The 57,671-nt window shown below is 43.0% G+C and carries 49 protein-coding genes and 4 tRNA genes (2 of these 53 cut by a window edge); 33 read left to right on the plus strand and 20 right to left on the minus strand.

Annotation, left to right across the window (positions count from 1 at the left end; all coding sequences use genetic code 11):
• Positions 1-574, plus strand: partial view of an MBG domain-containing protein gene (locus tag AC1DQW_RS00235; RefSeq protein WP_477452296.1) — the final stretch only. It extends 3,113 nt beyond the left edge of the window; only the last 574 of its 3,687 coding nucleotides appear in the window; its start codon lies beyond the left edge, outside the window; the stop codon is at positions 572-574.
• 150 nt (positions 575-724) lie between these two features.
• On the opposite strand, the gene AC1DQW_RS00240 is transcribed toward AC1DQW_RS00235, so the two are convergent.
• Positions 725-2,326, minus strand: a complete 1,602-nt coding sequence (locus AC1DQW_RS00240) for a DUF1593 domain-containing protein (protein WP_477452297.1) — start codon at positions 2,324-2,326, stop codon at positions 725-727.
• 418 nt (positions 2,327-2,744) lie between these two features.
• Here AC1DQW_RS00240 and AC1DQW_RS00245 point away from each other — a divergent pair, with 418 nt between their 5' ends.
• The 3 genes from AC1DQW_RS00245 to AC1DQW_RS00255 all read left to right on the plus strand — a co-directional run bounded on the left by AC1DQW_RS00245 (position 2,745) and on the right by AC1DQW_RS00255 (position 3,827).
• Positions 2,745-3,329, plus strand: coding sequence for a C40 family peptidase (locus AC1DQW_RS00245; RefSeq protein ID WP_477452571.1), 585 nt, complete (start codon positions 2,745-2,747; stop codon positions 3,327-3,329).
• Positions 3,286-3,358, plus strand: a tRNA-Leu gene (locus AC1DQW_RS00250). The genes AC1DQW_RS00245 and AC1DQW_RS00250 overlap by 44 nt, the downstream gene beginning before the upstream one ends.
• Before the next feature lie 396 nt (positions 3,359-3,754).
• A tRNA-Met gene (locus AC1DQW_RS00255) sits at positions 3,755-3,827 on the plus strand.
• A 441-nt stretch (positions 3,828-4,268) separates the two neighbouring features.
• Here the strand turns inward: AC1DQW_RS00255 and AC1DQW_RS00260 are convergent.
• The 5 genes from AC1DQW_RS00260 to AC1DQW_RS00280 form a co-directional block, all read right to left on the minus strand.
• The gene (locus tag AC1DQW_RS00260; protein ID WP_477452298.1) at positions 4,269-7,721 is read right to left on the minus strand and encodes a T9SS type B sorting domain-containing protein; all 3,453 of its coding nucleotides are present in this window, start codon (positions 7,719-7,721) and stop codon (positions 4,269-4,271) included.
• A 309-nt stretch (positions 7,722-8,030) separates the two neighbouring features.
• Positions 8,031-8,189: a hypothetical protein gene (locus AC1DQW_RS00265; RefSeq protein WP_477452299.1), complete on the minus strand. Its 159-nt coding sequence runs from the start codon at positions 8,187-8,189 to the stop codon at positions 8,031-8,033.
• On the minus strand, positions 8,186-8,422 hold the full coding sequence (locus AC1DQW_RS00270) for a phage integrase SAM-like domain-containing protein (RefSeq protein ID WP_477452300.1): 237 nt from the start codon (positions 8,420-8,422) through the stop codon (positions 8,186-8,188). Before AC1DQW_RS00270 ends, AC1DQW_RS00265 begins: the two co-directional genes overlap by 4 nt.
• Positions 8,423-8,508: 86 nt before the next feature.
• Positions 8,509-8,772, minus strand: a complete 264-nt coding sequence (locus tag AC1DQW_RS00275) for a hypothetical protein (protein WP_477452301.1) — start codon at positions 8,770-8,772, stop codon at positions 8,509-8,511.
• A 288-nt stretch (positions 8,773-9,060) separates the two neighbouring features.
• A tRNA-Val gene (locus AC1DQW_RS00280) sits at positions 9,061-9,138 on the minus strand.
• Between the two features lie 220 nt (positions 9,139-9,358).
• Here AC1DQW_RS00280 and AC1DQW_RS00285 point away from each other — a divergent pair.
• The 10 genes from AC1DQW_RS00285 to AC1DQW_RS00330 all read left to right on the plus strand — a co-directional run bounded on the left by AC1DQW_RS00285 (position 9,359) and on the right by AC1DQW_RS00330 (position 19,996).
• Positions 9,359-9,430 (plus strand) — tRNA-Ile (locus AC1DQW_RS00285).
• 186 nt (positions 9,431-9,616) lie between these two features.
• Positions 9,617-9,997, plus strand: coding sequence for a DoxX family membrane protein (locus AC1DQW_RS00290; protein WP_477452302.1), 381 nt, complete (start codon positions 9,617-9,619; stop codon positions 9,995-9,997).
• A gap of 53 nt (positions 9,998-10,050) precedes the next feature.
• Positions 10,051-10,368, plus strand: coding sequence for an ArsR/SmtB family transcription factor (locus tag AC1DQW_RS00295; RefSeq protein WP_477452303.1), 318 nt, complete (start codon positions 10,051-10,053; stop codon positions 10,366-10,368).
• Complete coding sequence (locus AC1DQW_RS00300) at positions 10,368-10,871, plus strand: SRPBCC family protein (protein ID WP_477452304.1); 504 nt, start codon at positions 10,368-10,370, stop codon at positions 10,869-10,871. Before AC1DQW_RS00295 ends, AC1DQW_RS00300 begins: the two co-directional genes overlap by 1 nt.
• A 192-nt stretch (positions 10,872-11,063) precedes the next feature.
• Positions 11,064-12,158: an MBL fold metallo-hydrolase gene (locus AC1DQW_RS00305; RefSeq protein ID WP_477452305.1), complete on the plus strand. Its 1,095-nt coding sequence runs from the start codon at positions 11,064-11,066 to the stop codon at positions 12,156-12,158.
• A gap of 298 nt (positions 12,159-12,456) precedes the next feature.
• Positions 12,457-13,332 (plus strand): alpha/beta fold hydrolase, encoded by an 876-nt coding sequence (locus AC1DQW_RS00310; RefSeq protein WP_477452306.1) that lies wholly within the window; start codon positions 12,457-12,459, stop codon positions 13,330-13,332.
• A gap of 105 nt (positions 13,333-13,437) precedes the next feature.
• Complete coding sequence (locus AC1DQW_RS00315) at positions 13,438-14,007, plus strand: dihydrofolate reductase family protein (protein WP_477452307.1); 570 nt, start codon at positions 13,438-13,440, stop codon at positions 14,005-14,007.
• A gap of 177 nt (positions 14,008-14,184) precedes the next feature.
• The gene (locus AC1DQW_RS00320; RefSeq protein ID WP_477452308.1) at positions 14,185-17,586 is read left to right on the plus strand and encodes an ABC transporter permease; all 3,402 of its coding nucleotides are present in this window, start codon (positions 14,185-14,187) and stop codon (positions 17,584-17,586) included.
• A 357-nt stretch (positions 17,587-17,943) separates the two neighbouring features.
• Positions 17,944-18,507: a dihydrofolate reductase family protein gene (locus AC1DQW_RS00325; RefSeq protein ID WP_477452309.1), complete on the plus strand. Its 564-nt coding sequence runs from the start codon at positions 17,944-17,946 to the stop codon at positions 18,505-18,507.
• A 391-nt stretch (positions 18,508-18,898) separates the two neighbouring features.
• Positions 18,899-19,996, plus strand: coding sequence for a zinc-binding metallopeptidase family protein (locus AC1DQW_RS00330; protein ID WP_477452310.1), 1,098 nt, complete (start codon positions 18,899-18,901; stop codon positions 19,994-19,996).
• Between the two features lie 480 nt (positions 19,997-20,476).
• On the opposite strand, the gene AC1DQW_RS00335 is transcribed toward AC1DQW_RS00330, so the two are convergent.
• From AC1DQW_RS00335 to AC1DQW_RS00345, 3 genes are read right to left on the minus strand one after another with little or no spacing between them, the layout of a single operon-like run.
• The gene (locus tag AC1DQW_RS00335) at positions 20,477-21,352 is read right to left on the minus strand and encodes a transglutaminase family protein (protein WP_477452311.1); all 876 of its coding nucleotides are present in this window, start codon (positions 21,350-21,352) and stop codon (positions 20,477-20,479) included.
• Positions 21,353-21,410: 58 nt separating this feature from the next.
• Positions 21,411-23,963, minus strand: coding sequence for a circularly permuted type 2 ATP-grasp protein (locus AC1DQW_RS00340; protein WP_477452312.1), 2,553 nt, complete (start codon positions 23,961-23,963; stop codon positions 21,411-21,413).
• Positions 23,964-23,986: 23 nt separating this feature from the next.
• The gene (locus tag AC1DQW_RS00345) at positions 23,987-27,331 is read right to left on the minus strand and encodes a transglutaminase family protein (protein WP_477452313.1); all 3,345 of its coding nucleotides are present in this window, start codon (positions 27,329-27,331) and stop codon (positions 23,987-23,989) included.
• A gap of 605 nt (positions 27,332-27,936) precedes the next feature.
• Between AC1DQW_RS00345 and AC1DQW_RS00350 the strand changes: the two genes are divergently transcribed.
• The 5 genes from AC1DQW_RS00350 to AC1DQW_RS00370 all read left to right on the plus strand — a co-directional run bounded on the left by AC1DQW_RS00350 (position 27,937) and on the right by AC1DQW_RS00370 (position 32,390).
• A complete protein-coding gene (locus tag AC1DQW_RS00350) occupies positions 27,937-28,530 on the plus strand; it encodes an RNA polymerase sigma factor (protein ID WP_477452314.1) in 594 nt (197 codons plus the stop codon).
• Positions 28,527-28,982 (plus strand): hypothetical protein, encoded by a 456-nt coding sequence (locus AC1DQW_RS00355; RefSeq protein ID WP_477452315.1) that lies wholly within the window; start codon positions 28,527-28,529, stop codon positions 28,980-28,982. The genes AC1DQW_RS00350 and AC1DQW_RS00355 overlap by 4 nt, the downstream gene beginning before the upstream one ends.
• 45 nt (positions 28,983-29,027) lie before the next feature.
• A complete protein-coding gene (locus tag AC1DQW_RS00360; RefSeq protein ID WP_477452316.1) occupies positions 29,028-29,459 on the plus strand; it encodes a hypothetical protein in 432 nt (143 codons plus the stop codon).
• Positions 29,460-29,541: 82 nt separating this feature from the next.
• Positions 29,542-29,886, plus strand: a complete 345-nt coding sequence (locus AC1DQW_RS00365; protein WP_477452317.1) for a hypothetical protein — start codon at positions 29,542-29,544, stop codon at positions 29,884-29,886.
• Positions 29,887-29,939: 53 nt separating this feature from the next.
• Positions 29,940-32,390, plus strand: coding sequence for a TonB-dependent receptor (locus AC1DQW_RS00370; RefSeq protein ID WP_477452318.1), 2,451 nt, complete (start codon positions 29,940-29,942; stop codon positions 32,388-32,390).
• Positions 32,391-33,358: 968 nt separating this feature from the next.
• Here the strand turns inward: AC1DQW_RS00370 and AC1DQW_RS00375 are convergent.
• The 4 genes from AC1DQW_RS00375 to AC1DQW_RS00390 form a co-directional block, all read right to left on the minus strand.
• Positions 33,359-34,312, minus strand: a complete 954-nt coding sequence (locus AC1DQW_RS00375; protein ID WP_477452319.1) for a nucleotidyl transferase AbiEii/AbiGii toxin family protein — start codon at positions 34,310-34,312, stop codon at positions 33,359-33,361.
• Position 34,313: 1 nt separating this feature from the next.
• Complete coding sequence (locus tag AC1DQW_RS00380) at positions 34,314-34,898, minus strand: DUF6088 family protein (RefSeq protein WP_477452320.1); 585 nt, start codon at positions 34,896-34,898, stop codon at positions 34,314-34,316.
• Between the two features lie 475 nt (positions 34,899-35,373).
• Entirely contained in the window at positions 35,374-36,246 is an 873-nt protein-coding gene (locus AC1DQW_RS00385) for an alpha/beta fold hydrolase (protein ID WP_477452321.1), read from the minus strand.
• A gap of 396 nt (positions 36,247-36,642) precedes the next feature.
• The gene (locus AC1DQW_RS00390) at positions 36,643-37,449 is read right to left on the minus strand and encodes an alpha/beta fold hydrolase (protein WP_477452322.1); all 807 of its coding nucleotides are present in this window, start codon (positions 37,447-37,449) and stop codon (positions 36,643-36,645) included.
• Between the two features lie 399 nt (positions 37,450-37,848).
• Between AC1DQW_RS00390 and AC1DQW_RS00395 the strand changes: the two genes are divergently transcribed.
• The 5 genes from AC1DQW_RS00395 to AC1DQW_RS00415 all read left to right on the plus strand — a co-directional run bounded on the left by AC1DQW_RS00395 (position 37,849) and on the right by AC1DQW_RS00415 (position 42,407).
• Positions 37,849-38,862, plus strand: coding sequence for a proline iminopeptidase-family hydrolase (locus AC1DQW_RS00395; protein WP_477452323.1), 1,014 nt, complete (start codon positions 37,849-37,851; stop codon positions 38,860-38,862).
• A gap of 298 nt (positions 38,863-39,160) precedes the next feature.
• The gene (locus AC1DQW_RS00400; protein WP_477452324.1) at positions 39,161-39,532 is read left to right on the plus strand and encodes a response regulator; all 372 of its coding nucleotides are present in this window, start codon (positions 39,161-39,163) and stop codon (positions 39,530-39,532) included.
• 171 nt (positions 39,533-39,703) lie between these two features.
• Positions 39,704-40,282 (plus strand): TlpA family protein disulfide reductase, encoded by a 579-nt coding sequence (locus AC1DQW_RS00405; RefSeq protein ID WP_477452325.1) that lies wholly within the window; start codon positions 39,704-39,706, stop codon positions 40,280-40,282.
• Between the two features lie 95 nt (positions 40,283-40,377).
• Positions 40,378-41,724 (plus strand): sensor histidine kinase, encoded by a 1,347-nt coding sequence (locus tag AC1DQW_RS00410; RefSeq protein WP_477452326.1) that lies wholly within the window; start codon positions 40,378-40,380, stop codon positions 41,722-41,724.
• Positions 41,712-42,407, plus strand: a complete 696-nt coding sequence (locus tag AC1DQW_RS00415) for a response regulator transcription factor (RefSeq protein ID WP_477452327.1) — start codon at positions 41,712-41,714, stop codon at positions 42,405-42,407. Before AC1DQW_RS00410 ends, AC1DQW_RS00415 begins: the two co-directional genes overlap by 13 nt.
• Before the next feature lie 94 nt (positions 42,408-42,501).
• On the opposite strand, the gene AC1DQW_RS00420 is transcribed toward AC1DQW_RS00415, so the two are convergent.
• Positions 42,502-42,906 (minus strand): YceI family protein, encoded by a 405-nt coding sequence (locus AC1DQW_RS00420; protein ID WP_477452328.1) that lies wholly within the window; start codon positions 42,904-42,906, stop codon positions 42,502-42,504.
• Between AC1DQW_RS00420 and AC1DQW_RS00425 the strand changes: the two genes are divergently transcribed.
• From AC1DQW_RS00425 to AC1DQW_RS00450, 6 genes are all read left to right on the plus strand, one after another.
• Complete coding sequence (locus tag AC1DQW_RS00425) at positions 42,841-43,077, plus strand: cupin domain-containing protein (protein WP_477452573.1); 237 nt, start codon at positions 42,841-42,843, stop codon at positions 43,075-43,077. The two genes, AC1DQW_RS00420 and AC1DQW_RS00425, sit on opposite strands and share 66 nt — an antisense overlap.
• A 122-nt stretch (positions 43,078-43,199) precedes the next feature.
• Complete coding sequence (locus tag AC1DQW_RS00430) at positions 43,200-44,396, plus strand: MFS transporter (RefSeq protein ID WP_477452329.1); 1,197 nt, start codon at positions 43,200-43,202, stop codon at positions 44,394-44,396.
• 715 nt (positions 44,397-45,111) lie between these two features.
• Positions 45,112-45,384 carry a hypothetical protein gene (locus AC1DQW_RS00435; RefSeq protein ID WP_477452330.1) on the plus strand — a complete coding sequence of 91 codons (273 nt, stop codon included), beginning with the start codon at positions 45,112-45,114 and terminating at the stop codon, positions 45,382-45,384.
• A 45-nt stretch (positions 45,385-45,429) separates the two neighbouring features.
• Positions 45,430-45,840: a nuclear transport factor 2 family protein gene (locus AC1DQW_RS00440; protein ID WP_477452331.1), complete on the plus strand. Its 411-nt coding sequence runs from the start codon at positions 45,430-45,432 to the stop codon at positions 45,838-45,840.
• Positions 45,841-45,859: 19 nt separating this feature from the next.
• Positions 45,860-46,486: a pyridoxamine 5'-phosphate oxidase family protein gene (locus tag AC1DQW_RS00445; protein ID WP_477452332.1), complete on the plus strand. Its 627-nt coding sequence runs from the start codon at positions 45,860-45,862 to the stop codon at positions 46,484-46,486.
• A gap of 63 nt (positions 46,487-46,549) precedes the next feature.
• Positions 46,550-46,972: a DUF983 domain-containing protein gene (locus tag AC1DQW_RS00450; protein ID WP_477452333.1), complete on the plus strand. Its 423-nt coding sequence runs from the start codon at positions 46,550-46,552 to the stop codon at positions 46,970-46,972.
• Between the two features lie 822 nt (positions 46,973-47,794).
• Here the strand turns inward: AC1DQW_RS00450 and AC1DQW_RS00455 are convergent.
• The 5 genes from AC1DQW_RS00455 to AC1DQW_RS00475 form a co-directional block, all read right to left on the minus strand.
• Positions 47,795-48,721, minus strand: a complete 927-nt coding sequence (locus tag AC1DQW_RS00455) for a LysR family transcriptional regulator (RefSeq protein WP_477452334.1) — start codon at positions 48,719-48,721, stop codon at positions 47,795-47,797.
• A gap of 140 nt (positions 48,722-48,861) precedes the next feature.
• Entirely contained in the window at positions 48,862-49,701 is an 840-nt protein-coding gene (locus AC1DQW_RS00460) for a lysophospholipase (RefSeq protein WP_477452335.1), read from the minus strand.
• Positions 49,702-49,993: 292 nt separating this feature from the next.
• A complete protein-coding gene (locus tag AC1DQW_RS00465; protein WP_477452336.1) occupies positions 49,994-51,961 on the minus strand; it encodes a sigma 54-interacting transcriptional regulator in 1,968 nt (655 codons plus the stop codon).
• Between the two features lie 128 nt (positions 51,962-52,089).
• Positions 52,090-52,626 (minus strand): hypothetical protein, encoded by a 537-nt coding sequence (locus AC1DQW_RS00470; RefSeq protein WP_477452337.1) that lies wholly within the window; start codon positions 52,624-52,626, stop codon positions 52,090-52,092.
• 259 nt (positions 52,627-52,885) lie between these two features.
• Positions 52,886-54,121 carry a Pycsar system effector family protein gene (locus AC1DQW_RS00475; protein WP_477452338.1) on the minus strand — a complete coding sequence of 412 codons (1,236 nt, stop codon included), beginning with the start codon at positions 54,119-54,121 and terminating at the stop codon, positions 52,886-52,888.
• 416 nt (positions 54,122-54,537) lie between these two features.
• Between AC1DQW_RS00475 and AC1DQW_RS00480 the strand changes: the two genes are divergently transcribed.
• From AC1DQW_RS00480 to AC1DQW_RS00490, 3 genes are all read left to right on the plus strand, one after another.
• On the plus strand, positions 54,538-55,434 hold the full coding sequence (locus AC1DQW_RS00480) for an alpha/beta fold hydrolase (protein WP_477452339.1): 897 nt from the start codon (positions 54,538-54,540) through the stop codon (positions 55,432-55,434).
• Between the two features lie 399 nt (positions 55,435-55,833).
• Positions 55,834-56,706, plus strand: coding sequence for an alpha/beta fold hydrolase (locus tag AC1DQW_RS00485; protein WP_477452340.1), 873 nt, complete (start codon positions 55,834-55,836; stop codon positions 56,704-56,706).
• 123 nt (positions 56,707-56,829) lie between these two features.
• Positions 56,830-57,321 carry a hypothetical protein gene (locus AC1DQW_RS00490; RefSeq protein WP_477452341.1) on the plus strand — a complete coding sequence of 164 codons (492 nt, stop codon included), beginning with the start codon at positions 56,830-56,832 and terminating at the stop codon, positions 57,319-57,321.
• A 10-nt stretch (positions 57,322-57,331) separates the two neighbouring features.
• Here AC1DQW_RS00490 and AC1DQW_RS00495 read toward each other — a convergent pair whose 3' ends face one another.
• Positions 57,332-57,671, minus strand: the 3' portion of a protein-coding gene (locus AC1DQW_RS00495; RefSeq protein ID WP_477452342.1) for a hypothetical protein. It continues 113 nt past the right edge of the window; 340 of the gene's 453 nt are visible here — the last part of the coding sequence; its start codon lies off the right edge, out of view; it ends in the stop codon at positions 57,332-57,334.

The raw sequence follows: 57,671 nt of genomic DNA on the forward strand, positions 1-57,671 counted from the left end.
TAATAGCAGTAATTATAATATTACTTACATCCCTGCCGGCATCACTGTTAATCAGGCATTGCTCACCGTCACGGCCAACAATCTGTCCAGGGCTTTTGCCACACCCAACCCAATACTTACAGTTACTTACACGGGCTTTGTTAATAATGAAAGCCCGTCACAGCTTACCCTATTACCCATAGTTTCAACCAGTGCTATACTCAGCTCGCCAAGGGGGCAATATCCGATTGTGGTGAGCGGAGCGCTTTCTCCGAATTATGCCATCAGCTATGTAGCAGGTACGTTAACTATTTACTTGGCTCCGGAAAGTATCATAATACCTAATACTTTTACTCCCAACAGCGATGGTATTAATGATTTGTGGGTTATTAAAGACCTGCAATATTACCCCGGTTGCACTGTGGAAATTTACAACCGATATGGGCAACACCTGTATCATTCCCGCGGCTATAGCCTGGCCTGGGATGGTACATACAACAGTCAGTCGCTACCTTTCGGCACCTATTACTATATCATCAGTCTGAACGATGGCTCCCCAACAAAGCTTTCTGGCTATGTGGCTATTTTAAAATAGTTTCACTAATTTTTTGAGGTAAGATAAAATTGGCCGATGTGGTAAAATCAGCTAACCAGCGATTCAACTTTAGTCGCGTTCCCGTTACCTGAATCCGAACTTTTTTACAGTTTGGGCGTGTTATTTGTTAGGACAAATAGTGCAACAATATTATTTTATGGTGATAATTATTCTCTGATACGCTGTAAGTGATGGGGACCCATTATCTGTTACCTCAAAAATAATGTGAATCGTTTGTCCCGAGACAGCGTCCTTCGGAATAAGCACTTTTACCTGTTTAGTATTCGCATTCGAAATATTGATTTTGCCAGGATATGTTCCAAACTGGAATTGCCACCATTTAATGGAGAAATTGTTTCTATCCGGTTCTGAAACGGTTCCGTTTAACCTTATTGTTTCTCCCGGAGATGCTAAAATGTTTAAAGGCCCTTCAATACTTACAATTGGTGCATGATTTGCGCCGGCGTATTTTGGTGTTACTGACCATTTAAGACGGGCTGCGAAATCCCGCTGGGCTGCGGGAAAGAAATCGGGATAGGCATTTGCGCTTTTATCGGATTGATTATTCAACGAACTGAGCGTAGAAACCATGGCCTGTTGAGATGTGTCGCCTACCGTTAAAAAGGAAATGTTGGGTTGATGTTCACTTAACCGACGGCCGCCCCATCCTCCGTAAAAGCCCTTTTCATAGGCCCGCAGTCCATTACCCAGCATATTCATAAATGTTGGGTTATCGCCTTCACCAAGCCACGAGCCTTTCTTTTGAACAGGCAACCATACAATATAGCCTATGTGCCGTAATTGGTCATCGGTGTAACCCGATAGTCCGAAATAATCCAAACGGTCGCCTTTTACCATTTGTTTTCCATCGCCCCATACACGGTATAGCGCTCCTAAAAGCCCACGGCCGGATACATTTTCTTTCATCCATGCTGAAGTAAGATAAGTCGAATCGGCTGATTTTGCACCTAACTGTGCACCATAACCATAATTAGGCCCCCCGCTGAATTCCCGGTAGTCAATATCGGGCCAATTAGGTTTGATATATTTAGCATACGTATCATCCTGGTCGCCAGATGGAAGCAAAACAACTTTAGTTGATACCTTTTTTTTAATTGCTTCCCACTGGGTTGTATACTTGTATTCCTCCTGGATTGATTTAAGTGCCCGGGCTATCGTACTTTGACCTCCCCATGCGGTAATATACAATTGTCCCGGTTTATTATCCAGCATCAGCGATTTAATCAGATCAGAGCCAGCTGAATTTTTTGAGATATCGCCATCGAATTCAATATTTCCGTACCGGATTTTCGACTTCAGCAAATTAGGCAAGGGGTAGTTGGGGTTATGTATTTTGAGGTTGGGATATACTTTTTCATAAGCTTCAACAGCGTCATCAATAAAGCGTTCATGCTTAGCCCAACGCCACGTTTCACATGGACAGGTATCCAAACCGAAACGTGTATATTCCCGTCCGGGAACATACCACTTAGTTCCTTTTCCATCTCCTCTCCAATGGTAGCCACTGCTCGCATAAATAAGACCTTCCACATCCAGATCAGAGCTATACAGTAAAAAACGTATAAGTGAATTATTATCATCAAGTTCGGGATCTGCAGTAATCACAATGCGTGGTCGTGCTTCTTTGTTAGGAGATTGTGCCTTTACGGCATTTGCCAAAAGGCAAATAATCAACAATATCATTGCCGGAAGACCAACATTTACCTGTAACCTTTGTACATTTGATTTCATCGACGTTCTGTTTTAGATGTATAATTGTTTATGYCAGCAATAGCTTAGTTGGTTAGGCCTAATACAAGGATGAATTGCTGTTAAACTAATTGTTTCCCGGTTTTTCATTTCTTTTAAACGCGCATCTGAATCTACACAAATTAAATTAACCGTATCAATTCCGACAGCATATTGAGGACAACGAGATTTTTGTTGATTCATCGGTGAGCAGCCAGGTGCGGAAAAATCCGGGATTAATACAAAAACTTAAAAGCAGCATAAGGGAACAGAAGGGGCTAAAGCTATTTGAGGCTTTTTTGTTTTTGAATAACAAGAGCCGAAATTTTCTTCCTATTATTACCATATGCATCTTCATGTTGGCTTTCAGGTCCTTTTTTTGGCTTTGCTATCATTTTTTAAACCGGAGAAACCCGATTTAATGATCGCCGCTAAGCATCATAAAACGGTTAAAATTCTTAAAACGCATAAGCACTCCCGCGTACATTACAGATCAGCAAACATAGATACCGCAATTTCAACAGCATGCACAACGCCTGATGAATTAGTGACTTTTGCTAAATCGCTCAAAGGTATAAGATATCGGTTTGGCTCCACCAATCCCGAAAAAGGGTTTGATTGCTCAGGGTTTGTTAATTACGTATTTCATCATTTTGGAATAACCATCCCCAGGAGTTCTTCGGATTTTGTGGGTGTTAACAGCCGGGTAGACCTGAACGAAGCGAAACCGGGAGACCTGATATTGTTCACCGGTACAAAAAGCAGAAGAAGGGCTGGGCATATTGGTATAATTGTATCATTGCCGGGAGAGCCGATAATGTTTGTACATTCTACATCGGGCAAGGCAAACGGGGTTACAGAAACACCTTTAGATGATTATTATATGGGCAGATATATGAAAACTATCCGATTATTTACAGGCAATAACGATAGTTTTATTGATTCGAAAGATGATTCGCAGGGGATAGATGGAGCGATTGATCGCTCGTGGGGTTCAAAACCCTGAGGTCGGCAGTTCGATCCTGCTCCTCGCTATCTTGATAATAAGGCATTACGATAAAAAGCAAATGCCTTTCTTATTTCAGAACATACAACGCTCATACAGGCCGGACTTTGCAGAATATTAATTTCTCAAATCACTGAATCCCGGGCAGTGTGGTGTGCTTAATGTTGGGGGGCATTGTATCCTAACCCGCAGGATCTGATGATTTTTGACCAAGCAATATTTAACATTACGCTGTTAATGTGACATTGGCTTTTTGTAAATTTGGATACGTAGAAACCGGCGATTCATTTCGTAGGGTAATCACACAGTTTATTTTAAAACAAAAGGCTTCCACTGATTAAATAAGATCGCCATAGAAAGTAGATTTTCGATTATTTTACACTGTAATGCCAAAACTTATCATACATTTGCAGCCCAACAAACAGTGCGGGATGGAGCAGTTGGTAGCTCGTCGGGCTCATAACCCGAAGGTCGTAGGTTCGAGTCCTGCTCCCGCTACCTTTGAAAGCCTCTTAGAGAAATCTGAGAGGCTTTTTTATTTTACTGCCAATAGCTTGCTGGCCTGATCTTGAATGATATTTGTATTGTTATTCTAATGCAAAAAAAACAAAGACTTTTTTTATTCCTCACAAAAATTCTGATTGATCCATTATAACCAGGCTGGCGGGAATAGGTAATATACAACCGAGGAAAAGGCCTTAAACAAGAAAAACCTGGTAGATTTACCAGGTTTTTGTGGGTGTAACTGCCCCTTTTCTAAAAAGCCTTTTTACATTAGTAAAAGGGCTTTTTTTATGCCCTGAGGGCAGTTTTCAATAAAAATAAAATTTCGTTAGTTTAAAGCTGATGAGTAGTTTAACATGAAAACCGCCAAAGTTTATAAAGTAATTTGCAGCTGATTAAATTGGGTTTATGGTTAGGGGATAATTGCTCAGAAGCCTATCTCACAATGGTCAAACTGCCGCTGAGCAAATTACAACTGTTGCTCAGTACTATTAAATAATAGTAAACTCCGTATGGTAAAGGGTTGCCGTTATAGGTGCCGTTGAACGGTGTAGCATATCCACGCGATTCGTAAAGCTGTTTACCGTAGCGATTATAAATATGGACCATCGCCTGCGGATAATTTTCAATTCCGGATATTTTCCAATAATCGTTTATACCGTCAGCATTGGGTGTGATGGTATTCGGGATATCCGCTGCACTGATACCTACCGAAACTGTAACTGGCGTACGGCTGCTTTCGCAACTGCCTGATAGCTGACTGATGTAATAAACTGTCTTTACTTTTGCATTAACAGAGAAACGGCCATCAGTTGCTGTACTAACAGGGCTGATTGCGTTTGCAGAAGCGTATAGTTTATAGGTTAGGGATGATAACGGATTGCTTACCAGAATGAGCGCATCTCCCGGGCTGCATATCTGCACATGGTTTATAACAGGTGGTATAATTACATTGTCCTGGTTTTGAACTATGTAGGTATCGGTTAATATAGCGCAGGAGCGTGAATCGGTAATATTTACGGTGTACACCCCCGCGCCGATATTAATCAAATCGACGGATGAGCCAACAGTTTTTCCTGTTACGTCTTTCCAGGTATAGCTATATGGTCCATACCCGCCGGTCACCTGAATATTGGTTACACTTCCTGTTTTTAATGAGCACCCATCATTATTAATTTGTGCCCCTCCCGGTGTAAATTGCAATGGTATACCTGCACCTACCGCGTAACTGTCGTAAAGCTGTTCGCAGCCATTTGCGTCGGTTAAGTATAGCTGATACTTGCCGGAAGTTAGGTTGCTGATGCTTAAACCGCTTCCAACTGTAATTCCTTGGTAAACCCAGCGTGCTGAAATAACCAACGCATCTGCGGTTATAACAATTGAGCCATTTGCCTGTCCGTAACAGGCACCGATTATTAAACTGTTATATTTCGGGTAGGTTGTTAACATCTGCTGGCCAACGTGATAGGTTTTACTCCTCTTGATACAGCCGTAACTATTGCTTGCGGTAAGCGAGTAGTCACCTTGTGCAACACCTGTAAGATCAAAGGTGTTATTTACTACCTTGTTCGAGGCATCTGTCCATTGATATTGGGTAGCACCGCTAACTTGTATACCGGTTACTGAACCATTGGCCAGGCCGCAGCTCTCCACGATGATTTTTACATTCGATTCATCCATTGTTATGCCGTTGGTTTCAGCGATAGTAATAGACGAAGAATAAACCGGACCGCAAGTAGTATTATCAGATACTTCCAAAATGTATTGCCCAGCAGGCTGGTTCAACAAATCGGCCGAAGTGCCCACTTTTGTGCCTGCAGCATTTTTCCAAACGTAGTTTAATGTACCCGAGCCCGTGCCGATGATTCCTGTTATAGCACCGGTTGATTGTCCGCAGGATGTAGGTTGCCTCACCATCGCCGACTGATTGATGTTAGGGCCGGTGGAATTTATTATTGTAACCGGACCATAAAACTGCGTACAGCCTGCACTTGTGTTTAACGTTACTGTGTAATTGCCCGCTTTAACATTTAACAGATCGATCGTATTCCCAACCACAGTTCCAGACTCATCTGCCCATGACGCGGCGGTATAAGATGTAGCCCGAAGCCCCGTTATCGAGCCGGTGCTACTATTGCAGGATGCAGGCGATAATTTTTGATTTGAATTATCTATTTGAGCGGATAAGTCTATTATCTCATAAACAGCCGAACTATTTGTGCAGTATCCGTTGCCGATTGCCAGATGATATTTACCCGCCGGCATGTTTATCAAATCAATTGTATTGCCAACTGCTTTTCCATTAGCATCGTACCATTGATAGCTTAAGGCGTTACTGGCCTTTAAGCCGGTGATTGATCCGTTGCTGCCTGCACAAGCCATCGTTATTTTTACATCCGATGCTGGATTTGTAAACATTAGTTCAGTGAATGCACTGGTTTGACCGTTAATTGTAGACGCGGCAGAAATGCTATAATTACTTAAAGTGCCATTATAGCTCCAATTACCCGATGCATCTGCATTTACAGACGCAAATATTTTCTGGGGTTCGCAATAATTACATAAAATGCTGTAATAAAGATCCACCCGGGAATTTGGCGTAGCGGTTCCATTAACAGAATTATTTGAGCGATCAGTTATTGTTATCGTTCCCAATGGAAAGCCTATGTCATTAGATATCTGCAGGTTGTTAGGAATTAATCCATTATTACATGCTATATTGTTACCCACAACCTCGACACCTCGCGAATCTACATTGTATATAGTGCCGAATTGGCTGTTAAAAATCCCACCCTTACCGCAACCAGCAAAAATATTACCATCGCCGGGATTGGTTCCTCCAATTAACCCGCCGCCGCTACAATAACCAAGTACAACCCCCAATGAAGAATGCTGGATGATGGTATTGCCGGTAATATCGGTGCCAACCTTGTTTCCTTGCATATAAAAGAAGCATGATAACTGTAGTTGAAAGCCACCCAACGTCAGGTTATCTATTATTTTACATTGTTTAACTCCGCCTGTGAAATCAGATATAGAAAAACCGTTTGTATCCGAAGACCCGTTTGTCAACGCGGCTGTTCCTGTATAATTCAAACCAAAAATATTTTGACTTATGAGTACATAACCCAGACTTAACATATTATTATCGTTACCTTTAACATACAGGCAGGTTCCGTAGCACACGTTGCCCTCTTCAGGGGTATTTCCACCAAATGTAAAATCCTCAATAGCAGATAGTTGCACACTGCTACTTCCTAAGGCGCATATCGATGTACCATCCTCGTTTATCCCAATAAAATTGGCGCTTATTTTAACATTTCTTGATACGGTAGCCTGAGTAGGCCTGTAAAAGTCATTGCCTCCTAAGTTGCTGTCAAAGTTCTTAATTACATTCCCTTTGCCTGGCGCACCAATAGTTATATTTTGCGAATTTTGTATAAATAAAGCAGTTGTAAATGAACCATTAAGACCAAAAAATGCAGGATCTTTATCGAGCATTAAGCCGTACAGTTCAACGTCATGCTGGCCAAAAATGCTTAGCCCATACATACTCTTGTTAGCCGTGTAGTAAACTACTATACTAACTTTAGCCGCCGATACGCCAAAAGGGTTACCCGGCTGGGTAGTTCCATCTATTATTAAGTTTGATGAAATGTCTGGCAGCGCATCATGGATAACTATCGTCCGTCCCGTCACGCTGTGGTCGGCAATATTAAAATTGACGTAATCTTTAACTGCCGTACCATTTGCTGCAGCTTGAGTTAAGGCGTCCCGTAACGTGCCAGGGCCAGAATCTGCATTACTGGTTATGGTAAAAATATCAGCAAATGCATTGCAAGCTAAAAAAGATAGAAAGATAAGTAAGAATGTCTTGTGATAACGCATTATAGGTGCACCTGGCCGCTAAAATATCATTTATTTAGCTTACTGCTAATTATATATTATAGTTTTTAAACTATGGCTTCAACTACTTACTTGTACAGGAATATAAATTGTCAGGATAAATCTACAGAGAATACTGTATAGAATATTGATACCATACTGTCCTTTGTAAAGCCATTATCTATTTGCATGTGCAGTTAACGTAAATTGGTTGGGCTTCTCCATTACCAGTGCTTTCCATGACTTTATTATAACTGACTACATTGGTACACCATAATATTTCTATAAGATATCAAAACCACACAGCGTTTATTAAATCGGAACACCAGCGATACGTTGAACCAGACGGGCAATGCACAGCATTACTTCCCATTTCGTTAAGAAATCTTTATCTACACGCTTACGAGTCATTTTAAATCCATGAAAAGGATCGCCTTTGAGCCATTTTAATTTCATGGCGAGGTTTGTCATTTTTTTAATCTGACCAAATGCTTAAGAACACCATTGGTGTCCATTGGCTTTTGGTGGTCTTTTGGTTTGTGATTGTAAAGAAACAATTCGAAGTCGGAGATGAACTTATAGTCCAAGTCAGCTAAGTTGATACCACTTTTATTAAATTTTATTTGAAAAAACTTTATCAAATACCGCTGGGTCACCAAATAATGTCTCATCGTTCCAACTGCAAGCAAAGTTTTGCCCTGCACATTATGATAGGATATAAGCTGCGCAAACGTTACCTGGCTGTCTTTGCTACTCCAGGGAAGGCGTCCTTAAGCGTTCGGTGAGCCATTTAAAATTCGAGACTTCTGTAGTGGCCTTTAATTAGAAGACGTATTTCATCAAAGTAGTTATTTATTTGCTTTCCTTGCATGGTATTTGTTTTACCAGAACCCTCCGCAATATTCCAATGGATTAATTCCGCTTGAAAGTTTTTCAATGCGATATATGCCTTTTGCCCATTTACCGACAGTCCTAAAAAGACTGGCGCTTTGCCTTCCTTAATTCGTTCAGGCCTGATTTTAAAGTGGATTCCAAATTTGTTCGTTGCTCTCATTTTGCTCTAAATTTTGATACGATTTGTTAATAGTTGAATTCAAGTATCATTCGGCACTCTAAATCCTGTATCAAAAAGGCTTAAAAACGATAGGTTTTAATAGTATAAATAATTTACTTACAGTTATTTATATCATTTTTGAGTGCCATAAAAGTACAAACTTAAATCTGGTAGTCACTTTGGTATCATAAACATTGAGAAACTTTGGTTGGATTTGATATGGGTAGAAACAAAAAACCCTGTAAATCAACTAATTTACAGGGTTTTGGAAGCCTTTAATCTTCCACTTGGTGGGAGTTACTGGGTTCGAACCAGTGACCCTCTGCTTGTAAGGCAGATGCTCTGAACCAGCTGAGCTAAACTCCCTTCCTTTTGGGTTTGCAAATATAGAAGCTTTGATCCATTCTTCAAAAAATATTTTAAATTTTATGTTAAATGGTTATTTATTAGGTTATTATATTTTTTACTGGCCGTTGGATTATTAAATGGATTGAGGTACACCCTGATAAAACCGATGCTTTAAAAACAGAAACCCAGATAAGGGATGGAAAAGCAGCAAGATGATTGAGAAACTTATCAGTAACGTTTAGCTTAGGGCTGGTTCAGGGCATCCCGATTTATAATCGGGAGGTTCACTGGTTCGAACCGGTAGTTCCCACAAAATATCCCATATGGGATGAGATTAGAAAAGCCTCTAAGGGCTTTTTGGATTTTGTGCATTTGTACAGAAGAGAGATTGCTCCCGCCCCGATTTAATCTACTTAAAATTTTTGAAAAAATTTGCGAAACCAATCAGTTGCTTATATATTTGCAACCAATTAGTTTCTTATTTAAATAAATAATCATGAAAAGTAAAATCCTCTTTGTTTTATGCCTGCTAACCGGCCTGATGTTTATCAATGCGGGCCTGGATAAATTTTTTCACTATATGCCGATGCCTAAAGAAATGCCGGAGAAAATGGTGAAAGCAGGGAAGGCGTTTATGGAAATAGGCTGGCTAATGCCGCTGGTGGGTGCCGCGGAAATTGTTGGCGGTTTGTTGTTAATCTTTGGGAGAACCAGGGCGCTTGGTGCTATTATTATCGTACCTGTTTTAACTGGTATTCTATTGGCCAACATTAGTATGGCCCCATCGGGTTTGCCTATTGTATTGGCATTGATCGCAATTATTTTTTGGGTAATTATTGACAATAGGGAGAAATACCTGCCTATGATAAGGCGATAATTTTTTTTAATAAGCTTGATCCCTATAATTCAAGCCAGTATAAGAACACTTTAATGAGAAGAGATATTTTTCAAGCGATAGCCGACCCGACACGAAGGGCTATCATTACTTTAATTGCAATACATGCAATGACACCGAATGCTATTGCCGAGCATTTTGATACAACACGGCAGGCAATTTCAAAACATCTAAGGGTTTTAACCGAATGTGAACTGGTGAACCAGCAACACCAGGGCCGGGAGATATATTACCAGCTTGAAATTGACAAGATGAAAGAAATAGACAAATGGCTGGAACAATTCCGCGAGATCTGGGAGACCCGCTTTCAACAACTCGACGACCTTTTATCAATTATTAAATATAAAAAATAATGAAAAACAACTTGCACTTCGACTTCATTGCAGATAAGGAAAAAAATACGCTGACGATCAGGCGTGAGTTTTTAGCCGGCCGGCAATTAGTTTGGGACTGTTACACCAAAAGTGAATTGCTTGACCGATGGTTCGCTCCCAAACCATTAACCACCAAGACAAAATCAATGGACTTTCGTGAAGGCGGCCATTGGCATTATGCAATGGTAGAACCAAACGGCACAGAATACTGGGGCTATACAGCTTACCTGAAAATAAAACTCATTGACTACTATATAGCATCAGATGCATTTAGTAATGCAGAAGGTGAAATAAATAAAGACCTGCCCCTTGCAGAGTGGCTGGTAACTTTTACCGACAAGGGAGAAAACGCTTTGGTAGAAACTATCGTCACCTACAAATCGCTTTCAGATTTAGAAGCTGTTATTCAAATGGGTATGGAGCAAGGAATGACGGCAACACTGGAAAAACTTGATGAATTATTATTAATCTTAAAAAAATAAGCAACAAGATCACCGTTTTAAACTCCAACCTTTTTTATAGCTAAAAACCGATAACTTCGAACTTAAAACTTTCAACTAAAGGCTAATAGCAATTCAAGGTTAACACCACACTAATGCCCCATAGCGCATTACCTAATTTAGTCATTAATGAAATAATTAGCTAACCTAAGCGTTAGTAACCTTTTGTAGGGTATGAAAAGGAGTTGTTTGGCGATGGGGATGGCCGCGCTGCTGCTGACGTCAGTCGCCGGCTGTGGTGTGGTAAAGTCAATGGGTAAAAACCCGGAGGGCGACGAGCTTACCCGGTTGGAGGCCTTGCCTAATTACAAAAATGGCGGTTTCGAAAATTTGGCTGAACGTTCCGACTCGACAGTCAAGCGCAACCGGTTGCTTTATATGTTCCGCAGCCGCCCTCAAACCATCAGGCCTTCTCACGGGCTGCCGTGGGTTAAAACTGATTTGAAGACACTGGCTGCTACCGAACCGACCATTGTTTGGTTCGGTCATTCGTCTTTGCTGATCAAAACCGGGCAGGGTAACGTACTCATCGATCCTATTTTTAGCAACCATGCCGGACCGGTGCCTGGATTGGTTACGGCATTTCAAGGCACTAAGCATTATCACGCCGAGGATATGCCGCCGATAGATGTGCTGATCATTTCCCATGATCACTATGATCACCTGGACTATCGCACCCTGAAAAAATTGAAAGACCATATTAAAATGGCGGTAGTGCCAATGGGTGTAGGTTCAGATTTGGTGTACTGGGGATTTGATCCTAAAAAGATTATCGAATTGAATTGGGACCAATCGGTCACGCTGCCTGGTGGCCTCAAAGTTACCGCTACGGCCGCGCAGCACCGCAGCAACCGTTCGTATACTAAAGAAAATAAAACACTTTGGGCATCTTATGTAATACAAGCAGAGCATTACCGGCTGTTTTACAGTGGCGATAGCGGTTATGGGCCACAATTTAAACAAATAGGCCAGCAATATGGCCCATTTGATCTGGCGCTGCTGGAATGCGGACAATACAGTCCGAATTGGCCGTGGACACATCTGCGCCTTGGGCAGGCTGCCCAGGCCGCTGTTGACCTGCAGGCTTCTTTGCTGCAGCCTATCCACTGGGCTAAGTTTGTGGAAGCGGATCATCCCTGGAACGAACCTATAGAAAAGCTCCTGCCCGCCGCCGAAAAACTGGGTATCCAGGTAAACGTTCCGCGTATAGGGGAGCCTTATACTTTGGGAGATCCGCCCAGGAACGTAGTCTGGTGGGATTTTAAATAAATCATTTGAGCTAATAACTAACCGGTAGCCTAAGCCCAGGCGATCAGCATGAGTGCTGTCAGGACTCAAACAAAACTTTAACTTCAGCTTAGAAAACTTTATCCCGCCTGCCCCTACGCTCATTACCGGCTCTTCGCATTTCCTCCATAATATGTTCCTTCTCAAATCATCTGGCTTTTTATAGTAGTTGTTATTTGTCGCGATCCACCCCTCGATTTGTCAATTTTACACAGCGTAAAATCCTGAAATGCTTCGATCTTTGTATTGTCAATAAAATCAATAATTTAAATAACGCATTATGAAAAAAGCAATTAAAGGATTTAATATCCTCAAACCGGTACTATTAATCGCTATTCTGTTTTTTACAGTGCTTCAGTCTGATGGCCAACAGCTTAAGCCTGCAAGTAGTGGCTATGCGCCTGTTAATGGCATTAAAGTTTACTATGAGGTATATGGTGAGGGTAAGCCTCTCGTTTTGCTACATGGTGCATTTTATACCATTGAAATGAATTGGGGGCAATTAATACCCGAATTGTCAAAAACAAGAAAGGTAATAGCTATTGAATTGCAGGGACATGGGCACACCCCGTTTTTCGACAGAAAATTAGACATTGCTTCCCTGGCAAGTGATGTGGACGGAGTAATGAATTTTTTAAAAGTTGATAGTGCTGATGTTGCAGGATATAGTATGGGTGGTTCCATAGCTTACCAGTTGGCAGTAAAAAGCCCTAAACGGGTAAGAAAATTAGTGATCATTTCTTCTACCTACAAAACCGGTGGCTGGCTGCCCGTTATAAATAATGGGTTTAAAGGTTTTAAGCCTGAGTTTTTTAACAATACTCCTATGAAAGCGGCATATGATGCAGTAGCACCCGACAAAACAAAATGGACAAAGTTCATTGAACAAATGATTGCTTTTGCCGGGGTGCCTTTTGACGTGGGTGATGCCAATATTGCGAAAATTACCTCGCCGGTATTGCTTATATCAGGCGACAATGATGGCCTGGACAAAGTGGAGTTGATGAAAACGTACCAATTACTGGGAGGTGGCGTATCCGCCGATTTGGGGCCGATGCCAAAATCACATTTAGCCATTGTTCCTGCGCAGGGGCATGTCAGCGTAATGATGCAGACGAAAACTATTTTAGGTTATCTGGATGGCTTTTTACAATAGAAACCGTACCTCGTATTCGATAGCTACCCGGTGAATATTTTCAAATTGAATAACCTTAACAGGGGAATATTGATGTAAAATTTATCTTAAAACAATTATAAACAAATGAGAAAAATCAGAATTTTTGAACATATCTCGCTGGATGGCGTGATAGAGCATGACGGGGACTACACCTATGGCGCATGGACTACACCCTATAGAAGCCCTGCCGGGGCGGCAGCCCTCCTGGAGGCATACGGGCCAAACTTCGACCTGCTGCTTGCCCGCCACACCTACGATATATTTAGTGGCTTTTGGCCTAATGCCGGAGATTTCCCAATGGCAAATGCGATAAACGCTGCAACCAAATACATCGCAACCCATAGGCCCGACAGCCTGAAATGGGGTCCGGTGAAGCATTTGGGCGAGGACCTTATAAAGGCGATTCGCGATCTCAAGTCAACGGACGGCCCCGACCTGATCGTTGTGGGAAGTTCGACGCTAACATCTGTGTTGCTTGACCAGGGACTGGCCGACGAGGTTGTGCTCATCACCTACCCGGTTTTGCTTGGCCGGGGTAAACGCTTATTGTCGGACAGTATTGACGCCCGGGAACTTGCATTTGTTGACTCGAAGACCACGCCCACGGGTTTGCTCATCAACACTTATCGGCACGTTGGACCGCTGAAATCCTAATATTTCATTGCCTTAGGCGGCTGAGCGGGCAAGATTTTTATTATTAAATTCCGGTGAAACATTTTAACCACTATATAATTTTCTATATCAATATGGTGTAAATTTGGGACAGCGTTTGGTTATCTAAATTACTTGAATCCATATATATTCCATACCAGCCTGTATAACCTGGCCTCCATGGCAACCCTGTTCGCGGGTGTTACGCTTGCGCTGCTTTTAGGGTTCGCAAAAAGGGCCGACCAAACAGCCAATCTGTTTCTAAGTTCCGCATTAGCCGTAATTGTACTGAAGACTGGTGGGGTTTCGCCTATTTTTTTTCCTGCGTTGGGTCCGCTGTTGTATTTTTATGTACGACAGCTAACCTGGCCGGACCGGGCGTTCGGTCGGAAGGATCTGCTGCATTTTTGCCCCCCATTGGTGGGGTATTGGATGCCGGGCTGGCTGGTTTTAATTTTTGTTATCACCTATTTGTACCTGTCGCATCAGCTGATACAGGATTTTTATAGCCGCCTGCGGCCGGTGCTGATGGACAGACCGCGTTTTGCTTTCAGGCGGCTGGAGAGGACGCTGCTGCTGCTCGGCTTGCTTTGCTTGATATCGCTGTTTAATGACACTCTTAGTTTGACTGTTGCTTTTGTACTGATTGGAATGGCCGCGGAAGTGATGCTGAAATTGGATAGCAGTGTACAGCTGGCAATGCCCATAACTGACAAATCGGATGCAAGGGAGAAAAGCCGAAGGCTTAAGGAAGCGGTGGCTGCAAACCGCCTCTACGAAGATGCCGAACTGACATTGACCACACTGGCGGTGAAACTGAAGATCCATCCGCATGATTTGTCCCGGATCATTAATACGGGGTTGGAAAAGAACTTCAGTGATTTTATTAATGAATTTCGGGTTCGTGCAATTGCCGGGAAAATGCAGGACCCGGCTTACGACCGGCTCACGCTGCTGGGTATCGCTTATGAGTCGGGGTTTAATTCCAAAACAACTTTCAACCGGGTTTTCAAAGAGATGACCGGCAAAACCCCGGTGGAATACAAAAATAGCTTGGACAAAGAGGTGCCAATTGATAAGTTGGCACCCCGGTTACGATTACGGCCGGTAATATTGCGTTCGGAAAGCCCGCCAAATTGGGCTCCTGAAAAATTAAACCGCAATTATATGTTTAGAAATTATTTAAAAGTTGCTTTAAGGAAGCTTTGGAGGAACAAAGCCTTTTCTGCAATAAACATAATCGGATTGGCATTGGGTTTGGCGATCTGTTTCCTTATTTCACTATTTGTAATAGATGAATTAAGCTATGATAAGTTTAATCTGAAGGCAGACAGGATTTTCCGTGTTAATGCTGACTTTCAAGTAAACGGAACTCCATATAATGCGCGCTTGACCCCACCATCGATGGCTTCCATATTGGTTAACGAGTATCCACAAATTGAAAATGCGGTCCGCATTAAAAGCAATGGGAAAATTTTAGTTAAAAAAGGGAATGAGACCTTAAGTGAGACTAATTGTTTTTATGCAGATAATGCATTATTTGATGTATTTACATTAAATATGGTTGCTGGAGATCCTAAAAGTGTTTTGTCAAAGACTCATTCGGTGGTAATTTCAGAGAACATTGCAAGAAAATATTTTAACAGTACGGATGTGATAGGTAAAACTATGGATTTGGGTGATAGTACTGATTATAAAATCACAGGAGTAATAGAAAATACACCGGTACAGTCGCATTTGCATTTTGATTTTATTAAATCTATAAATGAATTGCCAGATAGAAATTTTCCTGACTGGACTAATATAAGCTATGTCACTTACTTGTTAGTACAGCCTGGTGTTACCCAAAACACCTTAGAAAGTTACCTTAAAGAAGCAACAAAGAAACATGCGGAACCTGTTTTGGAAAGAGATCTTCATAGTTCATTGTCAGACCTTGAAAAGAACGGTGACCATTTCAGGTTCGTAACGATACCCTTGACAAAGATTCATCTATACTCTACATTAACGGATGAACAAGAACCATCAGGTAATGCGGAATACGTCTATATATTTACTGTAATTGCCATTTTTATATTATTGATCGCTTGTATTAATTTTATGAACTTTTCAACAGCACAATCTGCGGGTCGCGCCAGAGAAGTAGGGGTTAGAAAGGTTTTGGGATCTAATAAACTTCAATTAATTCGGCAATTTTTAATTGAATCAATTACAACAAGCTGTTTAGCAGTAATTATTGCTGTAATTATAGCAATTCTTTTGCTTCCGTATTTCAATGATCTATCCGGTAAGCAAATCACTTTAGGCTGGCTGTCTAAAATATGGTTTGTACCGGCACTAATATCAATTACATTGGTCATTGGTGTAATTTCTGGTTTATATCCTGCATTTTTCTTATCCGCCTTTCAACCTATAAAAGTATTAAAGGGTAAACTGGCGGTCGGCTTTAAAGGCAGTATGCTTCGTAACGGTTTGGTTGTTTTTCAGTTTGCAACGGTAATAATTCTAATAGTTGGTACGCTCGTCATATACAAACAATTAAAATACATTAGCAATAAAAAGTTAGGCTATAACCGCGATCAGGTTTTGATATTAAAAAACACAAGCACATTATTCCCGAATGCAAAATCCTTTTTAAACGATGTGATAAAAATGCCGGGTATTAAGTCAGGTACAATGACCTCTTGTCTTCCTACATCTATTAATAATTTCACCCAGGTTTATGGAAAGGATGTGGCTATGAGCAAAAACCAGACCATGGCATTGGCCACTTGGTCTGTTGATGAGTATTATATCCCGACATTAGGGATGCAAATGGCTGATGGAAGAAACTTTTCCAAACAGATGTTAACAGATTCCTCAGCTGTTATTGTCAATGAAACGGCTGCAAAAAAGCTTGGGTTCCAACAACCATTAAATAAGTTTATTTATGGACCGGGTGGAGTTCCTTTTCATATTATTGGTGTAGTAAAGGATTTTAATGCAGGCTCGTTACATAGTAAAATATCCCCACTGGTATTTAAAAATGTATTAGATAATGGGGCTATGGCATTTCGCGTCGAAACTAAAAACGTGTCTACGCTTATTTCTGAAATAAGAAGATTATATCATACAAAATACGCAAATATGGCTGGCAAACCATTTTCTTATTCCTTTATGGATGAAGAATTTAATCACCTCCATCAGTCTGAGCAAAATATTGGAAGAATATTTATTACATTTTCTTTTTTTTCAATACTGATCGCCTGTCTTGGCCTGCTTGGTTTAGTTACCTATGCTGCCGAACAACGCGTAAAGGAAATTGGCATTCGAAAGGTACTAGGTGCTAGTATAACTAAGTTAATAATGATGCTTTCCAAAGATTTTTTGAAGTTAATCGGTATCGCTGCCCTTATTTCTTTTCCAATTGCCTGGTGGGGAATGAACCTATGGCTTCAAAACTTTGCATATAGGACAAGTATTAGCTGGTGGATATTTGTCGTAGCAGGATTTTTAGCTGTAACCATAGCAATGTTTACCGTAAGTTATCAAGCATTAAAAGCAGCTTTAGCAAATCCCGTAAAAAGTTTACGATCGGAATAATCATTCTCTGTATAAAGCTCACAAACAATTGTGACGTTATAATTTTGTGTAATCTAAGGTATAACTTGAGAACTTATACTTTTAGATCGCAAAATGTAATGTAAAGACCATTAAACGCAACTCAGAAAGCAAATGGTTCGTTATATGCCCAGTAACCACCACAAAACCCGGTAGAAATACCAGGTTTTTCTATTTAAAGAGATTTCCAATCCAATAAAGAGTGAGTGAGCGTAATTGGCAACAGCAGTCCTTTTTTCTACATTTGTGAGGCGGACTGCCCTTCACAGACCTTTAAAAAACCCATGGACAGCAAAGCCAACAACAGTTCTACAACGCATATTCGCAAATAACACCTAAATGGCTACAGACACATTTAAAATAACCATACATATGGTTTCAAGTCTTGATGGTTATATCGCCAAAAAAGACAATAGCGTTTCGTGGTTTGAGACGGCTGACAACTATGAAAAAGGGGTTAATATTAACGAACAGGATGCAAAGGAGTTTCTTAAAACGATAGACTGCTATGTAATGGGTTCCCACACATATGAACACGCTTTGGAACTTTCAAAATCGTATGGCTGGGTTTACGGAGACGTGCCGACTATTGTATTAACTCACAGAAAACTGACGGTTGACAGGCAAAACATTGAAACTTATTCGGGCGACCTGCACAAATTGGTGAATGAACAACTTAAGCCAAACTACAAGAATGTTTGGCTTGTAGGCGGTGCTAAACTTGCTAAGGATTTCATTCGCCTAAACTTAGCAGACGAAATAAGACAGTCAATTCTGCCAATTATTTTGGGTGACGGAACGCCGTTTTTTGATCAGATAGGACAAGAACAGGCATTACACCTAAAAGATGTGAAAGCCTACAAAAGCGGAATGGTGGAACTATGTTACGAAATAAGAAAATAACAGGATGTTCTGATAGGGTTTCCATCGAAATTCTCCAAAATCCTGTAAATCACCCAATTTACAGGATTTTATATTTTTTTAAGTTTTCAACGTAGAGACGCATAATTGCGTCTCCCGCGTGCAAATCACACATGTAAATTGATCTTGCAAATCGGCCTTGCAAATCCTGAATGTCCTCCGGGAGACGCAATTATGCGTCTCTACAACAGCCCCATTTGCAGCAATGTCATTACTGTTTTTTCCAGCTTAGCTGGTGGTTACTCGTATGACGATCTATTTTCAAACGGCCTCTGAGAGGGATGCAGATATTTGTTTCATTCTCTCCAAACCCACAGTCCTATAATCTGTTAATCCACAAGCTATTCGTTAACCCACAGCTTTAAAATGGATTATGAAATTATTTAAATGCACCAATTGCAGTCAGTTGTTATATTTTGAAAACAGTTTGTGCGAATGCTGTAAGCATGCCCTGGGCTTTATTGCCGATGATTTAAACCTGGTTACTTTGGTACAGGATAATAACGGGTATTACCATTTATACAGTAATAAAAAACCTTTTATTGGTGGCTTACTTAATAGCAAACAACCGCAGTTTAAGTATTGCAAAAATCAGGGGTTTGGTGTTTGTAACTGGCTGATACCGGCTGATGACCCGAAAGCTTATTGCCGCGCATGCGAACTGAACCATATGGTGCCCGATTTATCCGACAATGAACATGTGAGGCAATGGGGACTAATTGAGGCCGCCAAACATAGGATGATTTATAGTTTACTGCAATTGAAACTGCCATTGGTGAGTAAACTGCAGGACGTGGAAAGGGGCCTGAGCTTTGATTTTTTGACGGATATAAACCCAGCTCAAAAGGTTTTAACCGGGCACGAAAACGGCCAGATAACACTCAACGTTAACGAGGCCGACGATGATAAGCGCGAGCTATCGCGTAAGCAAATGAACGAACCTTACCGTACGTTGCTGGGCCATTTCAGGCACGAAGTTGGCCATTATTATTGGGACAGGCTGGTAGCGGATAGCTCCTTTATTAATGAATACCGCCAATTATTTGGTGATGAACGGCAGGACTACGACCGAGCCCTGCAACGCCATTACAACCAGGGCGCCCCGGCCAATTGGAATTTAAATTTCATTAGCGCGTATGCCAGCGCTCACCCATGGGAAGACTGGGCCGAAACCTGGGCGCATTACCTCCATATTACCGACACGCTTGAAACAGCCGATGCCTTTGGCATGCGGGTAGCTCCCCGCGTTGCCAACAGGAACAGCAACCTGGTAGCAACCATAAATTCAAACCCTTATAAGCAGCAAAACTTTAAGCAATTACTTGATATGTGGCTGCCATTAACCTTTGCTGTGAATAGCATGAACCGCAGTATGGGCAATAAGGATTTATACCCTTTTGTAATTCAACCTAAGGTGGTGGCGAAACTTAGCTTTATTCACAAAGTTTGCTTTGCTTCGTGTGTAAATTAAAAAAGACTGACTCTCGAAGTGAGAAACTGTTTAAATTTGATTTATTAATGTTTTTATACCTCCAATGAACTACATATCCACGCGTCATTGCGATTAGTAAAATTTCGCGAAACTCTGAAGGGGAAATGACGTTTTAAAAGGTTTGTCATCCTGAACGCAGTGAAGGATCTATTCGCAGACTGTACAGAGCGAAGAGGCATGGCGAATAATAGATGCTTCACTGCGTTCAGCATGACAAAAGGCTTTTTTTGCAAACAGGTCATGGGTGGGTACGAAGCAATCCCCACCTTACAGAGTAGCTTTGCAAATCCGATCTGCATAGTCGGGGATTGCTTCGTACCTCGCAATGACGGCCTGTTTTTTTATTTTTAAACAGCTTCTGAGAAGTTTAGCGGAGAAAAGGTTGTTCATTTAGATCTTTAATAAAAGAAAATGACAACGGTTTTAAGTATTGATATGATAAAAAAATACCAATATCCCCTATTCAACCCTGCTTACATCCACATTTACATACATCCGCTGGCCCGCGCCGCTGTAAACAATACCTTTAAGCGGCACAACATCGGCAAAATCGCGGCCAATGGCCGTACGGATATGCCGGTCGTTAACCAGCAGGTTATTGGTGGCGTCAAACTCAGTCCACCCAACATTGGGGATGTACAACGCTATCCAGGCATGTGAGGCATCGGAGCCAAATAATTTAGGTTTCCCCGGGGGAGGCAGGGTTTCAATATAACCGCTTACGTAACGGGCCGATAAACCTATAGAGCGCAAACAGGCCAGGGCGAAATGTGCAAAATCCTGGCAAACGCCCTTTTTATGTAAAAAAACGTCTTCAAGCTTTGTACTTACATCAGTAAAGCCAGGCGTAAAGTCAAAATCATTAAATATGCGGGCGTTCAGATCAAGCATGGCATCCATGACGGGCCTTCCGGGTGTAAATGACTTTAATGCATACTCCTGGATGCCGGGTATAAACACCACATGGTCCGATTCGAGGTAAAATTGCCTGATATCATTTTCGGCATTTGTGCTCTGCAGCCACCTTACCACGCTTTCCCAGGGCATGGTGTTTTTCGGCACCGTGTTTATCCATACGGGCTCGGCTATTGTAACCTCGCTTTTTATTTCTACACTCAGTTTCTGATGAAACTCCTCGATAGAAAAATAGATAAACTTATTGTTAAAAAAGTCTTCCCTGGTTACCAGGAAATGCGGAACCGGATAAATTTGATAATGCACCTTCTCTACCTGCTGAAAAGCATGATTAACAGGCACCTGGTAAACCAGGTTATGGCACAATGATGCAGGCAGCTGATACTCGTACCGGGTAATATGGGTGACCTGGTATTTCATAAGCCTGGGTGTTTTTTAAATTCCCGGTTAAAAACAAATAGCGTCATGTAATAAGTTCTCATAATTCGGGCAGTGTATTATTACTTTTTACAAAACTATACTGGCTTTGGGTAGGGCTAAAATAGGTTTCAAATATAAGAGTTGATGCCTGGCTTAATACGGTGATAAGGTGATGTAAAAAGCTGCTAAGTTCCTTTTTGCTGAAATCATTTGCATTGCCCGATCCTGCCATCCTGTTAACATCACACAGCCTGATCATGGTTAAGGCCTCCAGCAGCTTTTTGTGTGCCGGGCTAAGGCCGCCCTCGTTACTGTTATCAGGCAAATGGGTAAGGTGTTCATCAATTTTTGCAATTAAAAAAGCTACCGATTTTGGATTATCCTCATTAACCAGCAATAAATTAAGCACTCCCGGGAGTTGCAGCGTTGAGCGGTACAAATAACGGTAAGTAACCAGGCTTTCGTGGCACATCAGCACCAGTTCCATCAATTGCTTTTCTACATCGGGCTTTACATTATTGGTTAATGCCGCCTGTAATATGGTGCAGGTATTAAGGGATGACTCTAAGAAACGGCCAATGTTAAGCAGCCGCCAGCTGGAAGCCCTGGTCATGTTATCATTATTTAGGCCGATAAAAGCCATTAGCTTGATAATAAACTGATCGAGATTATGATATATCTTCCGCAGATCGTTACCGTTTTCCTTCATCAGCTCAAACTCTTCAGATATACTGTCCAATATCCGCCAGGTATCCAGGCTTAAGCGGTCGCGCACGGCATAGCCGTTGGTTAAAAACGACTGCAGGGATTGTGCCAGCGTACCCGCCCGGCCTGTTTCAACCGCGAGGGATAGCAGTTCTTTTTCGGGCTGCCGCAATTTGGCCTGGTCTTGTGAGGCAAAACCGGGAAGGGTGCCCGTTAAGGTGCTTAAACTTTTAAGCAGTATTACCAGGGGTTGATTGGTTTCGGGATGAATTTCATCATCGCGCTCGTTGTAAATTTTAAGCACAATACGCATCATCCGCACGTTGCTCACGGCCCGGTCAAGATAGCGCCCCAGCCAAAATAGGCTTTCGCCTGTACGGCTTGGCAAAATATTTTTAACCCGCCTCAATATCGGCTGGTTTGCCACTGGTTTAGCCTGGCTTTGCGGCGATGGACCAAGCACCCAGGTATCTTTACTGATACCGCCCGATTGATTTGAAATAATAAACTCGCCTTTAACGGGAAAGCTGCGCGATAACCCGCCCGGCATTACGTGATAAACCTCCTTTTCCATATCGGCCACAATGTAGCTCCTGAAAACAGCGTTGCAGGCCTCCAGGTTGTTGCCGATAAGTGATGGCGTTGTGCTGAAGCTTACCACTTCCTGCGCCACATATAAATACGGCCGGGTGTTTATTTCTTTCCTAAGCTCATCTATTTGTTTTTTGCTCAGTTCGCTGCCGATGTATGGCAAGTTCTCGTTACTCCTGTAAATAGAGCGGATAATAAGAAAAGGCAGGTTATCAAGTACATATTTTTTTTCCTTTTCGTGCCCGCACCACCAGGTTGCTACCGATGGTAAAATCAATTCTTCGTTTAGCAAATGTTTGCACAGGCGCGGTAAAAATGCCATTAACCCGGGGTTCTCTAATATCCGGCCGCCTAATGGATTAATAATGGTCACCTTTTTTTGCCTTACAGCTTCCATCAGCCCAACCACGCCGAGGTGCGAATCGCCCAAAAATTCAAGCGGGTCGCAAAAAATATCATCAACACGTCTTACAATAACATCAACCTTTTCAAGTCCCTTTAAAGTTTTTAGCCATACATAGCCGTCGCTTACGGTTAAATCCTGCCCAAAAACAAGTGTAAAACCCAGGGATGATGCCAGGTAGGCATGCTCAAAATAGGTTTCATTAGCAGTACCGGGCGATAAAAGCACCACACGCGGGTTTTCTTTATTTTGTAAAGCGAGCCTGGTAAGGGTATTTTTTAACGTTTGATAATAAGATGAAATTTTACGCACCTGGTTTTCACGGATCAAATCCGGAAACACCCTGGTCATGGCGGCCCTGTTTTCAAGCGTATAGCCTGCGCCCGATGGTGCATCGGTACGGTCATGCAGCACCCATATTTTACCAAGCGGCCCCCGCACAAGGTCGGCGGAGTATAGGATAAGTTGAAACTTGCCCGGTATTTTGATCTTATCGGCCTGCCGCAAAAAACCTTTATGCGTAAACACCATCTCAAGGGGAATAAACCCCTCTTTAATCAGCTTACGTTCGCCATAAATATCTGATAAAATAAGATTCAGCAATTCGGCACGCTGTACCAGGCCACGTTCGATGTTTTCCCATTCCTGCTGGCTAAAAACCATAGGTACAGGGTCCAGCTTCCAGGGGCGGTTAATGCCATCGGGATCGCTGTACACATTATAGGTAACACCATTATCCCGCAGCTCCTGGCTAATTTCCCTGCTTCGCTGCGCCATTTTTTCAATGCCCAGCTCATCGTAAGCATGTGCAAGCTTTTTCCAATGCTCGCGTACCACCCCTTCGGGTGCGGCAAGCTCATCAAAAAAAGGTTTTGCAGTTTTACCGTTCCGCTCCAGGTAAGTATCAATCATTCTGCAAATTTCTTATTTTTTCGCTATAAATTCCTGGCATTTTTATATCGCCTCAAATCCATGGTATACGGGTACTCCGGGCTAACCACTTCATTGGTGATAGTATACTGCGGCAGGATATTCATTTTGGTAACAAACCTGCCCCCGGCTGTTTGTTGAGCAACCGCCGGCTCAACCAGGTTAACCGAATGGCCAAAATCAAAAAAGCGGGAAATTATGCGCGACTCGGCCTCGTAGCTGTTTACCGGGAAGGTATCATAACTGCGCCCGCCCGGGTGCGATACATGGTACTGACAGGCGGCTACTGATTTTTGCGTCCAGGTATCAAACAGGTCGAATACCAATGGGGTATCGGTACCAATGGTTGGGTGCAGTGCCGATGGCGGCTGCCATGCCCTGTAACGTACCCCGGCAATGTATTCGCCCTGTACACCGGTACTTTTTAGCGGAATTTTTAACCCGTTGCACAAAAAGGTATAACGCGAATCGGTAAGCCCGGATATTTTAACCTGGATGCGCTCCAGCGATGAATCCACAAAGCGGGATGTACCTGTGCTCGACATTTCTTCGCCCAGTACATGCCATGGCTCAATGGCCATTTTGATCTCGATATTGATATCATCCACCTGCAACTCGCCGAGGAATGGGAAACGGAAGCTGAAGAAAGGCTCGAACCAGGAGATATCAAAACCGTAACCGGCATCGCGCAGACTATTCACCACCTCGGTCATGTCCTTATAGCAGTAATGCGGCAGCAAAAAGCGGTCATGCAGCTCGGTTCCCCAACGTACCAGCTTATGGTTGTATGGCGTTTTCCAGAACCAGGCCAGCAGCGTTCTGATAAGCAGAAACTGCACCATGCTCATGCGGTAATGCGGCGGCATATCAAATCCCCTAAACTCCAGGATGCCCAACCGGCCGCTTGATGAATCGGGCGAATAAAGCTTATCGATACAAAACTCCGACCGATGGGTATTACCCGTTATATCTGTCAAAAAATGACGGAAAATGCGGTCGACCAACCAAAAAGGCACTTCGTTCTCGGCACGGTCCGGTACCTGCTGAAAAGCGATCTCCAATTCATAAAGCGTTTCCATCCTACCCTCGTCAACCCGCGGCGCCTGGCTGGTTGGGCCAATAAACTGGGTTGAAAACAGGTACGATAAGCAGGGATGATGTTGCCAGAAAGTAATAAAACTCCGTAAAATATCAGGCCGGCGCAGCAATGGGCTATCAGACGGAACTTCTCCGCCCAGTGTTACATGGTTACCGCCGCCGGTACCCGTATGCCTCCCATCGATATTAAACTTTTCGGTAGCAAGGCGCGATTCGGCCGCCTTTTTATAAAGAATATCATAATTTTTAGCCAGTTCGCGCCAGCTCGCTGCCGGGTGAATATTCACCTCTATAACCCCCGGATCCGGCGTGATCATCATTTTGGTAACGCGATTATCCGACGGAGGATCATACCCTTCTATCAATACCGGCATTTTCAGTTTCGCGGCTGTACGCTCAACGGTATTTACCAGGTATAAATAATGTTCAAAATAACTTGTAGGCGGGAAAAAGATAAAGAGTTTACCCTGCCTCACCTCAACCACCAGGGCGGTTTTAAAAATTATTTTACTATTGTTGAATTTAGTGCCGGTCACCGGAATAAGCCTATCACCCTCGGGTAATGCATCTACATCGGCAAACAAGCTTCTTTCTGGTAATTCCTCCTGCTCTGCCGGATCAAAATACTGCACCGAATCTAAAGGTAAACGTAAGCCTACCGGCGAATTGCCGGGAACAAGGAATAAATTTTGCCTTCTAAACGACCATTTACAGCTTTGCCAGTTACTTTTTTCCAGATCCCATTTAATGGGTACCACGTAACCTACAGGCTCATTAAGGCCGGTATTTAGCAACTCTGCCAGTTTCTGGCGCTCCAGCGGCGATTTCAGGTCTACCTTAAGCGGATCAACATTTATCGGGGTTTTGCTTTCTTCCCATAAAAAATAAAAAGGATCCTCGTAAGTAGCTGTTATATTTTTAGTATCGATATGCAATTCATTGGTAAGTAATCGCATAAAGCTTTTGGCATCTTTTGGGCCAAGGCCATAATCTTTTGACAGATCGGCCATCAGCGTATCATTATTCCATAACGGTACATGGTCTTTACGCCAGTAACAGGCCAGTTTCCAACGGGGTAATGGCTCGCCGGGGTACCATTTACCCTGCCCGTATTGCATCAGGGCGCCTTCACCATATTCGTTTTTAAGCTTGTGGAACAGGATGTTGGAAAGGCGGCGTTTATGCTCCCCGTCTGCCGCCGAGTTCCATTCCGGCGCCTCATTATTATCTACCGATACAAAAGTTGGCTCGCCGCCCATGGTAAGCCGTACATTGTTGGCGGCAAACTCTTCATCAACTTTATCGCCGAGGGCCATAATATCATCCCATTGCTCGTCAGAGAATGGTTTGGTTACCCGCGGCTTTTCTTCAATCCGGGTAATGGTGTTTTCAAAAGAAAATTCGGTTTCACAAGGTTCGGCCATGCCGCTAATGGGGGCCGCACTCTGTGCATCGGGTGTACAGGCCAATGGAATATGTCCCTCACCGGCAAATAAACCCGATGTAGGATCGAGGCCTACCCATCCTGCGCCCGGCAGGTATACTTCTGTCCATGCATGCAGATCGGTAAAATCCTGTTCGGGACCCGACGCCCCATCCAGCGATTTTATATCGGGTTTCAGCTGCACCAGGTAGCCCGATGCAAAGCGGGCGGCCAGGCCAAAATGCCTTAGCAATTGCACAAACAGCCAGGCAGTATCCCTACATGAGCCCGATTTTAGTTCGAGTGTTTCCTCGCATGATTGCACACCAGGCTCCATCCGGATGTTGTATGAAATTTCCAGGTACAGCATCCTGTTAAGGCTAACCAAAAAATCCTGTGTGACTGTATTTTTTTTAAGCAGATCGGCGGCCTTTTCGGTAAGGTCCATCAGCAGCGGGCCGCGTTCGGTAATCTCCAGGTAAGGTACCAGGTTCTTTTGCAGCGAGTCTTCGTACGCAAAAGGATAATGGTTGGCATATTCTTCTACAAAAAAGTCGAACGGATTAATTACCACCATATCGGCTATCACCTCTACATCAATAACAAACTCGTTCACTTTTTCAGGAAAAACGATCCGGGCGAGGTAATTGCCAAAAGGGTCCTGCTGCCAGTTTATAAAATGTTTTTCGGGCAGTATTTTTAAGGAATAGCCTTTGATCATGGTGCGCGAATGCGCCGCGGGCCTTAACCGGATAACCTGGGGTGAAAGTGTTATCTGACGGTCGTATTTATAACTTGTAAAATGACGAATTGCTACTTTTATTGACATAAACAGCTTTTTGTGTTATAAACATAGCCTATTAATAATAAAACACGCAATAAAATGCGCATTTTATTATATATTTTTTAAATTAATATGAATATCGTAAAAAAGATCGTGGTTTTGGCCGGTAATGCATTTTGGGGTTAACAACCAAACCGTTGAGAAGGACTGATAGCAGTTTTTTTTATGGGTGACAAAAAGTAATACGAAACTGAAATTTTTGATGGTATAGCACATGGCTTGGTGAGCAGAAGAAGATCACATCATGACAGCAATAAAACAGCATCCGATATTCGAAAACAGGCCATTTTTAGGCTGTATGATAAACCGCATTCAATTTTACCGCTATTTACCTAAACAAAAAGCCGCTCTACTTTCGTAAAGCGGCTTCGTAGCCCGTAGGGAGATTCTTTGAACACTTAATGGAGTTTTTAGAGGCTGTTGAGCCGATTTTGGAAGATGAAAACAAGATTTCAAGTATCTGAAATTTTCAAATGTAGATTATAGTGCTTATCTATAGTAGTTCAAATAAGCAGTTGGTGTGTAATTACCGAACGCTGTGTTCTGAAAATAATTTGCAACATAAAGTGCACTAGCCGGTCTCATCAACAGTGAGTAAGCAAAAGGATGAGAATTTACCCGACCGACGCCTGGTAACAGCTGTATTAAACAACGACCGTCATGCTTTTGGTTTGATCATTAAAAAAACGGAGGCATTGGTTGCACAAATGACCTTCAAAATGATCAACAGCCCCGGCGACCGTAAAGACATTGCCCAGGACGTTTACCTGAAGGCCTTCAAAAATCTTAGTAGCTTTAAGTTTCAATCCAAGTTATCTACCTGGATCGGTCAGATCGCTTATAATACCTGCCTCCATTACCTGGAGAAAAAGAAGCTGGTGCTTATGGATAACTTTGGAGAAGACAGTGAGTTTCCGATAGATCATTTTAATAAAGATTTAAAAAATGACACTGAAGACCTCGTGTTTAATAAGGAACTGGCGGCCATGCTTCAGACGGAGATCGAACAGCTTAAACCACTTTACAAAACCCTTATTTCCTTGTATCATCAGGAAGAACTAAGCTATGCAGAGATCGCTGAGATTACCTCTCTACCGGAAGGCACGGTCAAAAACTACATTTTCAGGGCAAGAAAAACGCTGAAAGAAAACCTCTTATTAAAATACAAAAGAAACGAGTTATGATAACAGCACATCTTACCGACGCGGAGATACAGCTTTATATAGCTGAACCGGAAAACATCAATGATCAATTGAAAATACATGTGCAGGATTGCGAAAACTGCCAGGCTAATATCGCCAACTACCGGTGGCTTTTTAACGGCATTCAAGTCCAGGCAAAACCCCGGTTTGATTTTGACCTTACTAGCCTGGTCTTGGAACGATTACCGGAGCCGAAACGCGCATTCCCATGGGCAGTTCTATTTATCTCAGTGTTCTCTGTTTCCTTTATTTTGTTATTAGCGGTATTCTTCTGGTCATACATGGAAGCGGTTATTACGCGCGCACCGACGGTACTAATAGCAACAGCAATTACCGCAGCAGTCGTTATATTAATTTTTCAGGCCGTTGAAATGATCAGAAATCATCAAAAGCAGTTGCACGCACTTTTAAATGTAAACACAATGCAACTATAATCCGTGTAACCGGTCTCATCAGGTATAAAAGCAAATCATAAAAGCATGAAAAAGATATATTTAACACTTCTATTGTTCCCGGCTGCCTTAGGTGCGAACGCGCAGAGCAGTACCAATTTAATGAGTGACAGGGCTACCTTCGAGGAATTTGTCCGCGACATCGTTATCCTGCTGATGATCTTTATGGTTACCAGCTTTATTCTAACGATGATCAGGCTCTTTTTGGATAACGGTCTTAAGAAGAAGATCGTAGAGATGGGAACGCCGGAAACTATTGTTGCACAATTGATGGCAAGTGGTAAAAATGAACTGAGAAACAGTCTCAAATTATTCTGTGCACTTTGCGGAATTGGTGTCGGGCTCGGCATCATCGGCTTTTACCAACTGACAGATATTTATGCGCTGATGGTCATTTCATTTTGTTTAGCTGCTGGCTTTCTTTGCCACTTTCTCCTCATCAGTCGTCTAAATAAATAACGCCTACGTACTTCAATAAAAATCAAAACTTGACAGGCATGGGAATGCTATGCCTATTTAATAACGCCTAACACGTATAAAATTGAAGAAATTAATCCCGGCAGTTACTGCCGCTCTGCTATTGCTTTGCGTTTTTTTTGCCTTTTTCCTTCAAAATAAACGCAAAGGCGAAACGGTTCTTTCTATAAAAGATGCGAAGCCCAGTTACACTTTTAAAGCTTCCTTTTGCGCGGGTTCAACGCCGGACCTCACCAGATATATGGATAGCTGTGCCAGCATACTCAGAAAAGAAAATGCAAACTTCCATATAAAAATCTCAGAAGGAGATTTAACTATTACGGCAGATAGGCGGGCTAATTCTGTTATTGCGATAGCTCATATCAGAAAGATGTGCCAGGGCATCAGTGATGTTCTTATTCAGAATTAACCCGCCTTTTTATCATTAAAATCAATCCTATCTCAATTTATTAAAACACTTTTATGAAATTATTATTGATGGCATTTTTTGTCATAGGGCTTTGCTTTGCCCCAAATTTTCTGATCGCTCAAACCATTAGCGGTAAAATATCCGGACAAGTTGCAGATGAAAATGGCCGTCCTCTTGAAGGCGCCACGGTAGCCCTTACCCGGTTGAGAGATTCAGTAACTATAAAATATGAACTGACACTTGCAGACGGAAGTTTTAACATTGGAATAAGCAGTGCCGGCACCTTCTGTGTGAAAATTACGTCCATTGGCAAGATGCTTTTTAAAAACGAGGGCATTGCAGTTGATAGCCAGCATCTGCTGGTCATTTTAAAGCCGGTCACGATGCAAACATCTGCTAAAACTTTACAGGAAGTGGTCATCACATCTAAAAAAGCATTCCTGGAGCAAAAGATCGATCGCACGGTTGTTAATGTGGATGCGCTGATCAGCAATGCAGGTACCACTGCGCTGGAGGTACTGGAAAAGTCGCCTGGCGTTGCCATTGACCAGGCCGGCCAGATCAGTTTTCATGGCAAATCCGACGTGGCAATCTATGTAGATGATAAACCGACCTATCTTTCCGGTAGCGACCTGGAAAACTACCTGCGCTCTATGCCCTCATCAACCTTATCTCAGATCGAACTGATGACCAATCCGCCCGCCAAGTACGACGCAGCCGGTACCGCCGGTATCATCAATATCAAAACTAAAAAAACGAAAGTGAAGGGATTTAACCTGGGTGTGAGCCTTGGTTTGCGTCAGAGCCGGTATACAGTGACGAATAACAGCATGGATTTTAATTACCGAAAGGGCAAAGTAAATGTATTCGGCACTTTCGCCTACACATTTAGTAATGGCTTTAACGATATAGACATTAACCGCAGCTACTTTTATAATGCGGGGCCACCATCGGGCGCGTTCACCCAGAATTCTTACATCCGCACTAAAAGCAGCGGCTATAACGCGAAGCTGGGTATGGACCTTTATTCATCTGGAAATACTACTATTGGCGTGCTATTCAACGGCATCATTCGTTTCCCTGATCAGTTTAATAATAGCAAAGGGCAGTTATTGAATGCTGCCGGCCAGGCCGATTCATCCATCGTATCAAAAAATAAAGAACTTGGCAAGTTCAAGAATGGCAGCGCTAATCTAAATTACAAGCATACCTTTAAAAAAGATGGTCCGGAAATAACGGCGAACCTGGATTACCTGGCTTTTGCGACGGACAATAACCAAACATTTTCAAACCAAAGCCAGGCAACAGCGGGTTCGGTATCTACAGACCAGCTCAATGGCAACCTTCCTGCTGCCATTCATATCTATTCGGCGAAGGCGGACTACAGCCATCAATTATCCGATGGCTGGAAGCTGGAATCAGGTGTAAAAAGCAGCTACACCAACACCGATAACCAGGCCAATTATTTCAACATCGTAAACGGAATTGCCTTAACGGACAATGACAAGACCAATCATTTTTTATACAGGGAAGCCATCAACGCTGGTTATATTAATTTCAATAAAGATTTTAAAAGGCTAAGCGTACAGGCGGGTCTCCGACTGGAGAACACGGATTCGCACGGTCATCAGTTGGGCAACGCTCAAAAGCCTGACTCTGCTTTCAACCGGAACTATACAGGCTTGTTCTCTACCATTTATCTCCTGAATAAATTGGATACGCTGGGCGATCATCAGCTAAAAATGACCTATGGCCGTCGCATTGAACGCCCTTACTATCAAGACTTAAATCCCTTTATTTCTCCGCTGGATAAATATACCTTCTATACCGGAAACCCTTATTTGCTACCCTCTTATTCGGGAAACTTTGAGTTGGGTTACATTTATAAAGATAGAATTTCGGTAACTATGACCTATACTGACATCCGCGACAGGTCAACAGAAACCATAGAGATCCGAAACGGCTATTATTTTAGTCGTCCGGGAAATATTAGTAGCACAAAATTATATGATTTGAATGCAGATGCAAGTTTCGATCCGGCCAGCTGGTTCAGTTTGGAGTTAAGCGGGGACGTATGGCAGATACGACAAGCCAGCGCTTTTTATACCGGCACTTTAAACAGCCGTAACACCAGTTTCTCGGGGCAGGCAGTATTGCAGTTTAAGCTTAAAAAGGGATGGACTTTACAAACCGATGGTAAGTATCAAAGTAAACAGACCGATGCACAGTTTACTTTGGCTGCTAAAGGCCGCCTTAATATAGCCGCCTCTAAGACACTGTCGCCACGTACTACGTTTAAACTGAGTATCAACGATCTTTTATTTACCAATATTAACCAGGGAGCCATAAACAATTTATATCAAACAAATGCCAGCTTTCGAACGCTGAAAGATTCACGCGCCGCATTACTTACGTTAAGCATGCGCTTTGGAAAATCAGTAAAGGATCAGCGTAAACATAATCAAACAGGTGCAGGTGAAGAAAGCGACCGGGTGAAAAATTAATTTGTCGAGCTTTATGTTCTCATAGTTTGAAGAAATGCAAGAGGGCAGCGAAATTATATCTGCTGTCCCTCACATGAAAGGAGACTCCGCGTTGATAGACCATCAGATTCCGTACTTTTTGATCAATAACAAAATATAAAGGTAATTTCATGGCAAACTGATGGGGAGATACTTAACACGGTCAATTTTAAACAGAATGGTTTGACCTAATTTTCAGAATGCAGTGGTCTTAGGTTCCCCGAATCTCCAACTATTCAATATAATTACTGTACTCTTCGGTTGGTATATTAGCCTTTAACTAATATTATTAAAATGAAAAAAAAGACCAGCCAAAAAGAATCGTAAAAAAAGAAACATCAAAGTTTGATAACAACGAAGCTGAATTATTAGATCTAATCGCTCAACTTATAGTAGAAATAATAATGGATGATGATGAAAATGATAAAGATTTAAACTCGGAGTTTAATGAGTATTCGAAACGAATCCCCAAAAAGGATTAGAACACCTGAAAAACAATCCAAATAACTGATTAACAGAGCATTGCTTGAATGCAGGAAAAGCCTGACAGAAAAAACACCTTAGCTAAAAAACAAACAAACCACTAACAATCAATTTGTTAGTGGTTTAAACTTGTTTTAAGTAGCCCGTAGGGGAATCGAACACGACTCACAGCCCATTGACTTACAATACTTTATATGGCTTAAATTTGGCTACGCACCGAATTACTAACCATTTTTTGATGCAGATTATTTTTATTGCAAATCTTACTTTACGAAGATACAAAATATCGCAAACCCTAACAATTTTCACATGACAAAAAAGGCCGTATTATGATTCATTATAGAGCCTTTAATTTCACTTGCAACAATATTCCACCATAGATGGGAAAAAGCAAAATGGGAACCATTGTGGATGTTTGTGATAATAAGAAGCTTTTTTACTATGGTTTTTAAAGCATTGCCCATCTTTTAAAGGATATCGATGTGTTCTTTGAGGCGCTCCAATAATGTTTCAAAGTCTGGTTGTCCATTATAATACAAGGCGGCGGTACTTTTGTACCTTTGTATGAAGTTTTCTCTCGTTGCTTTGTCATTGAGAAGAAATGCTTCGTTTATGTTAATGGGGATAGCGAGGTCTGGCGGCGGAAAACGTTTTTCTTTGTGGGCAAGGTATGCTTCAGAGCCAATGAACTCTTTTACTTCTTCGGTGCCCATAAGGGAATAGATATCGTAGTACTGCCGCATGAAATTAACACCAGTATCGCCTGTTTCCTTTTCCTTACGATATTTAGTAGCAATGGTCTGTAATTTCTCTACAAAGGTGTAGCCCGGATTGTAGCATGATGTATCTTTTGCCCGGTTGTCGATGATCTCGATTCCGCTTGCCATTGCTCGTTCATATGCCCAGGAACTGATTGTGATATTGGTGTTGGGCGTAACAGTATCGAAGCCCGCTTCTAATAAGATTCCTTCTTTTACTCCTTCAACAAGGTCGTTATGATTCCTGTAATGCAGTCGTATTCCTCCGCTATTATATGTCTTTTCGTTATCGAAAGCTGTGTCGCGTTCTATTGAAATGATACCATCAATTTTGATATTTCCAGCCAGCCAGTCATAGAAGTTTTTCTTAGCTTCGACGTTCCTTGGTTTCACATTATTAGGATTCTCATTAACGTTAAGTTCGACGGGAGGTTTGATGTGGATATCGATATCCTCAGAAAATCGCTCGATGATCTTAAAGCCTTTGGACAGGGATGTGCCGCCTTTTAGCTCGAAATCGAAACCCTGAGTTTTCAGCCCGAATAATACGTGCATAATCCAGTAATCCTTTTCGATCAATCCTGCCTGTATTCCTTTTTCATTTTCGAGTATTCGTAAAAGATCGGGAAAGTTCTTGTGATTGTGAAGGAAGTCAGTGGCCATATTATGCGTTTGAAAGTTGCAGGACAGGCTCAAAAAGTTTCTTTGCCCGGACATTTCCATAAGTGCTGACCGAATGCTTCAGTTTCCTTTTGTCCATCGACTGGGCTTTGTTCAGTACGTTCTTTAATATAGCTTGCCTGTCTTCTGCCAGTTTATCCAAATTATTGACCAGATCTACCATTAAAAATTCAGGACTCACCTTTGTCGGAAAATGTGGCTTTACCTGAAAATCGAACTTACGGTTACCCAGCATAAATTCACCGTGCCGTTTGTGATTATAAACGGTCCGTTTATTGTAAAGCTGCGTAGTTCCCACCCCCAGGGTGTTATAAACATTTGGAGAGGTTAGCAAAAAACGGTCATCCTTTAAAAATTTACGGACAAGCACTTCCTCTTCTGGCGGTGTTTGGCCGAATACAGTTTCTTTGGGATAATAATAAACACCCTGTGAAAGCTTTTCGAGTGTGCCATCATCTACCAGTGCACTTAAATGCCGGTCAACAGATTTTGACCAGTGGACAAGCTCCTCTCTGCGGTAAACATATCCGCGCTTCAAGTGTTTTTTAAGTTCGTCCAATTTGCTCATCTCTATTCTCCTTTTACAAGGATCGTAATAATATAACAAATATATAAATATTTTAATTGAAAATTCATGCAAAATGCACGTCAATATCGCCCTTCAACACTTCTATGCCATTTGCTGCCCTAAATGGACAGATTTCGAACCAGTTTATTGACCAAATGCGCGTTTTAAGCGAATTGAAGATGTTTGATGAAACGGAGGTTGGGCGGGACTCGAACCATTCTCGTAATGCATTATATTTCAATCATATATATCGTACAAATCCTTATAGTCACCGCGTAGGTCACGGGTTAACTTTGAGGTTTATTGAGTCGTTTTAAAGAACTTTTGATAAATCAAAGTGTACGATTTTGACCCGAACTCACGGTCATAAAATCATAACTTTGTTTATGATTTATAAACTCTATAGAAAAGCAAAAAATGAGGATGCTGCTAATCCAGTGAATCCTGGGACCGGCTGCTTCGCATCCGGAGTATATCATCGGATCACCTTTCGGTCCAGGAAATTTATTATCGTCGCCGCTATTTGAACACCATGGCTCTCCAGGGCGAAATGTCCGGTGTCAAATAAGTGACATTCCAGGTTTTTGACGTCTTTCTTATATGCCTCTGCAACAGATGCTGGGAATATATAATCGTTTTTGCCATACACGATCAGCATTTCCGGATCGTGATCCTTGAAGTACTGTTGCCATTCCGGGTATTTGGGCGGGTTGGTCCGGTAATTATAGATCAGATCGAGTTGTATTTGCGCATTTTCAGGCCGTTCCAGGTGTCGGAGATCCATCTCCCAGTTGTCGGGACTGATCACCGACGTATCAGGGACACCGTGCGTATACTGCCATTTTAATCCGTCAGGATGAAAAAAACTGCGGAGTATGTTTTCTGCCTCTTTATTTTGACGGTCATGCCAGTATGCTTTGATCGGCTCCCAGAAGGTATCCAGGCCTTCCTCATAGGCGCAACCATTCTGAACGATCAAAGTATCTATTTTTTCAGGATGTTTGGTGGCAATTCGATAGCCTATGGGAGCACCATAGTCCATCAGGTACAAACTGTATTTGCTAATATTTAATTTGCTTAACAGCTCTTCAATAATGGACGCAAATGTATCAAATGTATAGTCAAAGTCAGTAATAGCTGGCTGTTCGCTTTTGCCGAAACCAGGATAATCCGGCGCGATCAGATGGTACTTGTCTGATAGCTGCTCGATCAGGTTCTTGAACATGAAGGAAGATGACGGGTAGCCATGTAACAAAACTAAGGTTGGGGCATCTTTAGCTCCGGCTTCACGATAAAAAATATTAACTCCGGCGACCTCTATGTAGTTATAGGTAGTTTGATTTTGCATTATATAAATTAAGCTCTGTTATTTCATAACGCTCTATCTTTGGGTAGAGCTGATCCCATCACCGATCATTAGAAGTTTTGTACTGGTTCGAAAGAATACTTTTTACGCTATGCTGTAATTTGGCCCCGTAATAGTGGCACCTTGTACATCAAATGCGCTGGTTGCTGTAATTGTTTACATGCAAATATAAGATCAACTGACCTGAACTGGATATGAACTGTGTATTACCTGAATGATAAATGTTATCAATATTATGTTGACTACCGGCAAAACAACTTACTCATGGATTGTGAGGTTGGTAATAGTCAAATCAATCAAATGCAAAAAGCATTAAGCCCGTTTGACGGTTGGCTTAATGCTTTGAACATAGGGTTATTACTCGAAGTCGGTTTTGGTTTATTTGACACCGGCTGCATTGACGATCACTTCTGCCACCTCTGCCGGTTTGGACAGCATAACTACGTGGCTCGCCGGGATATGATAAGTAGTGGCATGGATCTTCTTCGCCATTTCGGATTCAACCTGCGGCGAGATAATCTGATCATTATCGGCTACGACGAAGAAGCTGGGTTTGTTTTTCCATGCCGGAACGGTAATCTTGGCTGTTAACGTACTTACATGAAAACGGCCCTGGCCTGCGGCTATATTTTTAGCTTCCTGCAAAGGCAGATCCAGTGCAAAATATTTGATAATAGCTTCTTCCTTAAGACGGATATATCCGTCAGTAATTACCGGATCGTTAAAACCGGGCACGTTCGGCACCTTTCTTTCCGCATAGGCTTCCCTGCTTATACTGTCAATACTTTGGCCCTCGCTCGGTGCATAGGCTGCAACATATACCAGCGACTTAACTTTGTCGTTGTTACCAGCCTGAGTAATGACCGCTCCACCCCAGGAGTGACCTACAAGGACCACTTTTCCCTTTACTTCTGAGATGGCACGTTCGACCGCTGCTACATCGTCGCTTAAAGAAGTAAGGGGATTTTGGACGGCAATCGTCTGATACCCTTTTTTTTGAAGGATCGGTATCACCTTATTCCAGGAGGACCCGTCGGCGAAAGCACCATGAACGAGAATGATCGTCGGTTTTTCCGCATCCTTAAGCGCTGGATTTTGCTGGGCGGTCCCCGGGAAGGCGATAGATAAGAGCATGATCACCATGGCTGATGCGCCTATGGTTAATTTTGAGATTGTTGTTTTCATGATTTTTTGATTTTAGTATTAAATAGATAGTGCTCTGTCAGACTCCAGGCTGAAAGGCCGGTTACACAGTTAATGGTCTCTCAATAACTTCCGTGTGTTCCCCGGACCGGATTCTACCCAGCGGATGGCTTACAAAGCATTGGCGAAAGTATTCGATTTTTATGCCCTTAAGATGCAATCTGCCATCATCCTGATAATAACTGTAATTAGATAAATGATGATAATTACAGCTTGTATTTCAGTTATTTAGATGGCAGGTTTAAGCTCTGGTCAGGTGATGTTAATGAAGACTTACGGCACGGCCCGGCAGTATTGTTAATGCCTGTTAACATTATCGTTAACCGGTTTAACACGAGGAGAAATGGTGTTACCTATTTTTAGTTTTTTAACAACTTATTTATGAAAAGAGAATTTTTATTGGTCGCTATAACTGCCTTGATCGCTTGTAAGCAGCCTCAACCGGCTGCGCCGTCCGTTAAAAATGCAACTGCGGACAGCATCAAGACTGGTGGTAATCGACTCATTACCGTTGACGGCAAATACAAGGTATGGACCAAAAAGGTCGGAAATGGAAAGATCAAAGTGTTGCTCCTGCATGGGGGGCCGGGTTTTTCACATGATTATATGGAATGCTTCGATGATTTTTTACCGAAGGCAGGAATAGAAATCTATTACTACGACCAGTTGGGTTGCGGTAATTCAGATGCGCCGGCCGATACATCTTTATGGAACATCCATCGCTATGTAGAAGAGGTTGAGCAGGTTCGTAAAGGTCTGGGGTTAGATGATTTCTATATTGTAGGGCATTCCTGGGGTACCCTGTTGGCCATGGAATACCTTGACAAGTACCAGTCCCACGTAAAAGGAGTTGTCTTTTCAAATATGACCGCCAGTATCGGGGACTACGTTGATTACTCGGCTACGCTTAAAAAAAGGCTGTTTACCACCCGCGACAGGACCGTCTATGATTCATTGGACCGGCGTAAAGCTTATACGACAGCACAATATACCGAACTGTTGATGGATAAGCTTTATACAAAAGTGATTTGCCGCCTGCCTTTGGACAAATGGCCGGAACCACTGACCCGCGCATTTAAAAAAGCTAATCAAACAATCTATGTTCAAATGCAGGGCGTTGACGAGTTCCACGTTACCGGAAACTTCAAAAACTGGGATTTCTGGTCCAGATTACCTAATATAAAGGTCCCCGCATTAGTGCTTGGGGGCATTCACGATGAAATGAATCCGGAGAGTATGAAAAAAGAAGGGCGCTTATTGCCAAATAGCCGCACATACCTTTGCCCGGAAGGAAGCCACATGGCCATGTATGACGACCAGCAACGCTATTTCAATACCCTGACAACATTTTTAAAAGAAGTAGACCAGGGTGAATTTAAAGCCGATACCAAGTAAGCCGGAGAAACTTGAACGGGTCTCGCATGACATGTACATGCGGGACCTTTCACTTTTAATCCAAAGTCATGTCAGTACAGGTCCGGTACGTGGAACGAATCAATTGAGCTTAGGCCACGCTTCGCCACTGCACTGCCGTTGCTTTGAAAATTCAATGTTTTAATTGCTGGATTTGATAATTTCAATTGATGTCTATCAGCGCACTTATAGCACTTATCAGTCAGTTGATTTTTAGATCAGGTAAGACAAAGCGAAATTTGAGGAGTTGTGTGATAACCTTTACATACTTCCTTAACTAATGAAAACTATACTAATATTTGATCCTGATCCCGACTTGTTGGAGATTATATGTCTTGCCCTCGAACTGGAAGGTTTCGCTGCAATAGGTCTCCATGATCTTAATACTGATCTGATGGCTTTAATCGAACGTCATGAACCGGATCTGATACTTTTAGATTTTGCTTATGCCGGCAAATTTTGTATTGAATGGTGCCGCCATATTAAACGTTTTTACCCGACCTTGCCGGTCATTGCAGTAAGTTGTAATTATAATATCGGTGAGACCTATTTTGGTTATGGGTTTGATGACTGCATCTGCAAGCCTTTTGATCTGGAACGTCTTTATGCAACAGCGGACAGGTATACAAACCTGTTGTACCAGGCTATTTGAGCTGAAAATTATAGTATCGGGTGGCCCGCACGCTATTTCTAACTAACGCAGCTTCACTTCAACGGCAATGTTAAGCCTGTTTAACACTGTTTTCAATAGCGTTAACAAACCGACCCGGTCCGAAAGATAACTTTGCTTCATTATTGTTAAAAAATCTTGATTAAATCTACTATGTCACAAAAAATTATCCTCCTGATCGCCGTCGTATTGTTTTCGTATGCCGCCCCCGCCAAGGCCGGTCCGCTCTTAACACCCCAGGACAGTGTGCCGGTGCTAAACCGGCAGGCACCAGAATTTCATTTGAAAGATATTGAGGGAAAAGTCGTTTCCTTATCGGATTTCAAGGGAAAGGTGGTTGTTCTTGACTTTTGGGCCACTTGGTGTGTGCCTTGCCAACAAAGCTTTCCGGCAATGGAAAAAGCTTTGAATCATTTTGCGCTAAATAAAGATGTCGTCTTCCTCTTTATTGATACCCGCGAAACATCACCCGGCTTTCAGAAGATCGTAAAGGCACAAATGGAAAAAAATCAATACGACTTCCATGTAGTTTTTGATGAGACAGGTCCTGCAGGTCTGCAAAATAAGCAATACCTGGCCTATGGCATGCCCGGCATCCCAACAAAATTCATTATTGACGCAAATGGTATCATCCGTTATCAGCTGATCGGTTATAATCCAAAACAGTCAGCAGCAGAAAGTGCAGCGGAATTGATAAGTTTCGTGGAACGGACCAAAGCGATGGTTAATTAAAGGATCGGCACCGCTCTCTACAGACTGTTAACCATCGTTAACAGTCCAGATTTAAAGTCTAATGTTAAGTATTTTTGTTCCCGGTGAAAAAGAGATTGAAATTTGTTTTTTTGATTGCTACGGTTACGGCCTGTGGCACTATCCTATGCCAGCTTTATTGGGTTTATTTCAATTATAAAACCAGGAAGGAAAATTTTATACAGGCCGCCAACTATGCGCTCAGGCAGAGCATCGACCAATATCAATTGGGCCAGAATAAGTTGCCGACCTCTTTAAAACATAAAAACCCAACCCTTACTTTTTTCATGCGGACCTTACCGGATAACGATCCCCTGGCTTTGGATACGCCGGATTCCAAACGGCGCTTCAGTGCAGAGTTCGCTACCGTGGCTGTAGACCGGCAGCATCTGCCTGAAGTTATGGCACTGGTGGGCAGACTGTTGTCACAGCAAAAGCATATGCCGTTGAATATTGATACTTTGACCACGATCTTCAACCGGCAGTTACGACGCGGGAATGTTAACCAGCATTTCCGGCTGTATACAGACAAAAAACAGAATATGGTATCGCCAGGTCAGGTAGCCGCTATGGTGAACTTTTACAAAGACCCGGTTTTGATCAGGGCCGAAATGATTGATGGTTACCATTATCTGATGATCAGCAATTTTTTTCCCGCACTGTTGTCCTCCATGATGGTTATGCTGTCCGCAGGCAGCCTTTATTATATGAGCAGAATAATCAAGCGGCAGATGATGCTGGATACGATGAAGTCTGACTTTATTAATAACATTACGCATGAACTTCGTACCCCGGTAACCATATTAAAATCATCGAATGAAGCATTGGCCAATTTTGGTGCAGCAGATGATCCCGAATCGCTCAACAGATACCTGAGGATGAATGCCTCCGTACTCGATACCCTGGACACAGATATCGAGCGGATACTGGAATTTAGTCGTTCTGAAGAACAAAAGCAGACGCCGGTTTATGAAAAGGTGATGCTGTTTGAGGCCGTTCAACAGGTCACCCGGCGCTTCGAAATGACCGAAAATTTGAACTTACGGATAGGGATCGATGCTTCTTTTGAGATAATGACCGATCCGTACATGCTTGGAATCATACTGGTGAACCTGGTCGATAATGCGATCAAGTATTCTCCCGGCGGAGCCCGGATCGAAATGATGGCGGAAAAGCTTCCGCAGAGCTGGAAATTAATAGTGCGGGATTACGGTCAGGGTATACCCGGCCCTGAACTCCCTTATATTTTTGATAAATTTTACCGCGTGTCTACCGGCGATGTACATGAGGTTAAAGGCTATGGTATCGGTCTGGCTCATGTCAGGCAGTTAGTCACCGCCATGAAAGGAACCGTGCGCGCTTACAGTGAATTGGGACACGGAACAACATTTAAACTTACATTTGAGCGGGCATGGAAAAGATAGATGTGCTACTGGTTGAAGACGAGCCGGTGTTGGCAGGCATAGTCAAGGAATCTCTTGAGAGGCGTGGCTTTGTCCTCCATGTCGCCAGGAACGGGGTCGAGGGTTGGACAATGTTTAAGACCGTTAAACCGGACGTCTGCGTCATCGATGTCATGATGCCACGCAAAGATGGTTTTACACTTGTATCGGAGATCCGGGTGATCGATGACCAGGTGCCAATCATTTTTCTGAGTGCCCGGACGCAAACGGAGGATGTATTAAAAGGGTTGGAAACCGGCGCAGACGATTACATGAAGAAACCCTTCAGTATGGAGGAACTGATCTTGCGGTTAAAGGTGCTGGTTCGGAGGAAAGCATCAGGCTCGGCTTCTGCTGTCACCCCGGAGATGCAGATCGGAAATTATCGTTTCCGTCACCAGTATCAGGAACTCTTGTTTGGTTCGAAGGCCACCTTTTTGTCGCAACGCGAAGCTGACTTGCTTCTACTGCTTGCCCAGCACAAAAATGTACTGCTTGAACGGCGGTTGGCACTCATCAAAATTTGGGGAGAAGATAATTGCTTTAATGCCCGTAGCATGGATGTTTACATCACACGGCTTCGTAAACATTTTAAAGAGGAAACTACAGTGGAAATAATCAATGTTCGCGGGCAGGGTTATTTGCTGAAAATAGCCGCTGTTTAAAAGCCGCCAGGTCTTCATATAAAGCTGCAATTAATTTAGCGGATAAAAAAGACCCGGTTACATCGGGTCTTTAAAACAAAACACAACTATCCCATTATTTTGAAGCCACGATATTGATATTGAGAATAAACTCGTCATCGATCACCTTATCACCGATGCTTTCGAAAAAACTTTTAGACCCGAATTTCATATTGTATTTCGTACGGTCAACTTTAACATTTGGCGCCTTTGCACTCATTGTATTTCCGGTTAATTTATAAGCTGCGGTAAAGGAAATAGGGTTGGTGATTCCTTTTATCGTCAGGTTTCCTGTTACGTTAAGATTTCCGTTGCCTGCATCTGAAATACGGGTTGCTGCAAATTGAGCGGTTGGATATTTATCCACGCTAAAGAAATCTTCAGATTTTAAATGCCCCAGTAGTTTGGTTTTATAATGGAACTCGTATTCCGTAAGGTATCTCCGGCTTATGATGATTTTTACAATGCGCCGCGCCGGCAATTTGTGGTATTACTCGATCAGGGCGTGGAAATAGAAAATTCTTTGGGCGAACGGCGCTTATTTCCGCCCGGGGAGATCTTGTTGATGGAAGACGTCACAGGTAAAGGTCACCGCAGCCGTATTATAAAACGCGCGGAAAGAAACTCGTTGTTCATCATTTTAGCGGAGTGATCGGCAAAAATGGGAATCCGGCTGGCGATTTTCATCAGGAAGGCCCGCCTGCATTAATCTGGTAATAACACATATCATTAATATGATATGCATCGAAGCCTTTGCCTCCCGAAATTTGTTGAATGCAACATGAACGTATAAAACAAGTTTTTCCAGTCACTGATTTAATTCCCGGCATAGCGTGTATGCTGCTGATGTTTCAGGCTTATCTTATCGCTCCTCTGTCTCCGACCCTGACAAAAGATTTCAGTTCTTCTTTAGTAAACCTGGCTGTGCCTGCGTTTGCGATCCCATTTGCGATCGCCGCCGGTGGAATGGTTTTCCTGAAGCCTGCTGTAAATCCCCGCAAGTATTTTCTATTTTCCCTGGCAGCGCTTTGTGTAGGTACCTATATGCTTAGTCTGGCCACATCCGCAGGGGTATTCTTATTGATCAGGGCACTGACTGGCTTTGGGACGGGTGCGATGTTGCCCTCGGCAATACTGTTGTCTTTACGGCCTTATGAGAATAAGCGATCTCTTAAATATATGGTGCTGATCATTTTTGCATTGGCGACCGGTATGACTTTTGGACCAAGCTTAGGGGGATGGTTGAATGACATCATTGGCTGGAGATGCCTTTACCGGTTCACCAGGATGCTGGCTGCATTGCTTTTTTTGATCTATTTCCTGAAGGACAGACAAGAAAGGTATGAGGGAGTAGCACCATTCGTAATAAGAGCGGCTGGAAGGTCAAGATCAGATCGGAATAGCAGGTATATCTACAGCTTTGTTTATTTAACGGGAGTATTCCATTCTGGCGTATTTGTCTGGATCAGTTATTATTTCACCACACATTACGGGTTAAATGAATTTCACATCGCCACTGATTTATTTATTTTCGGCCTGCCCGGCTTTGTGGTCACCCTACTGATGTATCGTTATCAACTGGATAAAAAGGTTATTACGATCCTTTATGCGGCACTTGGTCTGACAGTTGCCGGTCTCCTGGCATTGATGAGTAATTTACCTTTGTGGCTGGCAGAAAGCTTACTGGGCATCATGTCCGTTGGGTTCGGTTGCAGTCAGCCCTTGTTTATTGGCATACTGAAATTGCCACGCGCAGGTTTATCGCCGATAGGGCCTGTGGCTAAAGGGTCCGGATATCTTTTTGCGGGTTATGGCAGCGGGCCCTTAATAATGATCGCGTTGCTCAGTGTTGATTTGAGTCTCGCCATGTTTTTTTTGATCTTGCTGGTCTCAGCGCTGGTCTACATTTCCAGTCGCGTCTGGAATATAAGCGGGCGTAAAGGCTTAACCGTTTTACCCGTCGCTAAATAATACACATGTAATTTTTGAATGGTTCGGGCCATCAAAGCTCGAAACATTCGTGTCACGCAGTTAACGGGCAATAACTGCTGCATGATCAGAATATCCGCTTCTTCTATCTTTGATGGAATTTCTTATCTGCCGGATTCTTCCGATTACCTCTCAAATGCCAGGGAAATTAAGCTTACAATACCTTAATTTATTAACCTATGTGAATGCATCCTGAGAATGGGTAACTGATCTTTGCTGTCCGAAAAGCCTGTTGCAGTATTTCTTTTACCGCGTCTAGCAGGCCTTCGACAGGCCACCGGCTGGTTAAGGTCATGGTGAGACTATCATTCAAAGTGGTAACCCGAAGCTTTGAACGTTATGATGGTCTGGACCATTGGGATGGGATGATTAAGCAACACAAACGCTGACGGAAATGTGTTTTTGGCAATTTTTAAAGTTCGTCGCGCAGGCAGTAAATCTGAATACATTTGCGTTATAGTTGCAGTATGTAGTATTATTTTAATGATAACGCTTATCACTTATCTGATCACAGATGTCCGCATGATCCAGCGTTTTCTATCTAAATTGCAGCACGATAAAACGTCTGACCGGCCTTCCGCCACCAGTATACATTACGCTGCCGGAGTCGGCTGATAAGTCATCACAGCCGGCATATATTAACTAACAGAGGGACCGGTACAGATTTTAATAGATTGAATATTAAAATGAAAACGATATGATCACAATATCTTATCCACGAAACGGCCTTGATGTTACTGGCTGGAAAGAGCGATTAGACGGGACTTCCTTAAGATACGAATTCATCATAGATGATAATGCTACGGTGCCCCAGCTGGTTGACAGCGGAAAAGAGGCAGAAGGAATACCTGCCATAGAAGCCTACTTAGAAAGCCTGGAGCAATTTGTAAAGGATTGGTACGATGACCGCTGTGATAAGTATGACTTCGATCCGGACGCTACGCCGAAGATTAATGGCATCAAAGGATAAAGCGGCAGGTTTTGCAATTGCTAAACTATCAAAATATTTACGTGTATGGAACAAAGAGCACCACTACCGCCATTTACTTTAGAAACGGCGCTACAAAAAGTTCAGTTGGCAGAAGATGCCTGGAACAGCTGCGACCCTGACCGGGTTTGCCTGGCTTATACCGTTGACACGGAATGGCGAAACCGGGCCGAATTCATTAATGGCAGGGAGGAAGTAAAGGCTTTTTTAAGCAAGAAATGGCAAAAGGAACTTCATTATAAGCTGAAAAAAGAACTCTGGAGTTTCCATGAGAACCGGATCGCGGTACGTTTCCAATACGAATGGCAGGATGCGGCCGGGCAGTGGTACAGAAGCTATGGTAACGAGCTATGGGAATTTGATGAAAACGGCCTGATGCGAAAACGATATGCAAGCATCAATGACCTGGCCATCCATGAGAATGAAAAAACATTATGATGAATAGTTGGCCGGCGATATGAATTATGAACAAATAGCATTTACCGACGCGGTAAAGAAATTACAAGAGTTACACGGGAGCCGTACGGCCTACGCAAGGATGGAAAATGGTTACCATGAAGATGGTCTCACAGAGTCCGAAGAGCGTTTCATTAGCAGCAGGGACAGCTTCTATATAGCTAGCGTAAGCCAAACGGGATATCCTTATATACAGCACCGCGGAGGGCCGAAGGGTTTCATTAAGGTACTGGATGACTCCACGCTCGGGGTGGTCGATTTCAGTGGCAACAGGCAATACATCTCTGTTGGTAACGCAGCCGACAATTCTAAAGTGTCCTTGATCCTGATGGACTATCCGCAAAGAGCCCGGCTTAAGCTGTTCGCAGATATAAAGATCGTCGGGATATCGGAGGACCCGGAACTTTTTCAAAAACTTGACCCGGCGGGATATAAACACAAAGCTGAACGAATGTTACTTTTTTCGGTAAAAGGTTACAATTGGAATTGCCCGCAACATATCACACCCCGATATACCTTGGAAGAAATAGAAGCAGCGTTCGCGGAAAGAAACGGCTATGTACAATCCCTGGAGGAAGAGATTAAGCGTTTGAGGATGTTGCAGAGACATAGCCTCCCTGGTAATTAAAACAGATCAATCGGGCTTAAATAATAACAGTACACCTACGCTAATAAAAAGAAAGGTAATAACATGACCACTGAACCAACGTATACACATTCTGAATTTAAGGCAGCGCTGCACGGAAAATGCCCTAAATGCCGCACTGGCAATATGTTTTTAACAAATCCAATGACGTTCTTCGGTCAGAAAATGAATGAAAGGTGCCCGCATTGCAATTTTCAGTTCGAGATTGAACCCGGATATTTCTATGTAGCCATGTTTGTGAGTTATGGAATGAATGTGGCCATCATGTTAACGTTTGCCATGACAACTTATATTGTTACTCATAGTTGGAACCCATGGGTATATGTGGTGGCGACATTGGTTCCTGCTTTTCTGTTCTGGCCATTTACCTTTCAATATTCCCGCATCATCCTGTTGTTCTGGTTGACACCCGGTGTTCATTTTGAGCCGGAGCGCGCCAGGCCCGATTATCGTAAGGAACATGCCTGATAAGGTCAAGAGATCAATGATGATTCCGGTTATATTACCGTGTCTGGTAGCAGTGATGAATTCATCTGGTCATAAAATATGGTATATAAGATGAGGCTGTTTAGCCTTTAAACCGCATGCCGATTCGAATGCAGTCTATGTATTTGGAGAACCCAGTGTTATTTGACAGCAATAGAACAGGTACGCATGGGTTCGCGCTGGTTTAATAACCAAAATCTTCCAGGCAATTATTTGCACGGCTTAATCGTTGTTTTGCCGGGATAGCAATCCGTTGAAGTTCCGAAGGATACCAAAAGTATTGGACGGCCGCCATGAAAATTATCTTTAAAGTACTGAGTAGCTGTGGCGACTATCACACACAATTCCACCATATCTATTTTGAATATCGGAATGTTTTCCTCTATGAATCATGTCATTTGTAAATGACTTCCTGTAGGGAAACCTTCAGGCTGGTTAATAGTTAGCCATTCGAAAAAACGTCACATAACTTTACGGTAATCTACCATTTTCACCCCGCCTGCCATTTAAAATTGTTTACCCGAATGTCCGGGTGTCTACGCCGCTGATAAACAAAATAGGAGATGTAGGTTGTCAAATTTGGATGGAACCGGGGTGGTATTAATAAGCAGCGGTAACGTTAAAATTTCAGGGGATTGGCTTGCTTGCCGCTTACGGCAAGCAAGCTTAATAACCCACTGGAACATTTCTTAGACCGTTCGGTCCAGGCAGGTCAAAAGTTGTCACTTGGTAGGGCCTTAATTTGAGTGGCTGCTGGTTTAGCGCTACTTAAGGATCCTTTCCCGCGTATTGGTGGCTGAACGATCAATTAACCGGTGTTACTTGTTCCGGGCACTGCGGCCAATTTTTGGCTAAGATTTGTTCAAGAAATTTGATCTCTTCCGGATAAGCTGTATTCTTACGCTTCCCGAAATATAGCGTATCTTCCACGGGTGGACTTCCTTCCCAGGCTATTTTTATGGAATTGCCTGCGATCTCATTGCAGCAGAGGAAATCCGGGACCACAGCAAATCCCTTACCCGTTGCCATGCAACGCAGGATTGAACCAAGGGATGGCAAAACATATTTCGGCCTGAAGCTGGGCAAAGTATCAAAGCTGGCAGACCAGAAACGGTTGAGGTGTTCGATGTCGGAAGCGGTGGTATACCAGTTCTGACCTGAGAGCCAGTCCCGGAACGCCGGCCGGTCACCTTTCAGGAGGAGTTCATCAAACTCAGTGGTCTCCGTCTGGTTGCCACAGATCAGGACGAACCGCTCTTTGGCGAACGGCTTGTATTCCAGGTTATGCTGCGTGCCTTTTTGAGGGGTGAGAATTAAGTCTAAGGTGCCATTGTTCAGCTCCTGAAGCATTTGGGGATAATCGCCGAACCTGGTAACCAGGTTGAAAGGTAATTCGGAAATATGAGCTTCAAGCATATACTGGAAGATCCCGGTAGACATTCCTATGCTAACTGTCGGTTTTTCCATTTTAGATTTTCGGTGAAGATTGTGCTCTGCCTCTTCCAGCTTGTTCATATGGTCAATGATAAAATTATAAAGCATGGTACCCCGCTCCGTCGCTACCATTTTCCGGGTATCACGGTCGAAAAGACGGTGGCCGGCATATGATTCCAGCGAACTTAGATGAAGGCTAACGCCAGGCTGGGAAATAAACAAGGCTTGTGCTGCCGCAGATAGCGTTCCCGCTTCATAAATGACTTTAAAGGTTCTGAACCATTCTAAATTGATCATAGCTGTAGGATTAAGGTTTTAAGATTTTTGTTTTATTGGTAGTGAACGCTTGTCCGGGTTTGTGCCCTTGCAAACGGACGTTAAAAGAATATTGATGTTTGTCTGGTGCGTCAGTCATATCGACATCCGGCGCCAAGGATTTAAACCCTTTCATTCAGCCAGAGCAGTATGTCCCTGATAACGATTTCGTTAAACTTATCATTCAGCAGGTCGTGGTAGTGCCCTTCATATAATTTAAGCTGTTTGTCAGCTGAAGATGCATGTTCCATAAAATATTCGCTTCCCGCTGGCTCAGTGGCCTTATCCGCCGTGCCATGCAGTATCAGGATGGGAAGTTTGATTGCCGGCATTTCTTTTTTCAAGTATTCCCCTGCAAGTAAAAGTTGCTGCATGGTTTTGGCCGGCTGCTTTTCATTTTCCAGCAGCGGGTCTTTGTCCATCTTAAAAACGAGCGATTTATCACGCGAAAAATCTGTGTTATTCAGTTTCACAAGCCGGGTATGCGGTATGATACGCGCCAGAAATTTCATTGCCGCAAGGGCAAATCCGGGCGCAGGGATCTGAAAAGCAGAACTTTCGGAAATAAGGCCCTGCAGCTTGAACTGGTTTTGCACTGCATAAGCAGACGCGAAAACGCCGCCTGCACTATGACCGAAAAGAAATATAGGTTTTGATGGACATGTAGAACTGGCAATATTCATTAACAGGTCAATGTCTGCAAACACATCGTGATAATCCGCGATATAGTACCGTTCTCCCTCGGAGCGGCCACGGCCGGCAAGGTCGATCGCGAAAACTTCAAATCCATTCTCTTTTAGCTGGGCGGCAAATTCCTGGTAATATCCACTGTGAGAATTTAACCCGTGAATGATAAGAACAATGCCCTTTGATTTACCCGCCGGCAGCCAGTTCCGATAAAAAACATGCTGCCCTTTTTGGTTAGTGAATGTTGATGGCTTGGGTTGATATGTTGTTTCCATGACTATGGTATAGTCAAATACGTGCCATAGTCATTAAAATCCACGGGTTAACCCTTTAATTATATAATTAGCTGATAATTAGATGTTTGAAAATTTAAAAAAAATCGAATAAAAACGAAATTGCCGATAAACTCCAATTTTTTCGGAGGCCATTCGGATAAGACTCTGAAAAAACTGGAGTTGAGCGATGCTGGGATGGGCTCCGCAGACTATAATTTGGAGAACTATCTGGCTAAGATAATTGCAGGGTAGCGGTTCTTTTTATGGATAAAAGTCAAAAATGCTGCGCCGGTCAATTTCCTGCGGGACCTAAATAATCTTCCTTTTTGACACCTAATTTAGCCATTCTTGACTCCAGCGTCGTAGGCTTAAGATTGAGTAATTCCGCTGCGCCGCTATTTCCGCGAATCCGCCCTTCTGTTTTTTTGAGAACAGAAATAATATAGGCCTTTTCCGTTTGACGCTGGATGTGCTTTACATCTTCCAATGTTTCTATACCGGCATTTTCAGACTGTTCTGCCGGGGTACCGGTAAGGTGTTGCTTTAATTCCAATTCAGAATCCCCGCTGTTGAGGATAACGGACCGCTCCAGCACATTCTCCAATTCACGAATATTGCCCGGCCACTGATAAGCGAGCATGGCATCTATCATGGAAGCCGAAATACCGTTGAACTCTTTATGGAAATTATTGCAAAACTTGTGGGCAAAAAAGGTGATCAGGTCCACAATGTCGCTTTTCCTTTCCCGTAGGGGAGGTAAGGTTATCGGAAATACGTTCAGACGATAATACAGATCAAGCCTGAACTTTCCATCGGCCACTTCTTTCTCCAGGTTGCGGTTGGTGGCGGCCACGATACGGACATCCACTTTCTTCGGCGTATTGCTGCCTACATAATTGATTTCCCTTTCCTGTAATACACGTAGCAGTTTAACCTGCATCTCTAAGGGTAATTCTCCTATCTCGTCCAAAAAAACAGTGCCTCCTTCCGCTTGTTCGAACCTTCCTTTTCTTTTTTCAACAGCTCCGGTGAATGCCCCCTTTTCGTGGCCGAATAATTCTGATTCTATTAAAGTGACTGGTATAGCACCGCAATTTACTTCAATGAACGGCCCTTTTTTCCTGGAAGACAGTTCGTGAATAGCGTGTGCAACTTTTTCTTTTCCGGTCCCGCTTTCTCCAAGTATCAAAACTGAGGTATTGTAAGGCGCTACCTGGGTGGCAAAATCTAATGCAGCCAGTAATAGCGGGTGCTTTCCGATAATACCTTTAAATTCCTGGCGATTCGGCTCTAAACTGGGCACAATATGGGTAGTAACAGGTTTTATCGTAGGCGATTCAGCGCCTGACAACATCATTTTATCAGTGACTTTAGTCAAGCAGTTCTTGAATAGCCTTAATACGGCTACATGTTTTTGTGTGTACACCTCGCGCTCACGGCTATAAAAGCTATAATCTACCGTTGATCCATTGCTGGTAACTACCTGGAACCGGAGAGATGAGCTTATTTTAAAACTATTAAGCCATATCTTCTGCAAGGGAGTAAAAGTGGTGTGCTCGTCTGACACCCCTTCATAACCCCCACTATCGGTCACCGGGTAACTGTCTTTAAGTATCCCGGAAAGGGTGCTGCTGCTTAGTCCCGCAATGGTCATTAATTCCTTTTCCCCAATATACTGGTATTCATCATACCCAACTCTTAAATATCCGGAATCAGTAAACTGGCCGGCATCTGCCGGACGACTGCCCGAAACGACAAGATCGAACGGTATAAACATCCGTATCGCCTGTGCAACTTTCAAAAGTTTTTCTTTAGCATCTGAAGTTTCATTACCGATATCCGCTAAATGTTTTTGCAAAAGCACTTCCTGCCGTAATCTGGACTCCATAGCATTCCTTTGCCGGTACGAGGCAATATCAAGCGTTACCAGCAAGTCTTTTTCCCTGAACGGTTTGATGAGAAATCCGTAAGGATCGGTGGCCTTGGCTTCTTCAAGTATCTTTTGGCTGGAATTTGCAGACAAATATATAAAGGCGATATTATCGTCGTTAAGCTTCCTGGCCAGGTCTATGCCCGACCGTTTGCCGTCTAATTGAATATCCAGAAGTACAAGATCCGGTTTCTGAATCCGCAGCTGCTCATCAGCATCTTCGGCTGATGAGGCAATGCCGGTTACGGTGTAGCCTGCCTGTTCCAAAGTTAAACGCAACGCGTTGGCTACCACAAATTCATCTTCAACGATCAATATTTTCTTATTCATATTCACTTATACTAATTATTAAACGTTCACGGTCAGTTGTTACTATACAGCGAACCGGACCGTTATATGTACACCATTTTTATTCTCGATCCTGAAACTGCCCTTTAGTTGCTTGGACAGCCCCTGAATCAGATCAAGGCCCAGGGAGTTATGTTCCATAGCGTCCACACCTGCCGGTAAACTTGCAATAAAAGAACGATAATGATCAGCAACAGTGCCCCTCCTGCAAGTATAATTTTTTTATTTGTGTCCGCTTCGCGCGCTGTGATCTGCTGCGACTGGTACTGGCTGTGATCTGAAATTTTGTTGCGTTCCCTTTTACCCGCCTCATATTGCACTGGGAATTCGCTTAAATTTTTAATGCAATTAAACGCCTGATCGGATAAGTTTTGCCCCGGTTGCAGCTCATCAATGACCTTAATATATCGTTTCCCGGCTTGGTGAGCGTGATACAGTTTATGGTAGTACCGCCCTATCAGATCCCGGCTGATGGTTTGCATAGAGACGGCGGCGATGCAGGGTAACAACTTTTGCCTGGCAACACCGCAGTATCCGCTATTTTCAGACTGTGCATTAGCTTTGGTCATGCCCGGCAAAATACAGAAAACCACCCAGACAGCGGGCAGGAACTTTTTTCGAGCGATGCTGTGAGATTTTAAATTCATAGCGGATATCATCGAATATAGCCAGGTGAACCAGGTTCTGATCTTGTTAAACGAATGTACCGAATATTCGCCTATAATAAAAAACTGACCGGAATGACTGTTATTGATTACCATCCGACGAATGTGGCTACGGAAGGATGAACGGGTTTTATGATATTATCCTGTGGTTGACTGAGCATCGGTGTGCTGCACAACGCGTTTGGATTCAAAGCAATTTGAATGGTACTTACCAGCGGAAATCGTACGATAAAGAACTTTTTCATAAACTTGGAATGGTTAAGGCACTGGTAACCCCCGGCAGAGGCCGGAAGAAGTATGCGATCATGAATGCCAGGACGGAAATGATCAGGCCGAAAAGGAAAATACTGTAGGCTTTTCGCAGAAAATCAAACTTCTTCCTCAGTACTTTACCCTGAGCATAGATATTTCGCGCCAGTGTATCATAAAGAAAACTTTGGCTGGACATAGCCTGGTGCAGACTGTGCAGATATTCTTCTACTTCCATCTTATAGTAATTACCATAATAAAGCAGGTTAATTTCCCTTTTTTCCATCTCCGGTTGGATAAATCTTCCCGCTGGTACCGAAGGACGGGTGGCAAGGATAGAAAAAACGGTCGAAAGAAAACTGGTACCCAGTAGTAGGAAAGTTGGTAAGCTCAGGTAAGTATTCTCCGGCAATTTACGCAGTACCAGGCTGATGATCGCCGACATGATGATTGAATTCGCCGTAATCAGGATATGCGCTTTATTGTCGGCGACGGAAATCAGGCGCTCGTTATAAGAACAAACGACCCGGAACAGGGTATCGATCCCTCTTTCCGTAGCTTCTTTCTCCGGGTGCGCTATAACGCCTCTTTTTTCAGCCGGCTCAGCATGCTTTTCAGCAAGAGCCAATTCTCGCATCCATAGCTCTTTTTTCAGTTTCGCAAGGTTACGGTTCCGCTTTGGTGTAAATTCCGTACGACCATATACCGTGTAGTACTTATGGTTTTCAAAAGCCGTAACCCGCTGCCTCAGCCATTCTGTTTTCCCGATCTCCTGATGTTTGAAAAATTCTTCTTCCAGTTTTAATGCCCGATTCTTATCCAGAAATGATTTTTGGGACATATAGCTGTGGCAGGCATCAAATAAGATCTCTTCTAACTTTCCGGACGGGTAGTTCTCGGAAGCTTTCGCCACGAGCAGGGCAGGAATAACCCGCAAAGCCTCATCCCCGGCTTTTTCCTGGACCAGGAAGTTCCTGGCCAGTTCCGCTGATGCCTCCTCCGAATGTTCCGGTGACTCCAGAAAACCCGTATATTGGAACCAGGCGGCGATCTTCAGGAACTGCGTATCCGTCTTAGGAAGTCCGCTTTGCGCTGCGATTGATTTAATCGCCTTCAGTACCGATTTGGTGTGTTGCAGATCATGAAAGTAAATGCCGGCTATAACGTGGGCCTCATAATATGCGCTGACATATTTTTCCGCATTTTTTACCAAGTCGTTATGTGCCATAGCATGGGAAATAATTTGGGCTAAAGCTACAACTCGCAACCTGTTCAATATAAAACTGCTCCATCATACGGCTTATAACTGTTATCACTATTATTATAGCTATCCCAGGTTCGGTAAAGCTCAGGAAGCATTTAGCGTATGAAGAAGAACAGGTAGTATTAAACTTATTCGATCTGTAGGTAATGCAGTGATATGAACAGACGACCTGTGCCGGAGGAGCGGCGGATGGTTTAGGTAGTGGACAACACCATGTAAATGTTGAGCTATTATAAAACTAATACCAGTTACTATATAAATGGTATACCAGTGCCATCAGATCGACTTATTTTTGACGGGAAGCTGATATCGCTGAAACATTTAAGAATTTATATCACCGGTTAACTACCCGATGTCAACCACAATAAACAAAACGGAATATGATGAAAATAGCTAAAAACAATGATGCACTTTACGTTAGTTATAAAACAGTAACGGTTGGGGGCGTAGAACTATTTTACCGGGAGGCCGGAGATCCAAACAAATCCACTATCTTATTACTTCACGGGTTTCCGTCGTCGTCCCACATGTTCCGCAACCTGATCGAACAGCTCTCCACAGAATATCATTTGATCGCGCCGGACTACCCCGGTTTTGGCTATAGCAGTTGCCCGGGCCCTTCCGCTTTTGATTACTCCTTTGACCATTTGGCAGAGGTCATAGAGCAATTCATCGATGCCCTGAGGCTGCAGCATATTAGCTTTTATATGCAGGATTACGGCGGCCCGGTCGGTTTCCGGGTAATTAAAAAAAGGCCTGAACTGGTCAAAAGCCTGATCATTCAAAATGCCAATGTATTTTTAGAAGGCCTCGGGCCCGATGTACAGAAGATCGGAGCGCTGACAGCAGCCGGGGATTTCGCAGGCCTGGATGCGGCAATAGAGTATATGATGTCACTGGAGGGTATTAAGGAACAATATGTTTCAGGAACCCTGCACCCGGATCGTATCAGTCCTGACAGTTATTATACGGACCATTTCTTTTTTGGACAGCCCGGTAAAAAAGCCGTTCAAAAGATACTTTTTGCCAACTATGGCAGCAATTTCCCAAAATACCCGGAATGGCAGGCATATCTACGCCAGCACCAGCCCCCCGTGCTGATCGCATGGGGTAAAAATGATACCATTTTTCCGGGTTCCGGTGCTTTGGCCTATCAAAAGATGCTGCCGGATGCAGAGATCCATTTATTCGACGGGGGGCATTTTTTGCTTGAAGAATATGGAATAGAGGTTGCGAAGCTGATCAGATCTTTTTTGGAGAAAAAAGCGGCTGTATAAATCCAACAACTGTAATATCACTACTCCAATAATGTTGTACTGGACATGTCGGCGTCAATAAGCGCATGACCAAATAAAAATCTGGGCACCCACAGCGCCACACAATATTGACCACATTTCCTTCCAATTTCGGTTAAATAAAAGAAGACCGCCGGCTGCCCCGGCGATCTCTTTTACCCCTCGCAAATACTTCTGAATATTTGCTTCATATAGGGGAATATATGTCTTAAACTCCTGTTAATGAGGCTAATTAATTATATATCAATTTAATGATAACATGTATAATTAGCATGATATACAAAAAACTTCCCGGGTATCTACTTTTGAAATGTCGCCGGTGATGATCAACAATCCGGTAGAAATTTATCCAAATATTTAAATCATAAATTTTTTAGAATCATGAAAAATCAAACTACTTACCACTTTACCGACATCAACGGTGTCAACATTTTCTATCGCGAAGCAGGACCTAAAGATGCCCCAACCCTCGTATTACTTCATGGCTACCCGGCATCGTCGTTTATGTTCAGAAACCTGATCGACCAACTATCGGATAAGTACCATTTGATAGCAGCCGACTATCCGGGTTACGGCCGGAGCGAACAGCCTTCTATTGCTGAATTCGATTATACTTTTGACAATTATGCGGTAATTATCGAAGAGTTGCTAAGCAAGTTGAACATTACCAAGTACAGCTTGTACCTGATGGACTATGGTGCCCCGGTAGGTTGGAGAATCGCTTCAAAGCATCCTGAAAGGATCGATACGCTTATTGTTCAGAATGGTTGTGCCTATGAAGAAGGTTTGGAAACTTTCTGGGATCCGTTCAAAGCTTACTGGGCAGATCACAGCAATAAAGAAGCTGAACATACTTTAAGTACTTTCCACAATCCTGATGGCCTGAAATGGCAGTACACGCACGGTGTTCCTGATACTTCGGTGATCAGCCCTGATAACTGGGAAATGGACCTCCGCCACCTGGAAAGACCGGAGAACGGGCAGATTCAACTCGACATGTTCTATGATTACGGAACTAACCCGCCCAAATACCCGGAATGGCAGCAGTACTTCCGCGACCATAATCCGGAAATGCTGGTTGTCTATGGAAAAAATGACTACATTTTCCCGGTAAGTGGCGCTGAGGCATACAAGAAGGACGTCAAAAACCTGGAATATCACCTGTTCGATGCCGGTCACTTTGCGCTGGAAAGCCACGGCCATGAGATCGCTGAGAAGATCAAAGATTTCCTGGATCGCAAAGTTAAACAGTAACACCTCTCTTTTACAGGAACTGATGAAATGTAAGTCTCCCGCGACATGGCGGGAGACTTTAGAACCTATACGGCATTGCCTGAATAGGTTGCTCAGCCAAACATTTATCATAAGTATTAAACCATGAAGTCATCTATCAGAACGATATCCGAAACCATATACCTGGTGATCTTACGCTGGGGCGATTCCTCCAGGATGTTATTTACCGAAAGGATTCTCATAACCTGTTGCGGGTTGTTGAGCATAGGGGGTATGATCTTTCATTACGATAACGGGCCCATTAATTACCTGCTCGTTCCGGCGGTTGTTTTTGATATTGGCTTCCAGCATATATTCAGTAAAAGTCTGCAGGGAGAAATAACAACAATGCCAATAGGCATAACCTTGCTTTCGCCGAACCTCGCCCATTACTTTTTTGTAAGAAGGGGCGTTGAGGCAATTTTTAGAAGATCTAAAAAATGCGCTATTGTCATTTGTGGATTCCTTGGCAATACCTTACTGGGAACTTTGGGCATTGAGATCGCCGGGCTACGAGTGCTTTTGCTGCCCGCTGTAACCTTCCTTCAGTTTTCAATAAAGGAACTAACCCGAAAGGCGGGATATCGCACTACCTGACACAAACAATTTATAATAATTCACAAACCAATAAATAATAAAACAATGAAAAAGCTAATTGTATCATCCATAATTGCCCTGACATCCGTAATATGGCTGCACCAGCCTGTCCTTCAACAAAAAAGTGATTGTCCAGGTAATGCTTAACACCGACTTTTACGGGTAAAAAACTTGCCCCGACTGGTCTATGCCATAAAGATTTAGGGCTTTCTTGGTCTCTTCCCGACAGAAAAGAGTAGCCGACGGTTGCCGTAAGGAGCGTATAGGAAGCGATATGTAATTCGTATCTGAACGAGGCTCCCAGTATGGCTTTCGCCTGACCTGGAACGGTACGCACCCCTTCTAACCCA

It is taken from the genome of Mucilaginibacter sp. P5_A4, from assembly GCF_056400605.1.

Bases quoted from the DNA above. Each gene is read 5' to 3' on its own strand.
- AC1DQW_RS00240 (WP_477452297.1), bottom strand. From the start codon at position 2,326: ATGAAATCAAATGTACAAAGGTTACAGGTAAATGTTGGTCTTCCGGCA.
- AC1DQW_RS00245 (WP_477452571.1), top strand. From the start codon at position 2,745: ATGATCGCCGCTAAGCATCATAAAACGGTTAAAATTCTTAAAACGCAT.
- AC1DQW_RS00260 (WP_477452298.1), bottom strand. From the start codon at position 7,721: ATGCGTTATCACAAGACATTCTTACTTATCTTTCTATCTTTTTTAGCT.
- AC1DQW_RS00265 (WP_477452299.1), bottom strand. From the start codon at position 8,189: ATGACAAACCTCGCCATGAAATTAAAATGGCTCAAAGGCGATCCTTTT.
- AC1DQW_RS00275 (WP_477452301.1), bottom strand. From the start codon at position 8,772: ATGAGAGCAACGAACAAATTTGGAATCCACTTTAAAATCAGGCCTGAA.
- AC1DQW_RS00290 (WP_477452302.1), top strand. From the start codon at position 9,617: ATGAAAAGTAAAATCCTCTTTGTTTTATGCCTGCTAACCGGCCTGATG.
- AC1DQW_RS00295 (WP_477452303.1), top strand. From the start codon at position 10,051: ATGAGAAGAGATATTTTTCAAGCGATAGCCGACCCGACACGAAGGGCT.
- AC1DQW_RS00300 (WP_477452304.1), top strand. From the start codon at position 10,368: ATGAAAAACAACTTGCACTTCGACTTCATTGCAGATAAGGAAAAAAAT.
- AC1DQW_RS00305 (WP_477452305.1), top strand. From the start codon at position 11,064: ATGAAAAGGAGTTGTTTGGCGATGGGGATGGCCGCGCTGCTGCTGACG.
- AC1DQW_RS00310 (WP_477452306.1), top strand. From the start codon at position 12,457: ATGAAAAAAGCAATTAAAGGATTTAATATCCTCAAACCGGTACTATTA.
- AC1DQW_RS00315 (WP_477452307.1), top strand. From the start codon at position 13,438: ATGAGAAAAATCAGAATTTTTGAACATATCTCGCTGGATGGCGTGATA.
- AC1DQW_RS00320 (WP_477452308.1), top strand. From the start codon at position 14,185: ATGGCAACCCTGTTCGCGGGTGTTACGCTTGCGCTGCTTTTAGGGTTC.
- AC1DQW_RS00325 (WP_477452309.1), top strand. From the start codon at position 17,944: ATGGCTACAGACACATTTAAAATAACCATACATATGGTTTCAAGTCTT.
- AC1DQW_RS00330 (WP_477452310.1), top strand. From the start codon at position 18,899: ATGAAATTATTTAAATGCACCAATTGCAGTCAGTTGTTATATTTTGAA.
- AC1DQW_RS00335 (WP_477452311.1), bottom strand. From the start codon at position 21,352: ATGAAATACCAGGTCACCCATATTACCCGGTACGAGTATCAGCTGCCT.
- AC1DQW_RS00340 (WP_477452312.1), bottom strand. From the start codon at position 23,963: ATGATTGATACTTACCTGGAGCGGAACGGTAAAACTGCAAAACCTTTT.
- AC1DQW_RS00345 (WP_477452313.1), bottom strand. From the start codon at position 27,331: ATGTCAATAAAAGTAGCAATTCGTCATTTTACAAGTTATAAATACGAC.
- AC1DQW_RS00355 (WP_477452315.1), top strand. From the start codon at position 28,527: ATGATAACAGCACATCTTACCGACGCGGAGATACAGCTTTATATAGCT.
- AC1DQW_RS00360 (WP_477452316.1), top strand. From the start codon at position 29,028: ATGAAAAAGATATATTTAACACTTCTATTGTTCCCGGCTGCCTTAGGT.
- AC1DQW_RS00370 (WP_477452318.1), top strand. From the start codon at position 29,940: ATGAAATTATTATTGATGGCATTTTTTGTCATAGGGCTTTGCTTTGCC.
- AC1DQW_RS00375 (WP_477452319.1), bottom strand. From the start codon at position 34,312: ATGGCCACTGACTTCCTTCACAATCACAAGAACTTTCCCGATCTTTTA.
- AC1DQW_RS00380 (WP_477452320.1), bottom strand. From the start codon at position 34,898: ATGAGCAAATTGGACGAACTTAAAAAACACTTGAAGCGCGGATATGTT.
- AC1DQW_RS00385 (WP_477452321.1), bottom strand. From the start codon at position 36,246: ATGCAAAATCAAACTACCTATAACTACATAGAGGTCGCCGGAGTTAAT.
- AC1DQW_RS00390 (WP_477452322.1), bottom strand. From the start codon at position 37,449: ATGAAAACAACAATCTCAAAATTAACCATAGGCGCATCAGCCATGGTG.
- AC1DQW_RS00395 (WP_477452323.1), top strand. From the start codon at position 37,849: ATGAAAAGAGAATTTTTATTGGTCGCTATAACTGCCTTGATCGCTTGT.
- AC1DQW_RS00400 (WP_477452324.1), top strand. From the start codon at position 39,161: ATGAAAACTATACTAATATTTGATCCTGATCCCGACTTGTTGGAGATT.
- AC1DQW_RS00405 (WP_477452325.1), top strand. From the start codon at position 39,704: ATGTCACAAAAAATTATCCTCCTGATCGCCGTCGTATTGTTTTCGTAT.
- AC1DQW_RS00415 (WP_477452327.1), top strand. From the start codon at position 41,712: ATGGAAAAGATAGATGTGCTACTGGTTGAAGACGAGCCGGTGTTGGCA.
- AC1DQW_RS00425 (WP_477452573.1), top strand. From the start codon at position 42,841: ATGGAACTCGTATTCCGTAAGGTATCTCCGGCTTATGATGATTTTTAC.
- AC1DQW_RS00430 (WP_477452329.1), top strand. From the start codon at position 43,200: ATGCAACATGAACGTATAAAACAAGTTTTTCCAGTCACTGATTTAATT.
- AC1DQW_RS00435 (WP_477452330.1), top strand. From the start codon at position 45,112: ATGATCACAATATCTTATCCACGAAACGGCCTTGATGTTACTGGCTGG.
- AC1DQW_RS00440 (WP_477452331.1), top strand. From the start codon at position 45,430: ATGGAACAAAGAGCACCACTACCGCCATTTACTTTAGAAACGGCGCTA.
- AC1DQW_RS00445 (WP_477452332.1), top strand. From the start codon at position 45,860: ATGAATTATGAACAAATAGCATTTACCGACGCGGTAAAGAAATTACAA.
- AC1DQW_RS00450 (WP_477452333.1), top strand. From the start codon at position 46,550: ATGACCACTGAACCAACGTATACACATTCTGAATTTAAGGCAGCGCTG.
- AC1DQW_RS00455 (WP_477452334.1), bottom strand. From the start codon at position 48,721: ATGATCAATTTAGAATGGTTCAGAACCTTTAAAGTCATTTATGAAGCG.
- AC1DQW_RS00460 (WP_477452335.1), bottom strand. From the start codon at position 49,701: ATGGAAACAACATATCAACCCAAGCCATCAACATTCACTAACCAAAAA.
- AC1DQW_RS00465 (WP_477452336.1), bottom strand. From the start codon at position 51,961: ATGAATAAGAAAATATTGATCGTTGAAGATGAATTTGTGGTAGCCAAC.
- AC1DQW_RS00470 (WP_477452337.1), bottom strand. From the start codon at position 52,626: ATGAATTTAAAATCTCACAGCATCGCTCGAAAAAAGTTCCTGCCCGCT.
- AC1DQW_RS00475 (WP_477452338.1), bottom strand. From the start codon at position 54,121: ATGGCACATAACGACTTGGTAAAAAATGCGGAAAAATATGTCAGCGCA.
- AC1DQW_RS00480 (WP_477452339.1), top strand. From the start codon at position 54,538: ATGATGAAAATAGCTAAAAACAATGATGCACTTTACGTTAGTTATAAA.
- AC1DQW_RS00485 (WP_477452340.1), top strand. From the start codon at position 55,834: ATGAAAAATCAAACTACTTACCACTTTACCGACATCAACGGTGTCAAC.
- AC1DQW_RS00490 (WP_477452341.1), top strand. From the start codon at position 56,830: ATGAAGTCATCTATCAGAACGATATCCGAAACCATATACCTGGTGATC.